Below are 56,198 nucleotides of genomic sequence, written 5' to 3'. Positions count from 1 at the left end.
CGCGCGTTCGGCGTTGCCATACAGCAGCAGGTCGCACTTGGCGTCGACCGCGATGGAGCGGCGCACCTTGTCGGACCAGTAGTCGTAATGGGCGATGCGGCGCAGCGAGCCTTCGATGCCGCCCAGGATGATGGGCACGTCCTTGTAGGCCTCACGGCAGCGCTGCGAATAAACGATGGCGGCGCGGTCAGGCCGCTTGCCGCCGATGTCGCCGGGCGTGTAGGCGTCATCGCTGCGGATCTTGCGGTCGGCCGTGTAGCGGTTGATCATCGAGTCCATGTTGCCGGCGGTCACGCCGAAAAACAGGTTCGGTTTGCCGAGGGCCTTGAACGGGTCGGCGCTTTGCCAGTCGGGCTGCGCGATGATGCCGACGCGAAAGCCCTGGGCTTCGAGCATGCGGCCGATCACCGCCATGCCGAAGCTCGGGTGGTCCACATAGGCGTCGCCGGTGACGATGATGATGTCGCAGCTGTCCCAGCCGAGCACGTCCATCTCGGCCCGGCTCATGGGCAGGAATTTCGACGTACCGAAGCGGCTGGCCCAGTACTTGCGGTAGCTGGTCAGGGGTTTGGCGGCGCGCGCGAAGAAGGAGACGTCGATGGGGGCGTTCATGGGGGCCTGAAGAGGACCTAAAAGGGCAACCTTTGATTTTAAGGTTTTAAGCCCGCTTGTGCGCCTTACATGGGTACTTCGCCCCACGAATCAACCCGAAACAGCCCGATTCGGCCTCAAAACGACTGTTTCAGGCCCGCGCGTGGGCAATCAGGCGGTCCAGCATGCGGCCCAGTTGCTGCTGCTGTGTGACCGACAGGCAGCCAAAAATCTCGTCATTGCGCCGCGCAATCAGCGCCATCACGCGGCTCCAGAGGGCCCTGCCCTGGCTCGTCAGCGTCAGCACCACGCCGCGGCCGTCGGAGGTGCTGGCCGCCTTATGCACCAGTCCGCGGTCCACCAGCGACTGCGCCGCCCGGCTGGCCTGGCCCTTGTTGAGGTTGGCCCTGGCGGCCAGTTCCATCACTGAAAGCGGCGCAAAGTTGCCGATGGCCGCCAGGCAGCGCGCCTCGCCCACCGGCAGGCCGAACTCGTCGGCATAGGCGGTGCTGCTGAACTTGTCGGTCAGCTTGTTGACCAGGTGCAGCCGGTAGCTCAGGAACTCGTCCAGCCGCGGGGTGGCGGGCGGCTTACGCGGCATCAGCGGCCTCGGCGGCGCACTGCTTGTGCGCGTTGGCGATCAGGGGCAAGACCTGGTCGGCAGTGTCGAAGCGGCTCATCAGCGACAGGCTCAGCATCGCCAGCAGAAGCGGCGCCCGGGCCTCGCCCGCCTGCGCCAGGGCTTCGCACAGGGCGGAATAACTCCGGTCAAGGTCGGCATCGGTCATAGGGCGAATCCTTTCTGTTCGAGGGCGGCCAGCAGCGGCGCCGGGTCCAGGCCGCGCCAGCGGCCCATCACATAACCGTCGGGCCGTACCAGCACCAGGGCCTCGGCACTGGCATCGGGCAGGCCGTAACGCTGGCGCGCCTGGCCCAGCGTGTCAGCCTCGGGTTCAATCGCCAGCACCGCCACGCCGTGGTCCGGCAAATCGCGCAGCGCATCGGGCAAGGCGCCGTCGGCGAACACCAGGCACAGCAGGTCGCGGCCAAAACATTGCGTGAGATGCAGCGGGCCGTGCGGGCCGGCCAGCAGGGCCTCGGGCGCGGGCGCGCCGGGTGCGGCCAGATCGCTGGCCCACGCACCGGCTTGCGGCATATTGAGCGGTGAATCGACATAGGTGATGGGCGAGGACTGGCGCGGGTTGATCAGCGAGCGCACCTTGTCGTCGCTGAGTGCCAGCCGCAAGGTGGCTTCACGCATCAGCTTGAAGGCAAAGTTGGGCGGCGCCATGAACTCGGTGCTTTTGGCGCCGTAGGCGATGTTCTCGCGCGCGGCGTGGACCCGTTCGGTGGAATACGAATCGAGCAGGCTGTCGGCCGCCCTGCCCTCGATCACGGCGGCCAGCTTCCAGGCCAGGTTGCCGGCATCGTCGAGCCCGGAGTTGAGCCCGCGCACGCCAAAGATGGGCACCAGGTGCGCGGCGTCCCCGGCGAACAACACGTGGCCGTGGCGGTAACTGTCCAGGCTCAGGCACTTGGCGTTGTAAATGGAGATCCACAGGGGCTCCCAGGGCTCGTCCTCGCCGATCATGCGCAAATGGCTTTGCACACGCGGCAACACGTTTTCGGGCTTGACCGCCTCGACCGGGTCTTCGTCGTCACGGATCTGGTAGTCGATGCGCCAGACATCGTCGGGCTGGCGGTGCATCAGGATGGTGGAGCCCGGGTTGGACGGCGGGTCGAACCAGGCCAGGCGTTCGACCGGCCTGCGGGTCTTCTGCACGATGTCGACAATCACGTATTTGCCGTCGTACTGCGTGCCCTGCAACTGCAGTCCCAGTTGCTCGCGCACGGTGCTGCGCCCGCCGTCGCAAGCGACCACCCAGTCGGCGCGAATCTTGTGTATTCCCGAGGGGCTTTGGACTTCGACCTCGGCGCCGTCCGCCAGCGAGCGCAGCGCCGTCACGCGGCTGGACCAGCGCACGTCCATGGCCGCGGTGCCGGCGCGGTGCGCAAACTCCTCCACATAAAACTGCTGGATGTTGACCATGGGCGCAAAGCGCTGGGTCGGCTCGCTGGGCATCTGGAAATGCAGCACCTCGGCGTCGCGCCAGTAGCTGCGCCCGCCGACCCAGGACAGGCCCTTGTCCACCAGCGGCTTGTCGGCACCGACCCAGCCGAGGATTTCCTGCGAGCGGCGCGACATGCAGATGGCGCGGCTGCCACTGCAGTAAGCCTCATCGGCTTCCACCACCAGGCATTCGATGCCGTAATGCGAGAGCAGCGCCGCCAGGGTGAGACCGACCGGTCCGCCGCCGGCAATCAGCACCGGAATACGGTCCGGGAACGGGGAATTCATGGAAGTCATGGGCAGGCGCCTGGTTGGTTGCGGACACAACTATAAGGCGAACTGGTTGCAGGCGCAACCAGTTTGGCCGGCCATTCAACTTTTGACCGTGATGGCGCCGAGGTCACCCTTGGCTATGATGGTTTTCATCACAACACCGGAGACAAGACATGCCCGAATTCAGCACCCTGCGCATCGACAAGGACGCCGCCCACCCGCGCATCGCGCGTCTGCTGCTCAACCGGCCCGAGCGGCTCAACGCCATCAATGACGCCATGCCGCGCGAGATCCGGGCCGCCATCGACTGGGCGGCGGCCGAGGACGAGGTCCACGTGATCATTGTCGAAGGGGCGGGCAAGGGTTTTTGCGGCGGGTACGACCTCAACCATTTCGGCGAAGGCAACATCGACCACCCCTGCCAGCAGGAGCGGTTTCCCTGGGACCCGATGGTGGACTACGCCTACATGAAACACAACACCGAAGACTTCATGAGCCTGTGGCGCAGCCCGAAACCGACGATTGCCAAGGTCCACGGGTACGCCGCCGCCGGCGGCAGCGACATTGCCCTGTGCTGCGACCTGCTGGTGATGGCCGACGATGCACGCATCGGCTACATGCCGACCCGCGTCTGGGGCTGCCCCACCACGGCGATGTGGACCTACCGCCTGGGCGCCACCCGCGCCAAACAACTGATGTTCACCGGCGACACCATCGACGGAAAAAAGGCGGCCGACTGGGGCCTGGCCAACGAGAGTGTCCCGTCCGATCAGCTGGAAGCGGCGACCCTGAAACTTGCGCAACGCATCGCCGGGGTGCCGCGTTCGCATCTGGCCATGCACAAGATGGTGGTCAACCAGGTGATGCTGACCATGGGGCTGGAGCAGACGCAGATGATGGCCACCGTGTTTGACGGCATCACGCGCCACAACCCCGAGGGCATGTGGTTTCGCCGTTATGCCCAGGCCGAAGGTTTCAAGGCCGCCGTGCAGTGGCGCGACAGCGGCGAGCCGATTCCCGAAGGCGACGCGGCGCGCAACGCCATTCGGGACTTGTCGTCGCGAACGCCTCCGGCCTGAGCCGGATTCACCTGGCCCGGCTCGCGCACCGGCTGGACGGGCTCACCGGGCGGCAAGTCGATCACCTCGGGCGGTGGCTCCGGTGAGGGCGGCATCACCGGCGGCGGACTGTCGGGTGGCACGTGGGCCTTCCACGAACGCGGCGTGGCACGAAGGATCATGAACGTTGCTCCTGAGTGATCCCGGGAGCGGTCAGCGCCTGCGGCGGCTGACCAAGGACCGCAGCGCCGCGGCGGCCAGGGCACCCGCCGCAAGGGCGAGCAGCGCGGACTGACCCGGCTTGCGCGCCACCTGGCTGGCCAGCGACTCGCGGTAACGCGTCAGCACACCCGGTGCTGCCGCGTCATGGCCGGCGGGGGTCAGAATCCCGTCCGAAGCGGGATTGCTCAGCACGGCCTGTTCGGCCGATTGCAGCACGTCCTCGTTCAGCGACCGCGAGGGCGCGGCTGGCACAGCGTTTTCTTCTTCGTTGCGGGTCGTGGTCATCAGGACGCTTTCTCCGGGTCAGTTCCGGTTCAGTCAATAAATGGCGGGCCCCAACCGGGCCGCATGTTTTTCTTGCAGCCCTCAAACCTTAAGAGGCCCGGCCTGCCTGGCCTGCGGGAAAGCCCTGCGTCGCCCTGTAGGAGCAAGCCCCGGCCGGGCGCCTGCGGCCGGCGCCGGCACAACGTTTGACTGGGCCACGCGCAGGTCAGGCAGTGCGACGCATCGAAGTAAGACGGGTCTTACAGGGGCTCGCGACTGGCCTTACAACCACTGGCGCCGGGCAACTACGCCCCCCCGGCCGCCCCGGCTTGTAAGGTGGGAACTGGCTTCTCCCCGCAATGGCAATGCTTTCTTCCACCGCCCCCTTCCCACGAGGACATCCGATGGCACTCGCAGCATCCTCCCCCACCGACGCCCCCGGCACAGAGGGCGCGCGCCAGCGGCATTCCGCTTTCGGACCTGCGGCCTGGCTGGTGGTCACCTTTGCCGGCCTGGGCGCCCTGATGGCCATCCTGCCCGAGGGCACGGCCGAGCCGCTGCAAACCGTCATTGCCTGGCTGGTGGTCGCGATGGTGGCGACCCTCGCCGTGATTCTTGTCGCCAAGGGGCTGGAGCGCCTGCTCGACTGCGAGTCCAGTTAGCACCCCTGCCACCGCCGCACGGGCGCCTCTCCGGCCGGTCCCGTCCTCCCTTTTTTGAACTGTTTCCAAGGAACCCAGATGACGCAACCCAAGCGCAGTACAGCCAGCGCCCCCAAGCTTTCCAACGGGGCTACCGAAAAGCAAAAACAGCTTCAGGCTTTTACTGCCGACGCCGCCAGCACACTGACGACCAACCAAGGCCTGCACATTCCGGACAACCACAATTCGCTGAAGGCCGGCGTCCGCGGTCCGACGCTGATGGAGGACTTCATCCTCCGCGAAAAAATCACCCACTTCGACCATGAGCGCATTCCCGAGCGCGTTGTGCATGCGCGCGGCTCCGCGGCGCACGGGGTTTTCAAGCTCTACAAGCCGATGACGCAGTTCACCAGCGCCGGCTTTCTGCAGAATCCCGAGCTGGAGACCCCGGTGTTTGTGCGTTTTTCCACCGTGGCCGGCTCACGGGGCTCAGCCGACACGGTACGCGACGTGCGCGGCTTTGCCGTCAAGTTCTACACCGACGAAGGCAACTACGACCTGGTGGGCAACAACATCCCGGTCTTCTTCGTGCAGGACGCGATCAAGTTCCCCGACCTCGTTCATGCCCTCAAGCCCGAGCCGCACAACGAGATGCCGCAGGCCGCGAGCGCACACGACACCTTCTGGGACTTTGTCTCGCTGATGCCCGAATCGACCCACATGCTGATGTGGGCAATGTCGGACCGCGCCATTCCGCGCAGCTACCGCATGATGGAAGGGTTTGGCGTGCACACCTTCCGATTCATCAATGCGCGCGGTGATGCGCATTTTGTAAAATTCCACTGGAAGCCCAAACTCGGCGTGCACGGCCTGGCTTGGGACGAAGCCCAGAAAATCGCCGGCAAAGACGCCGACTACCACCGCCGCGACCTCTGGGAAGCCATCGACAGGGGTGATTTTCCGGAGTGGGAGCTCGGCGTGCAGATCATCGAGGAGGGCCAGGAAGACAAGCTCGGCTTTGACATCCTGGACCCAACCAAACTGATTCCGGAATCGGTCGTGCCGGTCCAGCTGATCGGCAAGATGGTGCTCAACCGCAATCCCGACAACTTCTTTGCCGAGACCGAACAGGTGGCGTTTCACCCCGGCCATCTGGTGCCGGGCATCGACTTCACCGACGACCCGCTGCTGCAGGGGCGCCTGTTTTCCTACACGGACACCCAGCTGTCGCGCCTGGGCGGGGCAAACTTTCACGAAATTCCGATCAACAAGGCGGTCTGCCCTTTTCACAATTTCCAGCGCGACGGCATGCACCGGCAAGCCATCAGCAAGGGTCGGGTCGCTTACGAGCCCAACACCCTGGCCACCGGCGCGGAATTTCGCGTTGACGGCGGCGCCCAGGGCTTTCACACCCACCCGCAGGTGCTGGAATCCCCGAAAATCCGCCGGCGCAGCCCGTCGTTCGACGACCACTTTTCCCATGCCACGCTGTTCTGGAACAGCCAGAGCCCGGCCGAAAAAGACCACATCGTGGCCGCCTTCCGGTTTGAGCTGTCCAAGGTCGAGGTGCCCGACATCCGCCAGCGCATGGTCGACAACCTGGCCCACGTGGATGCCAAGCTGGCCGCCCGGGTGGCGGCGCCGCTGGGCATCAACGCCCCCGACGCCAAGGCCGCCGCCGGACGGCTGGGCTTTCGTGACTACCGGATTGCGCAGACCGTCGATGAAGATGCGGCGCTGAGCATGGCCGGCCGGCCGGCCGCCGACAACATCCGGACACGCAAGGTCGCCATTCTGGTCGCCGACGGCGTGGACCTGCTGAGCTTCAAGCGCCTGCAACAGGAACTGCTGGACGCCGGCGCCCAGTGCAAGGTGGTCGCCCCCCAACTCGGCCCGGTCACCACGTCGTCAGGCAAGCAGCTTCCCGCGGACCACACGTTTTCCAACACCTCGTCCATCATGTTTGATGCGGTCGTGATACCGGGCGGCGCAGCCAGTGCCGCCACGCTGGCACAGCTGGGCGATGCCGTCCATTTCGTGCTGGAGGCCTACAAACACTGCAAGACCGTCTGCGCCCTCAACGAAGGCGCGCAGTTGCTCGGCACGCTGGGTTTTGCGCTCGACACCAAGGACGGCGCGCTGATGGAGCCCACCGCGGGCATCCTGCTGGGCGACTCGCGCAAGGCGGCCGACGGCCAGATTGCGCAGGCCTTGATCGCAGCGATGGCCCACCACCGCCATTGGGACCGGCTCAATGTGGACGCCGTCCCGGCCTGAGCCGCCGGCCGGGCCGACCTCAAGACGTCAAGGTGCAAGTGTCAGCTGGTGGGCAAACGCCGCCGGCTTCATTTGCAGCGGGCGGTAGCCGACGGCCGCCCAGGTCTGGCGCATGTCGCGGTAGCGGCTTGAAAACACCAGGCCGCTTTGACCGGTCTGGTAAATGAACTGCGAGTTCTCCAGATCAGCCAGGTCGTACACGGCGCGCAGCGACGCCGCATGCCGGTTGGCGAACGGGGTCAGGAGGTCGTTGGGCCAGTACTGGCCGACATTGATGGTGAAGGAGTCCCCGTCCGTCGGTACCCGCACGTCGAACGCCCGGGCCAGCACCGGCACACTGCCGAAGGGCCGGTGCGCCGACAGCGCGTAGTGCACATCACCCCACTTCCATAACGCCGGTACCTGGCCATGGCTGGCCTGCAGGCGTGTGAGCGTGCGGTCCAGCGCAGCGCTGGACTGGGCGGCACAACCGGCGGCGCCACACCAGAAGCCGTCGTTGCGCTGGACAATCTCCTCGATGGCACTGCGAAAATGGCGCTTGCCATACATGGCCTTGAAACGCTCCTCGCCCAGCTTCCCGCCGATCACGCCACGCGTGAGTTCATCGACCCAGGCCGAGAAAATCAGCGGGGCCGCGCTGTCGGCGCGCATGCGGCCGTCGAAGCCCGCCAGGACGGCTTGCGCCTGCGGGGCCAGCACATGTTGCGATGCCGTCTTCTGCAACAACGGCAGCAGCGCCAGCGTGGCCGACGACAACGGGTCGCCCTGGATTTTCTGCATGGAGGCCAGATCATGCCGGGGCGTCTCGGCCAGCAGCTTCTCGATGCGGTCAAAGCGGTAAGGCACCACCCAGTCCTGGCCCATGAAGAAGTCGTAACCGGGCGGGGTGACACTCTGGTTGGCGTTGGCAAACCAGCCCTTTTTGCCGATGGCCATCGCGTCGGCCTGCGGCGTCTGGGCATACGGCAGCCAGCCGGCCCAGTCGTACTTCGCCTCCCAGCCCGGTGACGGCGCAATGCCGCGGATGTCGTTGTCGGGCTGGCGCAAAGGCACTTTTCCCACGGCCTTGTAGGCCACCTTGCCGGCCACATCGGCCATCACGAGGTTCTGCATGGGCGAGTGGTAACTTGCGTAGGCGGCCAGCAGGTCGTCCACCGACTGCGCCTGGTTGCCGCGCACGCCCGCCACCACGGTCAGGTTGTCCGTCTCGAGGGCGCTCCAGCGCAGCGCAAGCACGTACTTGCCGGTGTCCAGCACCTCGCCATGCGCTTTTTGCACATCGCTGAGCACCGGGCCGTGGCGGCTCACACGCACCGTCAGGTTGACGTCCGGCTTGCCCTTGACGGCGATGGTTTCACGGCGTGTTTTGAACTCGGCCCAGTGCGGCTGGCCCGCAGGCCCCGGCACCCGGTACTGCTGCGGATTGGCGGGGTTGATCTGCTCCAGGTACAGGTCCTGCACGTCGGGGCCGGTGTTGGTAAAACCCCAGGCCACCTTGTCGGTGCGGCCCAGCACCACGAAAGGCAGGCCCGGCAAGGTGGCGCCGATCACGTCCATGCCTGGCAGGCGGCTGCCGTCCGCGGCCTTGCCGGCGGGTGCCTGCAGGTGCGCGAAGTACCAGATGGCCGGTGCCGACAGGCCCAGGTGCGGGTCGTTGGCCAGCAGGGGTTTGCCGCTGCGTGTGCGGCTGCCGGGAAGCACCCAGTTGTTGGAGCCCTTGCCTTCGACGTTGCCGATGTCAGTCGCCCAGCCATTGATGTCCTGCGCCATCAGGCCCCGCATCCCCTGCTGGTTTTCTGCATCAAATCGGGCTTCAGCCATTTCCAAACCTGCACCAGCAGCTCCTGTTTTGATAGCGTCCGGCACGGTTTTATAAACACCGAGCCCGGCATACAGCTTGCTGAAGTCGGTTCTGGAAGCCGGCGCCTCGCCCGGGTAAGGCGTGAACAGCTGCCATAGCTGTTCGGTCGTCAGCACCCTGGCCGCCGACAGGCGCGCAAATTCATTGCCCCAGTTGCCGCCCAGGTCCAGCGCCATCATCAGCGACCAGCCGACGCTGTCCTGCGGGGTCCAGGGCTGGCCCGACTGCCCGCCCGGCTTCACGCCAAGAATGTGGAATTCCGGCGACAGCGCCTGTGCGCTGCCGGCATAAAAGGCATTGATGCCATCGCTGTAGGCCTGCAGCGCCGCCTTCCCGTCGGCCGGCAACACCTGCCACTGGCGAGCGGCCGCGTCCATGATGCCCAAGGTGCGCATGAGCTTGTCGGTGTCCAGCGTGGCCTCGCCCAGCACCTCGGACAGCTCGCCGTGCATGACGCGGCGGTTGAACTCCAGCTGCCAGCCGCGCTCCTGCGCATGCACATAACCGAGCGCGAGCCAGGCGTCGCGCGGGGACTGGGCCTTGATGTGGGTGACGTCGGCGCCATCGCGCGCCACGCTCACCGGCGCGGCCAGGGCGGACAGCTTGAGTTCGCCGTCCAGCGCCGGCAAGGCCCGCGCCGCATACACGGCCAGCGCAGCCGCGAGCAGCGCGGCCAGCAGCAGCACTCCCCAGAAAAACCGTTTGATCCAGACCATGATCGCCTCCCTTTGTTATGGGCGATAGCCTAACCGAATCAGGCCCGCCGCAAACAGGCGCCGGAGATCAGGCGGGCGCGACCGGCTTGAGCTGCAGCGACTTGATCTCCAGAAACTCCTCAAACCCGTATACACCGGCCTCGCGGCCGTTGCCCGACTGCTTGTAGCCGCCAAAAGGTGCATTGGCATTGAAGGGGCCACCATTGATGTCGACCTGCCCGGTGCGGATGCGGCGCGCGACCTTCATCGCATGGTCGTCGCTGCCGCTCCAGACGCCGCCACCCAGCCCGTAAATGGTGCTGTTGGCAATCGCCACGGCTTCTTCCTCGTCCTTGTATGGAATCACCACCAGCACAGGCCCGAAAATTTCTTCCTGGGCCAGGGTGTCGGTGGCCTTGATGCCCAGGATGGTGGGCTGCACAAAGTAGCCCTTCTCAAAGGCGGGCGGCTGGTCACCGCCGGCAATCACGTCTGCACCCTCTTCGATGCCGGTGCGGATGAACCCCAGCACGCGGTCGCGCTGGTTTGCGCTGACCAGCGGTCCGAGCTTGCTGGTTTCCTCGAGGCTGGGGCCGACGCTGAACTTGGCGATCGCGGTTTTCGCCAGTGCCTTGACCTCGTCATAACGGCCGGCCGGCACCAGCATGCGGGTGTGGGCCGAGCAGGTCTGGCCGCTGTTGAGCATGCAGGCCGAGATCGTGCCCTTGACCGCGGCTTCCATGTCGGCATCGTCGAGGATGACGCTGGCCGACTTGCCGCCGAGTTCCAGCGCCACGCGTTTGACCGACTGGCTGGCGAGTTCGCTGACACGTTTGCCGGCACGTGTGGAGCCGGTGAAACTGACCATGTCCACCTCGGGGTGGGTCGCCAGCACCTCGCCGACCACCGGCCCCATGCCGTTGACGAGGTTGAACACGCCAGGCGGCAGGCCGGCTTCGTGAATGATTTCGGCCAGGATCATGGCATTGACAGGCGCAATCTCGCTGGGTTTGAGCACCACGGTGCAGCCGGCGGCCAGCGCCGGCGCGATTTTCAGGGTGATCTGGCTGAGCGGGAAATTCCACGGCGTGATGCAACCCACCACGCCGATCGGCTCGCGCACCACCAGCGAGTTGCCGACTTTCTTTTCCCATTCGAAGTTACGCGCGATCTTGGCAAAGTTGCCCCAGTGCCAGGTGGGTCCGCCCACCTGCACTGCGCGTGCCATTTTCAGCGGCATGCCCACTTCGCGGGCGATGGTCAGCGCCATCTCGTCGGTGCGGGCCTTCAGGCCGGCCGCGACCTTGTCCAGGTAGGCGGCGCGGGTTTCGACGGGCAAGGCCGCCCAGCCGTCAAAAGCCGCGCGGGCGGCCAGCACGGCCCGTTCGGCTTCCTGCGCTGTGCCGGCCGGCACGGTTGCCATGACCTCCTCGGTGCTCGAGTCGTGCACCGGCAGGGTCTCTGCCGATTGCGCCTTGACCCACTGGCCATTGATGTAGTGCGAAGGGTATGTAGTCATATCAGGCTCAAAAAAAGGGGAATTTTGCGAAAAAACAGCGAAACGAGTGGTAAATGAATCGCAAAGAAAATCCTGATGATTTCCCATGCCTGGCCAAACCAGGAAGACTTAAAAAGTACTACCTTTGTTTACAAATCAAGAATTGACATCACATTTGCTTACTAACGCATTGATTTAGTTGTTGTTTTACGTTAACCATCTCAGGTGATAGAACTTGCATCTGTAACCGTGGACGCTTAATCTACCAGACCGTACGGTTATGCACCGTCCTACTATCGAATCGAAAGCTCAAACTCTATGCGCTGGATTAAACCTGATTTGAAAAGCAGTTTGCTGGGTCTGCTCAATGGTGGCGAAGTGACGCCTTCCAGCCTGGAAAAACGTACCGAAGGCATTCGGCAATTGATGCTCAACGAACTCGGCGAATTCGGCGAAAAACATTATCCGAAAATCGCGCTGCGGGTGCGTTACGCCCAGGATGCGCAAGGCCTCTGGTATGCCCGCGGTGACGTCATGGCCGTGCTGTCGGCCATGCAGGGCGAAACCATCGCCCGCCAGAAGGTCAGCGGCATCACCAAGATGTTTGAAGGCCTGTTGCCCGGCAGCCTGGGCTCGCGGCGCAGCTCCCTCACCAACTAGACTGGCCCCCACCGGGCAAGGTGGCAGGCGGTCAACAAAACCGTCGGCCGGCCCGGCGTCTTCCCCTTTAATGGCTGTGACCCCAGAGCAGGAAAGCATCCCTGTCCTCGACAGCCAGCGTCACTTTCGCCCCCACCGGCAACACCACCTTGGTCGGCACATGGCCAAACGGCAGGCCGCTCAACACCGGCGCCTTGATCTGGCGCTGCAGCCACGCCACCACCGTAGCCAGCTTGAAGCCCTTGTCGTGCGGCACCAGCTTGTAGTTGGTGAACTGCCCCAGCACTACCGCCTTCTGCTGGGCCAGCACGCCGGCGTGTAACAGTTGCGTCAACATGCGCTCCAGCCGGTACGGGTGTTCATGGACCTCTTCCAGAAACAAAATGCCGCCTTTCACTTGCGGCAGGTAAGGGGTGCCCACCAGCGAACTCAGCACCGCAAGGTTGCCGCCCCACAAAACCGCATTTTTGACACCAAAGGGGCCCTCGGCCCCGGGCTGCCAGGCGCCCCCCGCCACTGACTCAGCAGCCATTTTCGGCAGACGCCAGCCGGCGCCCTCGCCCTGCCCCGTGATCAGGTCGTCAAAGCAGGCTTCCATGATGTCGTCGGGCTGGCCTTCGGTCCCGAAGTCCTCGCCGAGTGCCGGACCGGCCCAGCTCACCGCCCCGGTTTTGGCCAGCAGCGCGTTTTGCAGGGCCGTGAAGTCGCTCAGGCCGACGAAACGTGTGCCCCGGGACACGGCCTTGTCCAGCGCCTTGTAATTGATGTGCGGCAGCAGGCGTGTCAGTCCGTAGCCACCCCGGGAAATCAGCGCCACGTCGGCGCCGCTGGCGGCCGCCCGGGCGATCGCGGCGAGCCGGGTGTCGTCGTCGCCGGCAAAGCGCTGGTGGCTGCTCAGCGCGGCCTCGTCAAGCTCGACTTCGTAACCCAGCGCGGTCAGGCGCCGCACGCCGCGCTTGAAGGCAGGCTTGTCGCGCACGGCGCTGGAAGGGGAGTAGATGTAGATATGTTTTTTCACGAGACGAGTATCCCATTGACCGGACCAGACGCTGCCAAACCCGCGGTCAATCGCCGGTCAGGTGCCCAGAGAGCGGAGCGCTTGCCGGGCAATGGTTTCCCCATGCTCCTGCACAAAATGCCCCGCCTGCGGCAGCACCATGGGCTCGAGGCAGCCGCGGATCATGGCCTGCAATTGCTGCATGACCGGCAGGCCGAGCACCGGGTCCTGCGCACCGACGGCCATCAAGGTCCGGCCTTGCCAGCGTTCGCGCCAGAAACTGCGGGCCTCGCGTGAAAGGGCGGCGCCGTCCGAGGTCTCGAACTCCGGCACCATGGCCGGAAAAGCACGCAAGGCGGCGCGGTGGCCCCGGTCAGGGAAAGGCGCGTTGTAGGCGGCGCACTCTTCGGCGCTCATCTGCGGGTTGCCGCGCGCGAACAGCCGCGCCACATCGAACTCGGGGTTTTTCGCGCACATCTCGCGCCAGGCCAGAAAGCCCGGCGACAAGGGCACATCGCCGGTCGCCAGCGTCGTGTTCATGACCAGCAGGCTGCGGTAGCGCTCGGGTGCGGCCATCGGCAAGGTCAGCCCCAGCAGGCCACCCCAGTCCTGCACCACCAGCACGATGTTCTTCAGGTCCAGGCGTTCGACGAACTCGAGCAGGTTCTGCCGGTGTCCGCTGAAGCTGTGAAAGCTGTCCTTTTTGGGCTTGTCGCTTTTGCCGAAACCGATCAAGTCGGGCGCCACCACCCGGTGCCCGGCCGCCAGGAACACCGGAATCATCTTGCGGTACAGATAGCTCCAGGCCGGATTGCCGTGCAGGCACAGCCAGGTCAGACCCTCATGCACCCCCTCGTCGAGGTAATGCAGGCGCAGGCCGGCCAGCGAAGGCAGGTCGCTGAGGTAACGGGGCGCCCAGGGGTAGTCCGGCAGATTGGCAAACGCGCTGTCGGGCGTGCGCAGTGCGTCATCGCGCAGGGGATGGTTCAGTTGTGTCTCCTGGCGTTGTTCGCTGCGCCTCTGCTGGAAAAAGTCCTGCAGCAGCGCGCCGCATTCCCCGGCCAGCACCCCGCCCTGCACCTGCGTCTGGTGGTTGAGTTGCGGGTTGGCGAACAGGTCGACGACGGAACCGGCGGCCCCGGTTTTCGGATCGGGCGCGCCGAACACCACGCGCTTGAGCCGCGCGTGCAGCATGGCGCCGGCACACATGGCGCAGGGCTCCAGCGTGACAAACAGTTCACACTCGTCGAGCCGGTAGTTGCCCGCGGCCTGGGCGGCGGAGCGCAGGGCCTGCATTTCGGCATGGGCCGTCGGGTCATGTCCGCCGATGGGTTGGTTGTAGCCAGTGGCGATCACCTGTCCACCCCGAACCAGCACGGCACCGACCGGTACCTCGCCCGCCTCGGCGGCTTGTCGGGCCTGCGCCAGCGCCAGTTGCATGTAGTCGGCGTCGCTCATGATTGCTTCGTTTTTAATAGCATCTTGCGCAGGTAACACGGGGGATGAAGCCCAATTTGATGTAAATCATTTGTCTTCCGGCATGGGCCGGGCCTGCTGCATCGTGGTCTCAAGCGACTGGCGCACCTGATTCTGGATCTGCTGGCTTTGCTGCTGCGGTGTGGCACCGTCCGCTGGCGCGGGCACAGCCAGGCCAGCGTCTGCCGGTGCCAGCTTCACCGGCGCCGGGGAGAGCTGTTTTTTCGCCAGCACAGCAATGACGGCGACAACCATCAGCAGGCTAAGAACGCCAAAGATCGCTCGCATGTCAGGTCTCCTTGCGGGGGTCGGCAGCGGCCTCCATGCCCAGCCGGTCCATCCAGCCGGCCAGCGCCTGTTCGTCGGGTGTGCCGGCGGCATACATGGCTTTCATCGCGGCGTGTGACTCGGTCCGGTGCTGGTTGAGCTTGAGCTTGCACTGCAGGTCGGTGACCTGCAACTCAAAGGCCACAATGCCGGCCAGCATCTTGTGGGCAAACTCCTCGCCCAGGCCGCGCCACTGCTCGGCATAAGGCGGCTCATGGTCGCCAATCAGCTTCTTGAGCAACCGGTCCTTGGCCTGCGGGTCGTCGATCAGGCTGGCCTGCACGGTGCAATGCACGGCCAGGTAATTCCAGGTCGGCACCCGCGCCAGGTCGGGGTAGACCTTGGGCGACAGGTAGGCGTGGGGTCCGAGAAAGGTCGCCACGGCCTGCGGCCTGGCCTGCAGGTAACGCCAGTGCGGGTTGGCTTTGGCCACATGACCGAGCAGCACCAGTTGGTCGCCCCTGGCTTCCAGGTGCAGCGGCAGGTGCGTCACGTAAGGCAGCCCTGCATCGTCCACGCTGATCAGGCTGGCGAAGGGATGGTCGGTGATCAGCGCCGCTGCCTGCACGCGATCGCCCTTGAATTGGGGTGGCAAATACATAGGCTGAAGTATCCGATAAAAAGCCGCGCGCCCGCGCGCCTGCGACAGCAAAACGCGCTCGCGCTAAGGCGTGATGGACAACTCAGGCCTGCAACGGCCAGCGCGCCAGGGGCACATGCAGGCTCCGGCCGATCAGGCTGTGCACGAGAACCAACTCGCGCGCGGTCCAGGAAACCGGCGTCACGGCCTGCTCGGGGACACTGCGGTCGTCGTAGAGAAGCGTCACATGCGGCGTGAAGCCCGGCTTGGCCCAGCGGCCGAGCACGGTTTTTTTCAGCGCCTCGCCGAGGCTTTGCTGGAAGGCCATCAGCGCCGCCAGGCCATCGGCGCCGCGCAGGACAAACGGCCGGTTGCGCGGCGCACTGGTGAAGCTGGCGACGCGGTCGAAGGTGATGTCAAACGGTGCAGCCGCCAGGCGTGCCGCCGCCCCGCAGGCTGCAGCGACCAGGTCTTGCGGCAGCCCGGCATAGTCGCCCAGGTGATGCAGCGTGACATGAAAGCGCTCCGGTTTCAGCGGCTTGCCCTGCAGGCCGTGTTCCGCACGCAGTTGCTGCGCGAGCCGGGCAATCTGTGCTGCGGCGGCCGCGTCCGGGTAGATGGCGAAAAACAGCCGGTCCGTGGGTCGGGGTGCGGCCTCAAAGCCCGGCAAGAACGGCTGCTCAGGCATGGCGCTGGCGGGTCGCTGCTCAGAGGGCCGAGGTTGCCGCCCTATTCCCACTCAATCGTGGCCGGGGGCTTGCTGCTGACATCGTAGGTCACGCGGTTGATGCCGCGCACTTCGTTGATGATGCGGCTGGAGACTTTCTTGAGCAGCGCATAGGGCAGCTCGGCCCAGTCGGCGGTCATGAAGTCGCTGGTCTGCACGGCACGCAGGGCCACCACGTAATCGTAGGTGCGTCCGTCGCCCATGACGCCCACACTCTTCACCGGCAAAAACACCGCAAACGCCTGGCTGGTCAGGTCGTACCAGCTTTTGCCGGTGGCGTCGTCGATGAAATTGCGCAGCTCTTCAATGAAGATGGCGTCGGCGCGGCGCAGCAAATCGGCGTATTCCTTTTTGACTTCGCCCAGAATCCGCACCCCCAGGCCCGGACCCGGGAAGGGGTGGCGGTACACCATGTGAAAAGGCAGGCCCAGCGCCACGCCCAGCTCGCGCACTTCGTCCTTGAACAGCTCGCGCAGGGGTTCAAGCAGCTTCAGGCCCAACTGCTCGGGCAGGCCGCCCACGTTGTGGTGGCTCTTGATCGTGATGGCCTTCTTGTTCTTGGAGCCGCCGCTCTCGATCACGTCCGGATAAATCGTGCCCTGGGCCAGCCAGGCCACATGGCGCGAATGGTCGCTCTTGAGCTTGCCGGCTTCGGCCTTGAACACTTCCACAAATTCGCGGCCAATGATCTTGCGTTTGGCTTCGGGGTCGCTGACGCCCTTGAGATGGCCAAGGAACTGGTCGGCGGCATCGACGCGAATGACTTTCGCGTGCAGCTTGCCGACAAACATGTCCATCACCATGTCGCCTTCGTCCAGGCGCAGCAGGCCGTGGTCGACAAACACGCAGGTCAGCTGGTCGCCGATGGCGCGGTGAATCAAGGCAGCCGCAACCGACGAATCGACGCCGCCGGACAGGCCGAGGATCACCTCCTCATCGCCGACCTGGGCGCGGATTTTCTCCACCGCCTCGCTGATGTAGTCGCCCATGATCCAGTCGGCCTTGGTGCCGCAGATATCCAGGACAAAACGCTCGAGGATGGCCGCACCACGCTTGGTATGCGTGACTTCAGGGTGGAACTGCACGCCGTAAAACCGGCGCTCCTCGTCGGCCATGCCCGCAATCGGGCAGCTGGGGGTAGAGGCCATCAGCTTGAAGCCGGGCGGCAATTCGGTGACCTTGTCGCCATGGCTCATCCACACCTGCAGCATGCCGTGGCCTTCGGAGGTCGCGTAGTCCTGGATGCCTTCGAGCAGCTGGGTATGACCATGCGCCCGCACATCGGCGGGACCGAATTCGCGCTTGTGACCGCTTTGCACAATGCCGCCGAGCTGGTGCGCCATGGTCTGCATGCCGTAACAGATCCCCAGCACGGGCACACCCAGGTCGAACACCGCCTGTGGCGCCTTGTCGGTGCTGTCCTCGTAAACGCTGGCGTGGCTGCCCGACAGGATGATGCCCTTGAGCTTGCCATCCTGGGCGTAGTCGCGGACCCAGTCGCTGGTTACATCGCAGGGATGGACTTCGCAGAACACATGGGCTTCACGGATGCGCCGTGCAATCAGCTGGGTGACCTGGGAGCCGAAATCGAGAATGAGGATTTTTTGGTGCTGCATGAGAGGCGTTTCAGGCAAAAAAAGAAAAGGCGTCCTTCGCGGACGCCTCGGGCCATCGGGATGATCAGTCTGCCCGATAGTTCGGCGCTTCCTTGGTGATCTGCACGTCGTGGACATGGCTCTCGCGGATGCCGGCCGTTGTGATCTCGACAAACTCGGCCTGGTTGCGCATGTCTTCGATGGTGGCACAACCACAGTAGCCCATGCTGGCGCGCAGGCCGCCGGCCATCTGGTAAATGATGGCGACCATGGACCCCTTGTAGGGCACCCGGCCTTCGATGCCCTCGGGCACCAGCTTGTCGGCGTTCGGGTTGCCGGTGGTGGCTTCCTGGAAATAGCGGTCGGCACTGCCCTGCTGCATTGCGCCAATGCTGCCCATGCCGCGGTAGCTCTTGTAGCTGCGGCCCTGGAACAGAATCACTTCGCCGGGGGCTTCCTCGGTGCCGGCAAACATGCCGCCCATCATCACGGTGCCTGCGCCGGCGGCAATCGCCTTGGCGATGTCGCCGCTGTAACGGATGCCGCCGTCGGCAATCAACGGCACGCCGGTACCACGCAGCGCCATGGCCACGCTGTCAATCGCCATGATCTGCGGCACACCCACACCCGCGACGATGCGGGTGGTGCAGATGGAGCCGGGACCAATGCCGACCTTGACCGCATCGGCGCCCGCTTCCACCAGGGCCAACGCGGCGGCGCCGGTGGCAATGTTGCCGCCGATCACATCGACCTGCGGATAGTTCTTCTTGACCCAGCGCACGCGCTCGATCACGCCGTGGCTGTGGCCGTGGGCGGTGTCGACCACGATGGCATCGACCCCGGCCCGCACCAGCGCCTCCACGCGCTCTTCGGTGCCTTCGCCGACACCAACGGCCGCACCCACGCGCAGGCGGCCCGAGGCATCGCGTGCGGCATTGGGGAAATTGGTCTGTTTGGTGATGTCCTTGACCGTGATCAGTCCCTTGAGCTCAAAGTTGTCGTTGACCACCAGCAGGCGTTCAAGCTTGTACTTGTTGAGCAGGGCCTTGGCTTCGGCGGCAGACGTGCCTTCCTTGACCGTGATCAGCTTCTCGCTCGGCGTCATGATCTGGTGCGCCTTGACGTCATAGCGGGTCTCAAAGCGCAGGTCGCGGCTGGTCACGATACCCACCACCTTGCCGCCGTCGCAGACCGGAAAGCCGGAGATGCCGAGCTGCTCGGACAGCTCCAGTATCTGCAGCACGGTGTGTTCGGGCGTGATGACCACCGGGTCGCGCACAACGCCTGACTCATAACGCTTGACCTTGGCCACATGGGCGGCCTGCTCCTGCGCTGTCAGGTTTTTGTGAACGATGCCGATTCCGCCCTCCTGCGCAATGGCAATGGCCAGCCGGGCTTCGGTGACCGTGTCCATCGCAGCCGAAACCAGGGGCAGGTTCAGGCGGATGTTTCTTGAGAACTGGGTGGAAAGCGAGGTGTCCTTGGGCAGGACCTGGGAGAACGCTGGCACCAACAATACGTCGTCGAAGGTGAGCGCTTTGCCGAGTAGGCGCATAGGGATGGCTCCAAAAACACGATTGTACCCGCGCCGGTCGGTACAAACCCTAGCGCTGAAAGTCTAGCCCGCCGCGTGACAAAAAGACCACGCCAAACAGCGTTCATCTTCGCCTGCCGGAGCGCTACCAGTACACTGATCCCATGCAACTGAAAATCACTCCCAAACACCTTCTGCTGCTGCTTGCCGGCTGGACTTTTGCGCTGTCGGCCGCGGCCCAGTGGCAGTGGGTCGGCAAGGACGGACGCAAGGTGTTCAGTGACCGCCCGCCACCAAGTGACATCCAGGACAAGGACATCCTCAAGCAGCCCGGCGGCCGGCGCGGCGCCAAGGCGGCTGTCGCCCCCGCCGAGCCCGCGGAAGCCGTTTCTCCCGTTGCAACAGCGGCGCCAGCCGTGAAAGCCAATGTCCCGAAAATTTCCGGCAAGGACACGGAGCTGGAAGCGAAGAAGAAAAAGCTCGAGGACGAAGAAGCGGCGAAGAAGAAGGCTGAGGAAGAGAAAGTGGCCAAAGCCAGAGCCGACAACTGCGAACGCACCAAAAAGGCCATGGTGACCATCCAGTCGGGCGCGCGGATCTCGACCACCAACACCAAGGGCGAGCGCGAGATCATGGACGACAGCGGACGTGCCGCCGAAAGCAAGCGCCTGCAGGGGATCATGGACAGCGACTGCAAGTAGGCAGCCGTTCGCGTTCAGTACCCGGCCTTGGCCCCTGCCCTTTTGTTGGCAAACAGCCCTGATTTCTTCACGCCCTGCTTGTTGAAGCGCTCGCGCCGCGCGATCTTGGGGTCCACCCGCAGCGGGCGATAGATCTCCAGCCGGTCCTGCTGGTGCAACTCCTGGCGCAAACTGGTTTTACGCCCCCAAATGCCCACCGACAGACGGCCTGCCGCCAGTTCCGGAAACTCGGCCAGGATGCCGCTGGCTGCAAGGGCCTGCGCCACGGTGCTGCCGGTCGGCAGAGTCACCTGCCACTCACGCACCTGGCGCGGCCCCGGCGAATACAGCAGGGAAATGTCCAGCGCCATGGCGTTCAGACCGCGGCCTCGCCATACACCTGGGCGGCCCTTTTGACAAAGGCATCGACCAGGCTGCCGGCGATCTTGTCAAACACCGGCCCCACCAGCGCCGCGAGTGCCGCATTATCGAAGTCGTAGCGCAGGGTCAGGTCCACCTTGCAGGCGCGCTGGCTGCCGTCCCCCAGCGGCGTGAAGTCCCAGTCGCCCTCGAGCTTTGAAAAAGGGCCGTCCACCAGCTTGAGGGAAACCTTGCGGTCCGGTACGTGGGTGTTGCGGGTGGTGAAACTCTGGTGTATGCCGGCAAACGCGATGCCCACCTTGGCAGTCATGCCCTGCGCGTCTTCCTCGACCACTTCGGCCTGGTCGCACCAGGGCAGAAACTGCGGGTAGCTGGCGACATCGGTGACCAGGGCAAACATTTCAGCTGCGCTGTACCAGATCAAAACGGACTTGTGAACGGTTTTCATACAATCATGGGCTGCGCTCGATTGTATTAGCCGATGCCGCCCCTACCTTTTACCCATGGCCACCAAAGAAGCATCCTCCAAAAAACCGGCCGCCGCGTCATCCGGAAAGTCCACGGGCAAGCCCGCCATCAACCTGACACCCAAGGCTGCCGCCGCTGCCGTGCGTATTGCCGACAACAAGAAGGCCACGTTCAATTACCACATTGAAGAGCGCTTCGAGGCCGGCATGGTGCTCGAAGGCTGGGAGGTCAAGTCGCTGCGCGAGGGCAAGGTGCAGCTGACCGACGGTTACGTGGTGATCCGAAACGGCGAACTGTTCCTGATCGGCTGCCAGATCAACCCGCTCGGGACCGCGTCCACCCATGTCCGGCCGGACTCGGTGCGCACCAAGAAGCTGCTGATGCACAAGGACGAGATTCGGCGCCTGATCGGCAAGATCGAGCAAAAGGGCTTCACGCTGGTGCCGCTGAACCTGCACTGGAAGGCCGGCAAGGTCAAATGCGAGGTGGGCCTGGCCAAGGGCAAGGGCGAACATGACAAGCGCGACACCATCAAGGACCGCGAAGGCAAGCGTGAAGTCGAGCGCGCGATGAAGTCGCGCAGCCGCTGACTCCCCTGTCTTTCAGAAATATTCTGCAAGGCCGGGAATAAACTGGCGCTCAAAGGTGTTTATGGGATGGCAGAGCTGCTCTGCCCAACCCCCCTCACCTACCGGAGCTCACCATGAAATTCCTGACCATCGCCGTCCTCACCGCTGCCCTTCTCGGCGGCTGCGCCTCCATGAGCAGCCCCCCACCCGCCAAAGTCGCCGATGGCGTGCTGGTCGGCCCGAACGGCATGACGCTGTACACCTTTGACCGCGATGTCACAGGCAGTGGCAAGTCCGTCTGCAATGACCCTTGCGCCACCAACTGGCCGCCGCTGCTGGCCGCCGACACGGACAAGGCCTCGGGCGACTACACGGTCATCACGCGCGACGACGGCAAAAAACAGTGGGCCATGAAAGGCAAGCCGCTGTACTACTGGGTCAAGGACACCAAGGCCGGCGACAAGACCGGTGACGGCGTGCAAAACGTCTGGCACATCGTCAAGCCCTGAGTTTGCCTGCCGGCCTGACCGCAGTCCATGGACCGTTCCGAGCTGATTGCCCAGATTCCCGGTTTGCGGCGTTACGCCCGCGCGCTGACCGGCAACGCCTGGGCCGCCGACGACCTGGTGCAGGACACGCTGGAGCGGGCCTGCAGCAAATGGCGTCTGTGGACGGCCGAGTCCGATCTGCGGGCCTGGCTGTTCACCCTGATGCACAACCTGTTCATGAACCAGCGGCGCAGTGCGGCGCGGCAGCTGCAGGCCGGCCCGCCACTGGATGTGGATGAGCTGGCCGGCATGCTGGCCGCGCCCGACGCCAGGCAGGACCAGGCCCTGGACCTGCAGCGTTGCCTGCTCCGGCTGCCGGACGACCAGCGCGCCGTGCTGCTGCTGGTCAGCCTGGAAGACATGAGTTACGAGCAGGTCGCCCGCGTGGTGGGCGTGCCGCTGGGCACCGTGATGTCGCGCCTGTCGCGGGCGCGCAACCGCCTGCGTGAACTGATGGACAAACCGGCGCAGCCTCAGGCAGCAACAGACGGCAGCAGCAACGTCTCCGCCTTGCGGCGCCGCCCCTAACAAGCCCACACCGCCATGGACGCTTCAAGCACACCTCCCCTGACCCACGACGAGCTCAATGCGCTGGTCGATGGGCAACTGACCGCCGCACAGCGGGCCGCCGCCATGGCGCAGGTAGCGGACGATCCCCTGGCTGGCGCAACCTTGCAGGCCTGGCAGGATCAGCGCGAAGCGCTGCGCGGCCTGCACCAGAAGCTGCTGAACGAACCCATTCCCGAGACCTTGCTGGCGGCCGTGCAACGCAGCACGCGCGAGCGGCAGGCGCTGGCCCCGTGGTGGCGCTGGGGCGGCCTCGCCGCCGGTGTGCTGCTGGCCTTTGCCGTCGGCTGGACGGCGCACGGTCAATTCGGCCACACGGTCCCGTATGCGGCAGGCCATGCGGCACGCGCCGGCCTGGCCTTTGCGCATCAGGCCAGCCTGGCCCACGCCGTGTTTGCGCCGGAAGTGCGGCATCCGGTGGAAGTTGGCGCGGCGCAGCAGGAGCACCTGGTGCAATGGCTGTCCAAACGCCTGGGCAAACCCCTCAAGGTGCCGGTGCTGTCGAGCCAGGGCTATGAACTGGTGGGCGGCCGGCTGTTGCCCGGTGAGGGCGGCGCCCGCGCGCAGTTCATGTTCCAGAACGCTGCGGGCGGGCGCGTGACCCTGTACCTGGGTGCGCTCGATGGCAGCCTCGTGGCAGGCAAGCCAGCGAACGCAGAAACCATTTTCCGCTACAGCAACGACGGCCCGGTGCCGGCGTTTTACTGGATGGACCAGGGCTTCGGTTATGCCATGAGCGGCCCGGTCACGCGCGAGGAGCTGATGCGGCTGGCCGAGCTGGTCTACCAGCAGCTTTAGTGCTGATTCACTGAAGATCGCGCAGCGGATGCGCTTCGGCCGCCCAGGGACTGGCGAAAAATGCCTGCACCATCTGCGGCTTGACGTCTTCAATGCGGGCTGGGTTCCACTTCGGCGTGTAGTCCTTGTCGACGGCCAGCGCGCGTATACCCTCGAAGGTCTCGCTGGCCGCGCCTGGCCTGAGGTGAAAGCAGTGGTGCACCATGTCGCGCTCCATGCGCAAATCGTCTGCCAGGCTCATGCTTCGGGCGCGGCGGATCTGCTCCAGGGTCACATGCAGCATCAGCGGTGAACGTTTGCGCAGCACGACCGCGGTTTTTTGCGCCCAGTCGTCGTCCTTCGCGGCTTCCAGGGCATCCACGATGTGTTTCACCCGGGCCAGCGAAAAATAAGCATCAAATTTGCTCTCAGCCCTTTCAGAACGGGCGCCATCAGCTATTAAATTAGTAGCAATCCATTGCTCGGCCGCTGAAACATCAGAAAACGCCTGATCGCCCAGCTGCTGCCACAGGCCCGGCAGGCTGGCGGCGGGCCGCTCGATGTCGGCCAGGCCGTAGGCCAGCGCCTCGCCGGCACCGATCACCGCCCCGGTCAACGCCAGGTATTCCCCCGCGCTGCCCGGGCAGCGGCTCAGGAAGTAGCCGCCGCCGACATCGGGAAACAGCCCGATGTTGGTTTCCGGCATGGCCATCTTGGTGTGTTCGGTCACGATGCGGACCCTGGCCCCGACGCTGATTCCCATGCCGCCGCCCATGACCACGCCGTCCATGAAGGCGATGTAGGGCTTGGGATAGTTGTGGATCAGGTGGTTGAGGCGGTATTCCTCGGTGAAAAACGCGTCCAGGTCCGGGTCACCGGCCAGGACGGCCTGGTGAAAGAAGCGGATATCGCCGCCGGCGCAAAAGCCGCCGAACAGGCTTTCCGGCGTGCCGGGACGTCCCGCCTTGTTGGTACCCCGAATGGCCACGGCCACCACGGCCGCATCATCGCGCCATGCCGTCAGCACCGCCAACAGGTCGCGCACCATGGACAGCGAGAGCGCATTGAGCGCCTTGGGCCGGTTCAGCGTGATGAAGCCGACCCGCCCGCGCACCTCGGTCAGGATGTCTCTGTGGGCCGGTGCGTGTATTGTTGTCGGGTTCATGCTCTCTGTCTCCATCCCATCAATTCATTGGCGACCAGCGCCCCGATGACCAGCAGGCCGCCTGTCAGCACACTGGCGGCCGGCACCTCGCCCGCGCCAGCCCAGGCCAGCAGAATGCCGAAAATGATCTCCAGCAGCGCCAGCAAGGCCATCTCGGGCGCTTTCAGCACCCGGGCACAGACCACCGACAGCACGCAGGGGATCGCCAGCTGGACCAGGCCCAACAGGGCCAGCAGGCCGATGTCATGCGGCGTCGCGACAAACGGAAACGCCAGCGGCAGCGTGAGCAGCGAGGAAATCGCAGCACCCACCAGCACGGCCGGCACCAGGTCTATTTTTTCGCCATGCGCCTGGCTGCGCTGCACCACGGTCCAGTTCACGGCCGCGGCCATGGGCACCAGCAAGGCCACCAGCGTGCCGGCGAGCTGCCCCGCACCGGCACCCAGACTCACCTGGCTGCCGTGCATCCAGGCAATGCCCACACCCGCGACGGCAATGGCCACCCAGGTCCGGGGCGGAATGCGGTGGCCGATGAAGACCCGCGCGACCAGGGCCGTGATGAACGGCCCCACCGCCATGGTGACCAGCACATTGGCCACGCTGGTCATGGTCAGCGCCAGCATGAAGGCGGTGAACATGATGCTCCAGCAGACCCCCGACAGCCACAGGAAGCGGCCCGCATGGCGGATTCTGGAGAACACCACGCGCCCCTGGAACAGCGGCAGGATAACCAGCAGCGACAGCAGCGTGAAAAAACTGCGCCAGAAAGTCACTTCAAAACTACGGGCCGATTCAAGATGGCGCGTCACCACGCCGGCGATCGACCACATCAGCGTGATCGCGATCATCAGGAGTACGGCGCGGCTGTGCGTCAGTTTCATGGTGTCCAAAAAAAGAAAAAAGGCGGGCAGGCACCCGGGTGCCCGCACCGCCTTTTGATTTTTTAGCGGCCGGAGCGCTTGCGCTCGCTCTCTTTGAGGTAACGCTTGCGCAGGCGGACCGACTTGGGCGTGATCTCGACCAGCTCGTCGTCCTCGATGAACTCGACGCCGTACTCCAGCGTCAATTCGATAGGCGGCGTGATCTTGATCGCGTCTTCCTTGCCGGACACGCGGAAGTTGGTCAGCTGCTTGGTACGCGTCGCGTTGACCACCAGGTCGTTGTCACGGCTGTGAATGCCGACAATCATGCCTTCGTACACCGGATCGTTGGCCTTGACGAACATGCGGCCGCGGTCGTCCAGCTTGCCCAGGGCGTAGGTGAAGATTTCACCGTCGTCCATGGAAATCAGCACGCCGTTCTTGCGGCCGCCGATCTCGCCCTTGTGCGGCTCGTAGCTGTCGAAGATGTTGGAAATCAGGCCGGAGCCGCGCGTCAGGTTCAGGAATTCGTTGGTGAAACCGATCAGGCCACGCGCCGGAATGCGGTACTCGAGGCGCACGCGGCCGCGGCCGTCCGACTCCATGTTGACCAGATCGCCCTTGCGCTCACCGAGGGCCTGCATCACGCCGCCCTGGTGGGTTTCCTCGATGTCGGCCGTCACCAGCTCGATCGGCTCATGGCGCACACCATCGACGTCCTTGTAAACCACGCGCGGCTTGGACACCGCCAGCTCGAAACCTTCGCGGCGCATGTTTTCCAGCAGGATGGTCAGGTGCAGCTCGCCGCGGCCCATGACTTCAAAAATGCCTTCTTCGTCGGTTTCCTTGACGCGCAGGGCCACGTTGTGCTGCAACTCTTTCTGCAGGCGGTCCCAGATCTGGCGGCTGGTGACGAATTTGCCTTCACGGCCGGCCAGCGGGCTGGTGTTGACGCAGAAGTTCATGGTCAGGGTCGGCTCATCGACCTTGAGCATGGGCAGCGGCATCGGCGTGACCGGGTCGGTGATGGTCACGCCAATACCGATGTCGGTCAGGCCGTTGATCAGCACGATTTCGCCGGGGCCGGCTTCCGTGGTCTGCACACGCTCCAGGCCCTGGAAAGTCAGCACCTGGTTGATGCGGCCCTTGACGGCCTTGCCGTCCGGACCTTCCATCACCACCACGTCCATCATCGGCCTGATCGTGCCCTGGCTGATACGGCCCACGCCGATACGGCCCACAAAGGTCGAGAAGTCGAGCGCGGAAATCTGCAGCTGCAGCGGCGCTGCCGGATCACCTTCCTGATGCGGCACATGCTTGAGCACGGTATTGAACAGGGCCGACATGTCGGGACCCCACTGCTCACCGGGCGCGCCCTCTTCCAGCGACGACCAGCCGTTGATGCCGGAGGCATAAACCACGGGGAAATCGAGCTGTTCGTCGGTGGCACCGAGCTTGTCGAACAGGTCGAAAGCGGCGTTGACCACGTAGTCGGGGCGCGCACCGGGCTTGTCCACCTTGTTGACCACCAGGATCGGCTTGAGGCCCAGCGCCAGCGCCTTCTTGGTCACGAAGCGCGTCTGCGGCATCGGGCCTTCCTGCGCGTCGATCAGCAGCACCACGCCGTCGACCATGGACAGGGCGCGCTCGACTTCACCGCCGAAGTCGGCGTGGCCGGGGGTATCGACGATGTTGATGTGGGTGCCTTCCCAGGTCACGGCGCAGTTCTTGGCCAGGATGGTGATGCCACGCTCTTTTTCGATGGCGTTGTTGTCCATCACGGTGTCGACCACTTTTTCGTGTTCGGCAAAGGTGCCGGACTGGCGCAGCAGCTGGTCGACCATGGTGGTCTTGCCGTGGTCAACGTGGGCGATGATGGCGATGTTTCGGATTTGCTTGTGGCTCATGGTTCGCTTTCTAAAAACTTCAATTCGGTGGCAGGTTAATGGGCCAATGCGGCAGGTGCCGCAGGGCTGGAAGCAAGGGACAGGCTGGCAAGCAGCATGTCCTGGATTTCAATCGGGCTGAGCAGGCGCCCTGGGATCAACTCATCGGCGGTGACATGGGCCGAGCCCAGAAAGGCCGGCGGGTTGGCACCATAGACCTGCACCATCGCGCTGTCCGGTCCCCATTGGCCCGGGCTGCCGCGGCGACGCAGGCCGCTCAGGAACCGCCCTGCATCATCGGCGCCCAATGTGACAGAAGGAAAGGCGGCCACCAGCGACTGCACCGGCAACAAACAGGCCTCGCGTTCGGCCTCGCTCATGGCTTCGAGCGCCGGCAGGCTCACGCACTGACTGTCGGTATAACCGCCGGTCTCCAGGCGCCGCAGCGAGCCGAGGTGGGCACCGCAGCCGATGGCCTCGCCGATGTCTTCCCCGAGCGTACGGATGTAGGTGCCCTTGCTGCACGAAACTATTATTTTGATAGCTGCCGGCGCCCGTGGGTCCTGGGCTGGCGCCATTTCCAGCTTGTAAATGGTGACGTGGCGCGCGTCCCGCTCGACTTCCTCGCCCTTGCGCGCGTACTCGTAAAGCGCCTTGCCGTCTTTTTTCAGGGCCGAATACATGGGCGGCACCTGGGTTTGTGCCCCCGTGAAGCGGCGCGTCAGCTCGGCCAGCAGTTCGGGCGTGATGGCCGGCACCGGGCGCGTCTCGATGACCTCGCCTTCGGCATCGGCAGTGCTGGTTTTCTGGCCCAGCAACAGCACTGCCTCGTAGGTCTTGTCGGCGTCGAGCTGCAGCTGGCTGAACTTGGTGGCCGCCCCGAAACACAGGGGCAACACGCCGGTGGCCAGCGGATCCAGCGTACCGGTATGGCCGGCCTTGTCGGCACGCAGCAGCCATTTGGCTTTCTGCAAGGCCTGATTGCTCGACAGGCCCAGCGGCTTGTCGAGCAGCAGCACGCCGTGGACGGGACGTCGCTGTATCTTTTGGCCTTGCGGGGCCCGGCGATGAAGAGAAGGTGTGGACATAAAGCGTTTCGACAAGCTCGACGCGAGCGACATGCCGCTCGCGGTGGGTACCGTTGCCCCCGAGCTTGCCGAAGGGGAACGGTACGCTTCAGTCGTCCTGGGCGCGGGAAGAAACCGCCTTGGCAATCAGGGCGTTCATGTCTGCCGCACGTTCGGTCGTGCGGTCAAACTGGAAGTGCAGGGTCGGCACCGTGTGGATCATCAGCTTCTTGAACAGGCCGTTGCGCAGAAAACCTGCGGCCTGGTTCAGCGCTGTTTCGCACTCTTTCGGGTCACCGATCAGCACGCTGAAAAACACCTTGGCATGTGCATAGTCCGGCGTCACCTCGACGGCCTGGATCGTCACCATCCCGACCCGCGGGTCTTTCAGTTCGCGCGCGATCAGCTCCGTCAGATCGCGCTGGATCTGGTCGGCGACGCGAAAACCGCGATTCGGGGTGGATGATTTTTTACGCATACAAAATAGGGGGACTTGTGGCGGCCGGCACCGTGAGGCGCCAGCCGCAAGGCAGTCTTAAGGTCTTCAGGCCTCCAGCGTCCTGGCCACTTCACGGATTTCAAAGAACTCCAGCATGTCGCCGACCTGGATGTCGTTGTAACCCTTCACGTTCAAGCCGCACTCGAAGCCTTCCTTGACCTCTTTCGCATCATCCTTGAAACGCTTGAGCGAGTCGAGTTCACCGGTGAAGATGACGATGTTTTCGCGCAGCAGGCGCAGGCGCGCGTTGCGGCGAACCACACCGGCGGTGACCATACAGCCGGCGATCGAGCCGATCTTGCTGACCTTGAACACCTGGCGAATCTCGGCCGTGCCGATAACTTCTTCCTTCTTGTCCGGCGTCAGCATGCCCGACATCGCGGCGCGCAGTTCGTCCACCGCATCGTAAATGATGTTGTAGTAGCGAAGGTCCACGCCGTTGTTTTCTGCCAGCTTGCGGGCCTGGGCATCGGCGCGGGTGTTGAACCCGATCACCACGGCCTTGGAGGCGATGGCCAGATTGACGTCGGACTCGGAAATGCCACCGACACCGGAGTACACCAGCTGCACCTTGACCTCGTCGGTCGACAGCTTGAGCAGCGACTGGGCCAGCGCTTCCTGCGAACCCTGCACGTCGGCCTTGATGATGATGGGCAGCATCTTGACCTCGCCGGCGCCGATGTCGGAGAACATGTTCTCCAGCTTGGCAGCCTGCTGCTTGGCCAGCTTGGTGTTGCGGAACTTGCCGGCACGGTAGGTGGCGATTTCACGGGCGCGACGTTCGTCGAGCATGACCATGAATTCATCACCGGCTTGCGGCACTTCCGTCAGACCCTGGATTTCCACCGGAATCGACGGACCGGCCGTCTTGATCGGCTTGCCGTTTTCGTCCAGCATGGCGCGCACGCGGCCAAAGGTTGAACCGGCCAGCACCACGTCGCCGGCCTTGAGCGTGCCGGACTGGACCAGCACGGTCGCGACCGGGCCGCGGCCCTTGTCGAGACGGGCTTCAATCACCAGGCCTTTGGCCAGCGCATCCACCGGCGCCTTGAGTTCCAGCACTTCGGCCTGCAGCAGCACCTGCTCGAGCAGGGCATCGATGCCGGCGCCGGTATGGGCCGACACGCCGACAAAGGGCACGTCGCCGCCGAACTCTTCGGGAATCACTTCCTCGGTGACCAGTTCGCCCTTGACGCGCTCCATGTTGATGCCCGGCTTGTCGATCTTGTTGATCGCCACCACGATGGGCACCCCGGCCGCTTTCGCATGCTTGATGGCTTCCTTGGTCTGCGGCATGACGCCGTCGTCGGCCGCCACCACCAGGATCACGATGTCGGTCGCCTGCGCGCCACGGGCACGCATGGCGGTAAACGCTTCGTGACCCGGGGTGTCCAGGAAGGACACCATGCCGCGCGGGGTTTCCACGTGGTAGGCGCCAATGTGCTGGGTGATGCCACCGGCCTCGCCGGAGGCCACTTTGGCACGGCGGATGTAGTCGAGCAGCGAGGTCTTGCCGTGGTCGACGTGGCCCATGACGGTCACGACCGGTGCGCGCGGCAGCAACTCGGCCTGCTGGCCCTGGACGTCCTCGTCGGCAAAAGCCTCCGGATCGTCCAGCGAAGCCGTCACCGCCTTGTGGCCCATCTCTTCCACGACAATCATCGCGGTGTCCTGGTCCAGCGGCTGGTTGATGGTGACCATCTGGCCCAGCTTCATCAGGTGTTTGATGACCTCGGAGGACTTCACGCTCATCTTGTGCGCGAGTTCGGCGACCGTGATGGTCTCCGGCACATGCACCTCGATGACCTTGAACTCGGTCGGCGCCACAAAGGTGGACTCGGAACGCGAATCGCGGTCCGAACTGCGACGGCCGCGCGGGCCGCCACGGAAGTTGCCACGACCCGGCACGACAGGCGCGCCGCGGGTCTTGATCTCGCCTTTTTTCTTGGCTGCGTCGTCTTTCCAGGTCGAAGACAGGTTCTCCGACTTGACTTCCTTCTTGCCTGCGGCACCCGCCACGGCGCCCGGTGCTGCGGGTTTCGCAGCGCCCGGCACGACGGCCGGCTTGTGCAGCGTGCCCTTGATGACGGCTTTCGGATCGACGTGCGGCACCAGAACACGCTTGGGCGCGTTCATCATGGCGCGAATGCCGGCGGCTTCCGCCTCGGCTTTCTTGCGGCGGTCCTGCAGGTCCTGCGCCTTCACGGCATCGGCCTGGAACTCTGCCGTGGCCTTGGCCTTGGCGGCGGCCTGGGCGGCACTGGCGTCAGCAGCTTTTGAAGCTGCCAGCGCCACGGCGGCGCTGTCCGGCACGGCAGGTGCTTCCACAGCCGCGGCCTTGGCGGGCATGATTTTGCCTATCGTGGGTTTTTCCACTTTTTTGGCAGCCTCGGCAGCTTGCGCAGCAACCAGCGCACTTTGCTCGGCGGCCTGGCGCTCGTTTTCGAGGGCCTGGTCCCTGGCATCCTGCTCTTCACGCAGGCGGCGTTTTTCCGACAGTTCTTCTTCCTGGCGGCGCAGCAGTTCGGCATGGCGGCTGGCTTCTTCCTCGCGGCGAACCAGTTCGGCGTTGTCAATCACTGGCACCTCAGGCGCGGCAACCGGCGCAGCGACCTCTTCGACAGGCTGCTCAGAGCCTTCATCGCGCTTGATGAAGGTGCGCTTTTTGCGAACCTCGACCTGGATGGTCCGGGCGCGGCCGGTGGCATCGGCCTGCTTGATTTCGGTGGTCGATTTCTTGACCAGCGTGATTTTCTTGCGCTCGGCACTGGCCGTGCCGTGGGCCGCCTGCAGATAGCTCAGCAGTTTCTGCTTGTCGGCCTCTGACAGGGGATCCGTGGCCTGCGCCTTGGCAACACCGGCACTGGTCAATTGCTCGATCAGGGTGGCGGTGGGTTTATTCAGTTCAGCTGCGAATTCAGCGACGGTAGTGGTACTGGACATATGTTTTTTTCCTGCTGGCCTCCATGATCATTGCTCTTGGGCCGTTGCCGGCGCGGCGGGCTCTGCAGCCTCATCGGTAAACCAATGCGCGCGCGCGGTCATGATCAGGGCTTTGGCCTCGTCCGCAGACTGGCCGGTGATATCGGTTAGTTCGTCGACGGCCAGATCGGCCAGGTCGTCACGGGTACTCACACCCGCAGCGGTCAATTTGGCAATCAGTTCGGGCGTCAGGCCTTCGACATCGCGCAGGTTCTGCGAAACGCCTTCGACATCTTCTTCCCTGGCGATTTCCATCGTCAGCAAGGCATCCTTGGCACGCGTGCGCAGTTCGTTGACCGTGTCTTCATCGAAGGACTCGATCTCCAGCATCTCCTGCAGCGGCACATAGGCGACTTCTTCCAGGCTGGTGAAGCCTTCGGAGATCAGGATGTCGGCGATTTCCTCGTCCACATCGAGTTTTTCCATGAACAGCTTGCGGCTGGTGTCGGTCTCGGTCGCCTGCTTTTCAGCGGACTCGTCGGCCGTCATGATGTTGATCTTCCAGCCGGTTAGCTCAGCAGCGAGCCGCACGTTCTGGCCGCCACGGCCGATCGAGATGGCGAGGTTTTCCTCGTCCACCACGACATCCATGGCGTGGCGCTCTTCGTCCACCACGATGGACGACACGTTGGCCGGAGCCAGCGCGCCGATCACGAACTGGGCCGGATCCTCGCTCCACAGCACGATGTCGACGCGTTCGCCGGCGAGTTCGTTGGTCACGCCGTTGACACGGGTGCCGCGCACACCGACGCAGGTGCCGATCGGATCGACGCGCTTGTCATGCGACAGCACGGCAATCTTGGCGCGCGAACCGGGGTCACGGGCGCAGGACTTGATCTCCAGCAGGCCCTGCTCGATCTCGGGCACTTCCTGGCGGAACAGCTCGATCATGAACTCGGGCGCGGTGCGCGACAGGATGATGGGCGCGCCACGCAAGGTGTTGTCGACTTCCATGATCATGGCGCGAACACGGTCACCGGAGCGCAGGTTTTCCTTCGGGATCATGTCGCTGCGGCGCAGACGGCCCTCGACGCGGCCGGATTCGACAATGATGTCGCCCTTGTCCATGCGCTTGACGGTGCCAACAAAAATCTTCTCGCCGCGCGACATGAAGTCGTTGAGCAGCATCTCGCGCTCGGCGTCGCGGATTTTCTGCAGGATGACCTGTTTGGCCGCTTGCGCGCCAATACGGCCGATCGGCAGGCTTTCGACCGGCTTTTCGATGTAGTCGCCTTCTTCGATGTCGGCAATCTCGTCGCGCGCATCGCTGACCAGCTCTTCGGCTTCGGGATTTTGCAGGCCGGCTTCGTCAGGCACCACCAGCCAGCGGCGGAAGGTTTCGTAGTTGCCGCTATCGCGGTCCACCACCACGCGGATGTCTACACCGTCTGCGTACACCTTTTTGGTGGCCGAGGCGAGCGCGAGCTCGACCGCGCCAAAGACGACGTCACGTTCAACATTTTTCTCACGCGATATGGCATCAACCAACATCAACAGTTCGCGATTCATTTCACAAGCCTGCCTTTCTTTTATATCTCTGTGGCGGGTGCGCTTTTCGGCCGGCGCCCCTTGAAGTCAACAACGGGCGCCAGACGCGCCTGCACTATTTCATCCAGCGTGAAACCCAGCGCCTGCAGCGGTGCGGGAATCCTTTTCTTGCTTACCTTTTGCCCGGGTTTGACGGCGGGCTCTTCGCTCCACACAATCTGCCATCCGGATGCCGCACGTTCAAGCGTGCCGCGGAATTTTTTTCGGCTGGCCGAGACCCCGGACCCGGCCGCAGCCGCCGCCCCGATGGGCGCCTTCAGCGTGAGGTCGATCAACTCGCCGGCGAACCGCTCGAAATCCTTTTCGCTGCGCAAGGGCCGGTCAATGCCCGGCGAGCTCACCTCGAGCCGGGAATACGCCGCGCCCTCCACTTCCAGCACAAACTGCAGCTGGCGCGTGACTTTTTCGCAGTCTTCCGCATTGATGAACTGTTCGGCACCTTGAACATAGGGCTGGTCAATCGTCACGCGCAGCAAACCACCGGCGGTGCGCTCGATGTCCACCAGCTCGTAACCCAGTCCCGTGACTGTTTGCTCAATCGTCTCGTGTAATGCCATTCAGTTCTAAAAAAGCAGCTTCGTAAAAGTCAGGGTTGCAAAAACAAACGCCCAAAAAAAATGGGCGGTGAAAACCCGCCCATTTGGTCGTGAAGCGCATATTGTAACCTGCTGTTGACGCCTGTGCAAGCAGTTTACATGCCGGAATGCAGCGCGCCCTGCGCAAGCTCCCCCGGGCCAGCATTTGCCATTTTCCGAAAAAACGGCGAAATCAGCAACAAAGGCCGCAACAAAGGGCCTGGATTGGCCAAATCCGCGTCAGCCTTGTGCCGCCACCAGGGTTCGCGTGTAAGGATGCTGCGGCCGCTCCAACACCTCGTCCACGCTGCCGGCTTCCAGCACCTCGCCGTCCTTGAGCACCATGACCTGGTGCGCCATGGCCCGGATCACGTCCACGTCATGGGTGATCAGCAGGTAGCTCAGGCCATGCTCTCGCTGGAGTTTTTGCAGCAGCTGGAGCACCTGTTTCTGGATGGTCACATCCAGGGCGCTGGTCGGTTCGTCCAGCACCAGCAAACGGGGCTGGATGATCAGGGCCCGGGCAATGGCCAGCCGCTGGCGCTGCCCGCCCGAAAACTCATGCGGGTAGCGCTGCAGCAGGCCGGGGAACTGCGCTTCGCCCATGCCTACTTCCCCCAGCGACTGCAGCACCTGCGCGCGCCGCTGGCCGGCGGACAGCCCCGGCTCGTGGACGCGCAGGCCTTCACCGACGATTTCTTCGACCGTCATGCGCGGCGACAGCGAGGAAAACGGGTCCTGAAACACCACCTGCACCGCGCGGCGGATACGTTTGTTGCCGGCGGCATCTCCGCTCCATGCCTGGCCCGCCGCCAGCAACTGCCCCTGGTGCGGGTACAGGCCCAGCGCGGCCAGGGCCAGCGTGGATTTGCCCGACCCGGACTCACCGATCACCCCCAGCGTCTGGCCGGCGGGCACATGAAAGCTGGCGCCATGGAGGGCCACAAACTCGCCCTTGCGAAACCAGCCGCGCACCCCGGGAATCGGCAGCGGGTAGGTCACCCGCAGGTCCCGGGCCTGCAGCACCGCAGCGGCGGCGGGATCGGCCCGTCCCTCCGCCACGTCGCGGGCCGGCCGGCTGTCGATCAGCTTGCGGGTGTAGGCATGCTGCGGCTTGTCGAACACCTGCGCCACCGGCCCGGTCTCCACAATGCGTCCGTCCTCCATCACGGCAATGCGGTCGGCAAAGCGCCGCACCAGGTTCAGGTCGTGGGTGATCAGGAGCACCGCCATGCCGTTGCGCTGCTGCAGCCCGGTCAGCAGGTCGAGGATCTGCGTGCGCAGCGTGACGTCCAGGGCCGTCGTCGGCTCGTCGGCCAGCAGCAGTTTGGGCTGGCAGGCCAGCGCCATGGCAATCATGGCGCGCTGGCGCTGCCCCCCCGACAGCTGGTGCGGGTAGGAGCCCGCGCGCCGGGCGGCCTCGGGGATGCCGGTATCCGCTAGCAATTTGATAGCTGCCTGCGCAGATTCAACGGGGGTCAGGGCCTTTTTCAGCTGCAAGACTTCGGCGATCTGCTCACCCACGGTGAACAGCGGGTTCAGGGCCGTCATCGGCTCCTGGAAGATCATCGCGATGTCCTCGCCGCGGATGCCGCGCAAGGCCCGCTCGGGCAGCGACAGCAAGTCCACCGCCCCCTCCTGCGCGGCGAAAGCGGCCTCGCCACTGATGGCAGCGTTCTGCACGAGGCGCAACAGGCTCAGCGCGGTGACGGTTTTCCCGGAGCCCGACTCCCCGACCAGCGCGAGTTTTTCCCCGGGCTGGATGGAAAAATCGATGCCGCGCACGACCTCCTTGCCGGAAAAGGACACGCGCAGGTTTTTGACGTCAAGAAGACAGGACAGGTTCGCGCCGGGCATGGAGGTCGTGAAGGCCGTCATTTATCCGCTTTCCGTGGGTCCAGCGCATCCCGCAGCGCATCGCCCATGAAGGTCAGCAGCAACAGGGTCATCACCAGCACCGCGAAGGTCGACAGGGATATCCACCAGGCGTCGATGTTGGCCTTGCCCTGGTTCAGCAGCTCGCCCAGCGAGGGTGTGCCGGGCGGCACGCCCAAGCCCAGAAAGTCGAGCGAGGTCAGCGCCAGGATGGCCGCGCTCATGCGAAAAGGCAGAAAGGTGACCACCGGTGTCAGGCTGTTGGGCAGGATGTGGCGCCACATGATCTGCAGGTTGCCGACGCCCAGCGCGCGCGCCGCGCGCACGTAGTCCATCTGGCGGTTGCGCAGAAACTCGGCGCGCACATAGTCGGACAGACCCATCCAGCCGAACAGGCTGAGCAGCAGCAGCAGCACGGCCACGCTGGGCGCAAAAATCGCGCTGAAAATGATCAAGAGGTAAAGCTCGGGCATGGAACCCCAGATTTCGATGAAACGCTGGAAGGCCAGGTCGGTTTTGCCGCCCACATAACCCTGCACCGCCCCGGTGATGATGCCGACCACCACACCGATCAGCGTCAGCGCCAGCCCGAACAGCACGCTGAGGCGGAAACCGTAGATCAGCTGGGCCAGCAGGTCGCGCCCGCGGTCGTCGGTGCCGAACAGGTTGTCGCGCGACGGCGCCGACGGGTTGGGTTCTTTCGCGAAATAGTTGATGGTGCGCGGGCCGTAGGGATTGAGCGGATAAACCGACCAGTTGTCCCCTTCCCTGAGTTTGGCGCGGACAAAGGGATCGAGGTAGTCGGTCGGTGTGTCGAAATCGCCGCCAAAGGTTTTTTCCGAATAGTCCCGGACCAGCGGGAAGTAGAACGCCCCCTCGTAACGCACCAGCAGCGGCCGGTCGTTGGACAAGACTTCGGCAAACAGGCTCAGCACCACCAGCACGCAGAAAATCACCAGGCTGCGGTAGCCCAGCTTGTTGCGCCGGAAGCGCTGCCAGGCGCGCCTGGAGGGCGATGCGGAAAGGGGCGAGGCAGGGACCGTCATGACTCAATCAAACTTCACGCGGGGATCAACCCAGACATAACAGAGATCGGAGACCAGCTTGGTCAGCAGGCCGATCAGCGTGAACAGGTACAGCGTGCCCAGCACCACCGGGTAGTCGCGCCGGATCACGCTTTCGTAACTCAGCAGGCCCAGGCCGTCGAGCGAAAACAGGGTTTCGATCAGTAGCGAGCCGGTGAAAAAGGCGCCGATAAAGGCCGACGGAAAACCCGTGATGATGGGGATCAGCGCATTGCGAAACACGTGTTTCCAGAGCACCTGGCGCTCGGACAGGCCTTTGGCCCGCGCCGTCAGCACGTACTGCTTGCGGATTTCCTCGAGAAAGGAGTTTTTGGTCAACACCGCCGTGACCGCAAAACTGCCCAGCACCATGGCCGTGACCGGCAAGGTGATGTGCCACAGGTAGTCCGTGATGCGTGCGCCCCAGGTCAGGGTTTCCCAGTTCGACGAGGTCAGCCCGCGCAAGGGAAACCACTGCAGCTGCCCGCCAAAAATCACGAGCAGCGCCACGCCCAGCACAAAGCCGGGAATGGCATAACCGACCAGCACGATCAGCGTGGTGACGAAGTCAAAACGCGAGCCGGCGCGCACCGCCTTGGCCACGCCGAGCGGCACGGCGATCAGGTAGCTGATAAAAAAGGTCCACAGCCCGAGGCTGATGGACACCGGCAGCTTTTCCTTGACCAGTTGCCAGACGTCCTTGTGCTGGTAAAAACTTTTCCCGAGGTCAAACCGCGCGAACTGCCCGAGCATCTGGAAAAAACGCTCGTGTACGGGTTTGTCAAAGCCGTACAGCGCCCGGATTTCCTCGATGCGCTGCGCGTCCAGGCCCTGGCGCCCGCGGTAGCCGGAGCCGGTGGCCGCCGCCCGCTCGCCGCCGGAATCGCGCCCCTGCAGCTGCGCCACCATCTGCTCGACCGGGCCGCCGGGCACAAACTGCACCATGGCAAAGGTCAGCAACAGCACCCCCAGCAAGGTGGGGATCATCAGCAGCAGGCGCTTGAGGATGTAGCTGGCCATGGTTATGCGGGGGACAGCGAATACATGAAGTGAAAAGCGTGGGGGGTCATTTGTTGGAGCTTGAAGCCCACCAGGTGCTCATGGCCCAGGTGTCGGCCTGGTAGTACGGCGGAATCGTCGCCGGCAACACAAACGGCGCGGGCCGGTAGCCGATCAGGAAGGCGTCGCCATAATACTGCGGCACCGAGTAAAAGCCGTGCGTCAGCACCCGGTCCAGCGCGCGCATGGCGGCGCCCAGCTCAGGCCGGGTTTTGGCGGTCACCACCTTTTGCAGCAAGGCATCGACGGCCGGGTCGGCAATACCCCAGACATTGGACGAGCCCGGCGTCTTTGCCGCCTCGGATCCGAAACGCTCCAGCAACTCGCTGCCGGGCGCGGTCGAGCCCGGCAGCCGCAGCGTCGTGATCTCGAAATCGAACGCGTCCATCTTCTGCTTGGCCAGGGAGAAATCAACGACCCGGTAAGTCATGGTGATGCCCAGTTTTTCCAGCGCCTTCTGGAAAGGCCCGACGATGCGCACCAGCGAAGGCTGGTCGTTGAGGAACTCCATCGTGAAGGCCTCGCCTTTGGCATTGCGCAGCGCGCCATCGCGGTAGGTCCAGCCGGCTTCGCGCAGCAGCGCCTGGGCCTGACGCAGGTTTTGCCGCAGGCTGCCCGGTGGCGTGGTGGTGGGCGCCACCGGCACGGCACCAAACACCGCAGGTTGGAGCCTGGCGCGCAGCGGCTCCAGCAGCGCCAGCTCGTCGGGCTTGGGCAGCCCCTCGGCATGAAACTCGCTGTTCGGGAAATAGCCGTTGACACGTTTGTAGATGCCGTAGAACAGCTGGCGGTTCATCCATTCGAAGTCCATGGCCAGACCGATCGCCTGGCGCACGCGCACATCCTGGAATTTTTCCTTGCGCAAGTTGAACACATAACCCTGGAAATCGCCGGGGTTGCGGTTTTCGAAGGCCCGCTTGACGAGTTCGCCCGAGGTGAACTGCTTGCCGGTGTACTGGCGCGCCCAGTTGCGCGAGATGAACTCGCGCATGAAGTCGTACTCACCGGCTTTCAGGCCTTCAAAACGCGAGGTTTCGTCGAGATAGATCTTGAAAGTGATGCGATCAAAGTTGAACTGCCCCTTGCGGCTGGGCAACTCGGCGCCCCAGTAGGCCGGGTCGCGGACATAGGTGATGTCGCGCCCCATGGCCGTGCTGGCGGGCTTGTAGGGGCCGGAACCTATCGGCAGGTCGGACACAATTTTGTCAAACGGCTTGCCGCCGCCCCAGGCACGGCTGAACACCGGCATGCCGCCGACGACCAGCGGCAACTCGGGGTTGGGCACCGCAAAATCGAAACGCACCAGTCGTTCGGAGAGCACCTGCACGCCCTTGACCTCGGCATAAATGCTGCGGTATTGCGGCGCGGCCAGCTTGCCGGTCAGTTGCGTGAACGAATGCAGCACGTCGGCGGCCAGCACCGGCGAGCCGTCCTGAAAACGCGCCCTGGGATGCAGGCGGAAGGTCGCCGACAGCCGGTCCGGCGCCACCGCGACGTCGTCGGCCAACAACCCGTAGGCGGTGGTCGGCTCCTCGGCGTTGCCGGTCAGCAGGCTCTCGATCATCAGCATGCCGATGCCGTAGGGCGCCGTGCCGCGCAGCGTGAAGGGGTTGAACTTGTCGAAGTTGGTGGGCCGGGTCGGCGGCACCATGCGGATCTCGCCGCCCTTGGGCGCAGCCGGGTTGACGTAATCGAAGTGGGTGAAGCCCGGCGGGTACTTGATGTCGCCAAACTGCGCATAGGCGTGGGCGGCCCAGGACGCCGGCGCCAGGCAGACCAGAACGGCCATCATCAAGGCCCGCAAAAACGACAAATCCCGCATGCGACAATTCTGCACTACTTAAGTTGGCAAAGAGCGCCATGTACGCAGCGCGCCCTTGGCCAGTTCACCCGCACACACTGGAGCACAACGCATGGGCACACCCACGGGATTTCTCACCGGAAAAAAACTGTTGATCACGGGCGTCCTGTCCAACCGGTCCATCGCTTACGGCATTGCCAAGGCCTGCCACGCCCAAGGTGCCGAACTGGCCTTCAGCTATGTGGGTGAACGTTTCAAGGACCGGATCACCGAATTTGCCGCCGACTTTGGCTCCAAGCTGATTTTTGACTGTGATGTCGGTGACGATGCGCAGATTGCTGCCCTGTTTGCAGACCTGTCCAAAACCTGGCCGACCTTTGACGGTTTTGTGCACAGCATCGGTTTCGCGCCACGCGAGGCGATCGCCGGAGACTTCCTCGAAGGCCTGACACGCGAAGGCTTCAAGATTGCCCACGACATCAGCGCCTACAGTTTTCCGGCCATGGCCAAGGCCGCCCTGCCCCACCTCAACCCCAAGTCGGCCCTGCTGACCCTGACTTACCTGGGTGCCCAGCGCACCATCCCCAACTACAACACCATGGGCCTGGCCAAGGCCAGCCTGGAAGCCAGCGTGCGTTACCTGGCCGAATCGCTGGGCCCCAAGGGCATGCGCGTCAACGGCATCAGCGCCGGCCCGATCAAGACACTGGCGGCCAGCGGCATCAAGGACTTCGGCAAGCTGCTGGGCATGGTGGCCGCCGCCTCGCCGCTGCGGCGCAACGTCACCATCGAGGATGTCGGCAATGTGGCCGCCTTCCTGCTGTCCGACCTGGCTTCCGGCGTCACCGCCGAAATCACCTATGTGGATGGCGGCTTCAGCCACACGGCCGGCATCGGCCGCGACGCCGAGGCGAGCTGAACCGGCTCAAGGTTCAGTCCCGGGTTTGGAGTCAAATATGGCTTCAGCCCCTGATAAGCGGGCGCTATCAGCTATTAAAATGTGAGCAAAACCGCGCCAGCTACTTAGGTGCGGCGCCAGTACACGTAAGACCACGCGGCTTCAAAGCCCGCGCGCCGGTATAACGCCTGCGCGGCGGTGTTGCTGGCCTCCACCTGCAGGAAGACCCGTGCCATGCCCCGCTCCCGTGCAATGTCGGCCAGCCCGGCCAGCACCCGTCCGGCGAGACCCCGGCCGCGGTGCCCTGCGACGGTGCGCATGCCGTGCACGCTGACCCAACCATGGCCAAACGCCGCCACTCCGCCCGCGAGCACCTGGCCGCCTTCACGAACGCTGGCATACACCGAGCCCTGCGCACGACTCAGCGCCCTGACCCGGCAGGCGCCGTCCACCGGATCAAAGCCTTCTCCCAGGAAAAGCGCCGTCCAGGCCGCATCCGGCGCAGCATGGATCTCGGCGCTTACCTGCGATGACACATCGCGCATACGCGCTACCGTGCCCAACTGCACCAGCGTGGGTTTGTCGGCGCTGTAGCCGCGCTGGCGCAGTTCATGGCGCAAACCGTCAAAACAGGCGTCGGTGGCCAGGCGAAACACCGCCGGCAGGCCGCGCGCCGCGTAATACGCCTCGATGCGGTCCAGCACGCCCGGCTCCGCGTGCGTATGCTGCAGCGGCACGGCGCTTCGGGCGCGGCCTATGGTTCCGTGATCGACCGGCATCAGCCAGCCCTCCCGCTCCTCCACGGTGTCGGGGGCCACGGCGGCCAGGGTGGCCTGTTCTATGGAAGCAACATCTTTGGCGTTCATGAATGAAGTTTGTACTGGTTCAGTCTTGCAGCAGGCCCGCGCCTGACCGCACAATCGTCAGGCGCAGGCCAGAAAAGCGGGCAAAACGGAAAAACTCCAACACTACTATTTTGATAGCTGACTCCGCCCTTCGTTCGGGCGCTTGCGGCATGAATCATGCAATAAATCCAGCGACATGACGACACCTCCACCACCCACCTTCACGCTCCCCCGCGCGGGCGGCGCTTTCCTTCGCATCCGCGCACTGCCCTGGCTGCTGGCATTGACGTCCCTGTTGGCGCCGGCCCTTCCCGCTGCGGCGGCCGGCAACAACCCGTCGCTGATGCTGGCCAATGTCTACCGCCCCGGCATCGCACTGCAGGACTACTGGGTCAGTGAAAAACTCGACGGCGTGCGGGGCTACTGGGACGGAGAAAAGTTGCTGACCCGCGGCGGCGAACGCATCGCCGCGCCGGCTTGGTTCACGGCGGGCTGGCCCAGGCAGCCCCTGGACGGCGAGTTGTGGGCCGGGCGGGGTCAATTCTCCAAGGCGGTCTCTACCGTGCGCCAGCAAACGCCGGACGACGCCGCGTGGCGCGCCCTGCGTTTCATGGTGTTCGACCTGCCCACGCAGGCCGGAACCTTCACCGAGCGGATTCCGGCCCTCCATGGGGTGGTCAGCCGCATTGACCAGCCCTGGGTGCAGGCGGTCGCGCAGTCCCGGGTGGCCAGCCATGCCGAACTCCAGCGCCTGCTGGCCAAAACCGTCCGGCTGGGTGGCGAAGGGCTGATGCTGCACCGCGGCGCCTCGCTTTACCAGGGCCTGCGCAATGACGACCTGCTCAAGGTCAAGACGCATGAAGACGCGGAAGCCCGCGTGCTGGCCCACCGGCCGGGCCAGGGCAAACATGCGGCGGCCTTGGGCGCTTTGCTGGTCGAGACGATCGGCGCGGACGGCCTGCCGGGCAAGCGCTTCAAGCTGGGCACCGGCTTCAGCGACGAACAGCGGCGCCACCCACCGCTCGTGGGCAGCATCGTCACCTACCGCTTTCGCGGCTTGAATGACAGCGGTGTGCCGCGCTTTGCGAGCTTCCTGCGGGTTCGGGAGGACATGGCGCCGGCACAGCCCTGAACGCCGCGGCCGGCGACCGGCGAGCCGGTTTCGCGCGTTGATTACTCTTTCACGCAGTCAGCGTAATAGTGCTTCTTGCCGTCGGCGTCTTCAATTTCGACCAGGCCATGAATGTCGGTCTCGAAGCCCGGGCACTGCGCGTTGAACTCGCGTGAGAACTTCAGGTAGTCGACGATCTTCTTGTTGAACACTTCGCCGGGAATCAGCAGCGGAATGCCGGGCGGATAGGGCGTGACCAGTCCCACCGTGATGCGGCCCTCGAGCTTGTCGATCTCGACGCGTTCGGTTTTGTGCAGCGCGATGTGCGCGTAGGCGTCGCTGGGCTTCATGGCCGGCGTCAGGTCGCTTAAATACATGTCGGTTGTCAGGCGCGCGATGTCGTACTTGGCGTAGAGCGCGTGGATGTGCTGGCACAGGTCGGCCAGGCCCATTTTTTCGTACTTGGGATATTTCTGGCAGAACTCCGGCAGGATGCGCCACATGGGCTGGTTCTTGGCGTAGTCGTCCTTGAACTGCTGCAGCGCCGTCAGCATGCTGTTCCAGCGGCCCTTGGTGATGCCGATGGTGAACATGATGAAGAAGCTGTAGAGACCGGTTTTCTCCACCACCACGCCGTGCTCGGCCAGGAACTTGGTCACGATGCTGGCCGGAATGCCGGTTTTGGCGAATTTGCCGTTCAGGTCCATGCCGGGTGTCACGACGGTGGACTTGATCGGGTCCAGCATGTTGAAGCCGGTCGCCATCTTGCCGAAGCCGTGCCAGTTGACGCCGGCCTTGGCATTCTTGGATTCGCCCTTGATGATCCAGTCATCCGAGCGGCCGATGCCCTCGTCCACCAGCTTCTCGGGGCCCCAGACCTTGAACCACCAGTCGTCGCCGTATTCCTCATCGACCTTGCGCATCGCGCGGCGAAAATCCAGCGCCTCGGCAATGCTTTCCTCGACCAGCGCGGTGCCGCCGGGCGGCTCCATCATGGCCGCGGCCACGTCGCAGCTGGCGATGATGCTGTACTGCGGCGAGGTCGAGGTGTGCATCAGGTAGGCCTCGTTGAAGAGGTGCCTGTCGAGCTTGACGGTCTGCGAGTCCTGCACCAGCACGTGGCTGGCCTGGCTGATGCCGGCCAGCAGCTTGTGGATGGACTGTGTCGCATACACCATGGCCTGCTTGGGCCGCGCGCGTTTTTTTCCCATCGCGTGGTAGCTGCCGTAAAACGGGTGGAAGGCCGCGTGCGGCAACCAGGCCTCGTCGAAATGCAGGTTCTCGACATACCCGTCGAGCATGCCCTTGATGGTTTCGGTGTTGTACAGCACGCCGTCGTAGGTGGACTGGGTGATGGTCAGCACCCGCGGCTTGACCTTCTTGGCGTCCACGCCCTTGAGCAGCGGGTTGGCCTTGATCTTGGCCTGGATGGAAGCCTGCTCGAACTCTTCCTTCGGAATCGGGCCGATGATGCCGAAGTGGTTGCGCGTCGGCTTGAGGAACACCGGAATCGAGCCGGTCATGATGATCGCGTGCAGGATGGACTTGTGGCAGTTGCGGTCCACCACCACCACATCGCCGGGCGCCACGGTGTGGTGCCAGACCATCTTGTTCGAGGTGGACGTGCCATTGGTCACGAAAAAGCAGTGGTCGGCGTTGAAGATGCGGGCGGCATTGCGCTCCGAGGCACCGACCGGGCCGTCATGGTCCAGCAACTGGCCCAGCTCCTCGACCGCATTGCAGACGTCGGCGCGCAGCATGTTCTCGCCGAAAAACTGGTGGAACATCTGCCCGACCGGGCTCTTCAGAAAGGCCACGCCGCCGGAATGCCCCGGGCAGTGCCAGGAGTAGGAACCGTCCTCGGCGTAATCGAGCAGCGCCTTGAAAAATGGCGGCTGCACGCCCTCCAGGTAACTCTTGGCCTCGCGGATGATGTGGCGCGCCACAAACTCGGGCGTGTCCTCGAACATGTGGATGAAGCCATGCAACTCGCGCAGGATGTCGTTGGGGATGTGGCGCGAGGTCTTGGTTTCGCCATAAACGTAAATCGGCACATCCAGGTTCTTGCGCCGCACTTCCTCGATGAAGTGGCGCAGGTTCACCACCGCGGGGTCCAGATCCGGCCCGGGCGTGAATTCTTCGTCGTCAATCGACAAAATGAAGGCGCTGGCACGGCTTTGCTGCTGCGCAAACTGCGACAGGTCACCATAGCTGGTCACGCCCAGCACCTCAAAACCCTCGGTTTCTATGGCTTGCGCCAGCGCGCGAATGCCCAGCCCGGAGGTATTTTCGGAGCGGAAGTCTTCGTCAATGATGACGATGGGAAAGCGGAATTTCATCAAAAGGCCTTTGCCTGGAGCTGCCAAAAAAAACGAATCAGGGCCGAAGTGTAAGGATATTTGCGGTCAGCGGCGCCAGCTTGGCCTTTCCCGGTCGGGTTTGAGAACTTGTTCTATGCTTGCCGGGGAGATTTGTGGCCCAGAATGTGGCTTTTAGGAAACGAAGGAAACGCAACATGGCAACCCTGTCCGATTCGACGATTTGGTGGCTGCTGGCCGGTGCTGCCGTGGCGCTGGAACTGGTCACAGGGACGTTTTACCTGCTGATGCTGGCCGTCGGCATGACGGCGGCGGCGCTGGCGGCCCATCTTGGTGCCTCCGTCATGCTGCAGATTGTGGTCGCGGCCGTGGTCGGCGGCGGCGCCGTGGTGGCCTGGCACTGGAAACGCAGCAAGAGCCCCAGGCCGGCCCAGGCCAATGCCAACCGGGACGTGCAGATGGACATCGGCGAGACCGTGCATGTGCAGCAGTGGAACGACGATGCCACCGCCACCGTGAAATACCGCGGCGCCCAATGGACGGTGGAGCTCGCCGACCATGATGCGGCGCCCCAGCCCGGCCTCTTCAAGGTCAGAAAACTCAACGGCAACCGCCTGGTGGTCGGCAAACTGTGAGAAAGTGAACGGTCTGATGCCGGTCGGCTGAGGCCGCCCCTGTTTTTGTTTTTTTACGGAGAAATTCATGGAAATTGCACTCGTCATCCTGGTGATTGCCGTCATTTTTATCGCGCGCAGCATCAAGGTCGTGCCCCAACAAAATGCCTGGGTCGTCGAACGGCTGGGCAAATTCCACGGCAGCCTGACACCGGGCCTCAATTTCCTGATCCCTTTCATTGACCGCGTGGCCTACAAACATTCGCTCAAGGAAATCCCGCTCGACGTTCCCAGCCAGGTCTGCATCACGCGCGACAACACCCAGTTGCAGGTGGACGGCATCCTGTATTTCCAGGTCACCGACCCGATGCGCGCCAGCTACGGCTCCTCCAACTACATCGTGGCCGTCACCCAGTTGGCGCAGACCTCGCTGCGCAGCGTGATCGGCAAGCTCGAGCTCGACAAGACCTTCGAGGAACGCGACATCATCAACGCCCAGGTCGTGGCCGCCATCGACGAGGCCGCACTGAACTGGGGTGTCAAGGTGCTGCGTTACGAGATCAAGGACCTGACCCCGCCCAAGGAAATCCTGCATGCCATGCAGTCGCAGATCACCGCCGAGCGTGAAAAACGCGCACTGATTGCCGCCTCCGAAGGCCGCCGCCAGGAACAGATCAACATCGCCACCGGTGAACGCGAGGCCTTCATTGCCCGCTCCGAAGGTGAAAAGCTCGCTGCTATCAACAATGCGCAGGGTGAAGCGGCCGCCATCACGGCGGTGGCCGAAGCCAATGCGCGCGCGATCGAAGTCGTGGCTGCGGCCATCCGCCAGCCCGGCGGCGAAATGGCGGTCCAGCTCAAGGTTGCCGAAAAGGCGATGGAGGCCTACTCCCGCGTCGCGGCTGACGCCAAGACCACGCTGATTGTTCCCAGCAACATGACCGAAGTCTCGGCCCTGATCACCTCGGCCATGACCATGGTGCAGTCCACCCGGGCCGCCTGATCAGCATCCGCAGAAGGCAAACGCATGAGCACCATGAACGTCCTCGGCACGGAGCTGGTCCCCTGCTCCTACGACCCGCTGACCGGCTATTTCCGCGACGGCTGCTGCAACACCGACGAGTCCGACCAGGGCTCGCACCTCGTCTGCGTCAAGGTGACCAGCGACTTTCTGGTGTTTTCAGCAGCCAAAGGCAACGACCTGGTGACACCGCGGCCGGAGTACCGCTTTGCCGGGCTCAAGCCCGGTGACCGGTGGTGCCTGTGCGCCAACCGCTGGCGCGAGGCACTGGAAGCCGGCTTTGCACCCCCCGTGATTCTGGAGTCCACCCACCTCAAGGCACTGGAGTTCGTGACACGCGCGCAACTGGAAAAACACCGTTTTCACAGCGCGCTTCACTGATCAACGCCATCTTGTGTGCCGCGCACTGCTACAATGTGAGGCTTCGCGGAAAGGTGGATGAGCGGTTTAAGTCACACGCCTGGAAAGCGTGCGTGGGGTTATACCCACCGCGGGTTCGAATCCCGCCCTTTCCGCCAAAAGTACAGTTGCCGTGAGTTTTCCACACGGCAGTGAAAACTCCTGAAAGCCCGGCTTGTCCGGGCTTTTTTGTGTCTGCTGTTTTTATGTCCGCCATTGAGGTACAGGACTGACCGCCTCAGCGCAACAATACCCTCCCGGCGATGAATGGCGCTGCAGCACCGCGAGCGTCTTCCCGCGCCTCCTTTCCAGGAACAAAAAAAAGCCACCTCGCGGTGGCTTTTTTGCTGAGGGCCGGAAAATTTATTCCAGAGCCGTTTTCTTGCCGTCCTTGTAGGTGTACAAGGTGATGGACGGGTTCTTCAGTTCGCCATTAGGCAGGAACTCGATGGTGGTGGTCACGCCCTTGAAGCTGGTTTTGATCAACTCGGGGATGTAGACTTTCGGCTCGCTCGAGTTGGCGCGTTTCATCGCGTCGACCAGCACGAAAGTCGCGTCATAGGTGTACGGGCTGTAGACCTGGAACTGGTTCGGGTACTTCTCGTCGTAGCGCTTCTTCCACTCGACGCCGCCAGGCATCTTGGCCAGCGATGCGCCGCCTTCGGCACAAACCACGTTGCTCAGGGTTTTGGCGCCAGCAGCGAGTTTGGCGATCTCGGAGGTGCAGATGCCGTCGCCGCCGAAGTACTTGACCTTGCTCATGCCGAGCTGCTCCATCTGGCGCAGCATGGGGCCGGCTTGGGGATCCATGCCGCCGTAGAAAATAGCGTCAGGGCCTTTGGCCTTGATGGCGGTCAGGATGGCCATGAAGTCGGTGGCCTTGTCGGTGGTGAACTGCTCGTCCACCACGGTCATGCCTTTTTCCTTGGCAGTCTTCTTGAAGATGTCGGCAACACCCTGGCCGTAAGCGGAACGGTCGTCGATGACGGCCACTTTCTTCAGCTTGAGCGTATCGGCAGCGTAAAACGCCAGACCGGCCCCCAGGGCCAGATCGTTGGCGATGATGCGGTAGGTGGTGTTGTAGCCTGGCTTGGTCAGGTCAGGGTTGGTGGCGGCACCGGTGACGTGAGGAATGCCGCAGTCGTTGTAGACCTTGGAGGCAGGAATGGTCGTGCCCGAGTTGAGGTGACCCACCACGCCGGCGACTTTGGAGTCGCACAGTTTTTGTGCGGCAGCCGTGCCCTGTTTCGGATCAGCCGCATCATCTTCAGCGACGATTTCGAAGGTGGCCTTCTTGCCGCCGATCATGACGCCCTGTTTGTTCAGGTCCTCGATGGCCATGCGGACGCCATTTTCATTGTCTTTGCCGTAATGGGCCTGCGCGCCGGAAGTCGGGGCGACGTGACCGATCTTGACAACGAGCGTATCACCGGCGGGAGCGGGAGCCGCAACGACCGGGGCAGCAGGTGCAGTGGCGGCCGGCGCAGCTTCTTCTTTTTTGCCGCAGGCAACAACCAACATGGCGGCCAAAGCGACCGCAGTCCATTTCATTTGCATAAATACACTCCAATTATTAAATTACCGTTGATGGTTGAGAACTGATTTTTTTACTCAACAGCCACGAACATAACGCAATTTCCGCGCCCGCACCATAGCAAGCAGCCCTAGTGTTGCGCGGTGGAGGCCGGGAAAGAAACGAAATTGATCTGCTATTAGCAAATCTAATAAAACGCGAGAAGCAGCCCATTCCCAACGGTAACGCTGGGCCGTGCGGCATGATCAGCCATCGGCAAAAATGCCGGCAGCCGCAGGCAACAGGTCGTCCAACCGCAGCCGCTTCTGGCATTATTTACGTCCTTCAACAAGCCATCCGCATGAAAAGGGGAAGCCCGGGACGCAGCAGTTTCAGGGCTTGTCCAGCAGCTGGCTGGCCAGTTCCTGTTCAAAGGCCTGGTTGACCGACTGCCGCACGACGATCTCGATTTCGTCCCTGAGGCTGGGCGCCAGTGCCTGGGTGTGTTCCAGCACCAGACGGCCCACGGTCTCGCGCAGCAGCCGGTCCAGCGTCAAATCGACGCGCTGCATCACGCGATGCACCATCTGCTCCTGAAAGTGCTGCATGTCCATCGCCGCGGGCGCGGTCCGGCCCCCGGGCGTGGTGGCCTGGGGTTGCACCACTTCCGTCAGCGTGGGCACAAACCGGGGTGGCGGGCGGTTCATGTTGCGCCCGCGCTGGCCAGGTCATGCCGCTTCATGGCATAACCGCGGTCGGCGTAATGCTTCCAACGGCTGCGGGCCGCCGCGCGGTCGTCATCGGCCAGGGTGACCAGTTCGATGAACCGCTCGAAACGCTCAAACCCGACCGGCACCTGGTGTCCGAGATTGACCAGCACCTCATGGTGGGGACAGGCCTCCAGCGACCCGGCCAGCACCACCGGCGTCACAGACACGGTGGACGGGACGGCGCTCAGGTGGCAATGCGGCACAAACTCCAGCGGGGAAAAGGTCCACAACAACTGGTCGAGCCGGGCCAGCATGTCCGGCTCGGCAGTCACCACCACGCGCGCCCCGCTGCCCCAGGCCTTGCGCAGCAGCCGGCAGCTGTAGGTCAGCTTGTCCGGCACGTTGAAATGAAAAGCAACTTCCGTCATGCGCGGGACCGGGCCCCCGCCTTGGGGGTCCGGGTTTTGGCTGGCGCCCTGCCCGACTGAACCTGGCTCAGCAAAAAGTCGACCAGCAGGGGCACGGGCCGGCCGGTTGCGCCCTTGGCGGCACCGCTTTTCCAGGCCGTGCCGGCAATGTCGAGGTGCGCCCAGGGGAACTTGCCGGCAAAACGCTGCAGAAACTTGGCTGCGGTGATGGCGCCGCCGGCACGTCCGGCGACGTTGGCCACGTCCGCAAAATGAGTTTTCAGGCCATCGGCGTATTCGTCGTCGAGCGGCATGCGCCAGCACAGATCAAGCGAGCTGTCGCCGGCCGCGCCCAGGGCCAGGGCCAACGCTTCGTCGCTGGAAAACATGCCGCTGCGCACGCCACCCAGCGCAATCACGCAGGCGCCGGTCAGGGTGGCAATGTCCACCACGGCGCGTGGCTTCAGGCGTTCGGCATAGGTCAACGCATCACACAGCACCAGCCGGCCTTCGGCATCGGTGTTGAGGATCTCGATGGTCTGCCCGCTCATGCTGGTGACCACATCGCCGGGCTTGACGGCGCGGCCGTCGGGCATGTTTTCGCAGGCCGGAATCAGGCCCACCACATTGAGCGCGGGCTGCAGTTCGGCCAGCGCGCGGAAAGTACCGAGCACGCTGGCGGCGCCGCCCATGTCGTATTTCATCTCGTCCATCTCGGCGGCCGGCTTGATGGAGATGCCACCGGTGTCGAAAGTGATGCCCTTGCCGATCAGCACCACCGGCGCCTCGGCTTTCGCGCCGCCGTCATAACGCAGCACGATGAAACGCAGGGGTTCTTCCGAGCCTTGGGCGACGGCCATGAAGGAGCCCATGCCGAGTTTGGCGACCTCTTTGGGGCCCAGCACCTCCACCTTGATTCCAGGCAGTTTTCCGAGGTCCTTGGCGGCCTGGGCGAGCATTGTCGGCGTCGCGTGGTTGGCCGGCCGGTTGGCCCACTCCTTGGCGAGTGCGAGTCCCTTGGCCAGCCCGACGCCCTTGTCGAATCCGGCCCGGCTGGCCGCCAGCGAGGAGACGGCCACCAGCACCTGCTTGAGTTTTTGTTCGGCCGGCTTCGATTTGGTGGTGCTGTAAAGGTAGGCGGCATCGGCGCAGGCCAGCACGGCGGCGCGCGCGGTCTCCTGACCGGCCTGCGGCAGTGCGCAGAGACTGAGCAGCACACGCCGCGCATTGGTGTTTTTCAGGGCAACCATCGCTGCATGCACCGCGGTCCGTATGCTTTTGGCGCTGCCGTCGCCGGCCCCCGCCAGCAGTACCCGCGTGGCCGCCACGCCCTCGGGCCGGTAGGCGCTGAGCAGCTTGCCGGCCTTGTTTTCAAAGTCCCCCGCCTTCAGCGCCAGCGTTACCATTTTCGACACCGCGTCGGTTCCGGCGCCCGTCTCGCCGGCCACCAGCACAATCAGGGCATCACATTTCTCGGCGCAAATTCGGGCGGGGGTCAGGGTTTTGAGTTCAAAGTCCATAATCGAGGGTTAGGCGTCGCAAGCGCAGTTGTCGGTTGTTGTTAAGGGCAAGTTTCAGTCAATGTTATTCCAATCCTCGATCCGCAAAGAGCTGGCGCGCAGTTTTGGGGCCACCCTTGTGGTTTTGATGACCATTGTGATCACCATCATCCTGATCCGCACGCTCGGGCAGGCCTCGCGCGGCAGTGTCAACCCGCAGGACGTGATGCTGGTCATGGGGTACTCGGCCCTGGGCCGCATGCCGATCATCCTGACGCTGTCCCTGTTTGTGGCCATGGTCAGCACCCTCTCGCGCATGTACCGCGACAGCGAGATGGTCGTCTGGTTTGTCAGTGGCCGCGGTCTGGGCTTTTTTCTCGTCCCGCTGTTCCGCTTCGCCTGGCCGGTGCTGCTGGTGATCACGCTGATGTCGGTGTTTGTCTGGCCCTGGTCCAACCTGCAGACCCAGGAGGTGCGGGACCGGTACGAGCAGCGCGGGGACCTGCAGCGGGTCTCGCCCGGCCAGTTCCAGGAATCGTCCAGCGGCAACCGGGTCTTTTTCATCGACCGCGACACCAGCGGGGAAAAAGTCAGCAACAACGTCTTCATCGCCTCGACCGAAAAGGGCAAGAATTCGGTGACCACCGCCAGTTCCGGTCGCATCGAAACCGTCGGCAAGGACCAGATGCTGCTGCTCGACAACGGCCAGCGGCTTGAAAGCGAGATCGGCAAGTCGGCCCTGAAGATCACCGAGTTTGCGCAATACGGCAGCAAGGCCGGCGACAGCCCGCTGATCAACGGCGCCAACATCCCCGAAAAATCCAAGTCCACCCGCGAACTGATGAAGTCGCCCACACGGACCAACCAGGGCGAGCTGGCCTGGCGCCTGGGCATGGCGCTGGCCGCCATCAATTTTGTCGTGATTGCGCTGGCGCTGGCCAGCGTCAACCCGCGCGCCGGACGCAGCGGCAACCTGATCTTTGTGCTGTTCACCTTTGTCGTTTATCACAACCTGCTGAACCTGGGCCAGAGCTGGATCAGCGTGGGCGCGGCCAATTTCGCCGGCTTCGTGCTGGCCCTGCACGGCGGCGCGTTGCTGCTGGCGCTGGGCTGGCTGTCCAAGCGCCACCTGAACTGGACCTTCAAGGGCGCCATGAGCCGGGAGCGCAAGCGGCAGGCCAGCCGGCAGGCGGGCAAGGTGGCCGCATGAAAACCATACGCCGCCTGATTTACGGCGAGGTGCTGGCCTCCATTGCTTTTGTGGCGGTCGGATTTCTGGCGCTGTTTTTCTTTTTCGACCTGGTCGATGAGCTGCAGTACCTGGGCAAAAATGCGGCCGGCGCCGTCAGTTCCGACGCCAACACCTACCAGATCCGCCATGCGCTGCTGTACGTGGCGCTGCTGATTCCCAGCCACCTGTACGAGCTGGTACCGATCTCGGTGCTGATCGGCACCATTTTCGTGATGGCCCGGCTGGCGCAGAGTTCGGAATACACCATCTTGCGCACCAGCGGCCTGGAACCCTGGCGCGCGTTGCGCCTGCTGCTGACCCTGGGGGCGATTTTCGTCGTGGTCTGTTTCGCCATCGGCGACTACGTGGCCCCGGCCGCCGACCGTGCCGCCCAGCTGCTCAAGGCGCGTTACCAGGGCCGCATCACCATCGGCCAGACCGGGGCGTGGCTCAAGGAAAAACAGGCCTACAACAGCTACGTGGTCAACGTCGGCGCCCTGTCGGCCGACAACGAGATGCAGGCCGTGCGGGTGTTCGAGTTCGACAACAAGGGCCTGCTGGTGTCCATCACGCAATCGGCCATCGCCCGGTTTGGGTCCGACGATTCCTGGCAACTCGAAAACGGCACCCGGACCGAATTCACCGTGCGGCCGGGACAGGCAAGCAGCAGCGAGGCCGCGCGTGACACGGCCAAAATCAGCATCAACAAGATCGCCCAGTTCCGCTGGCCCACCGGCATCAGCGCGGAGATGGTCTCGGTCGCCGTGCTCAAGCCCGAACGCATGAGCACGATCGACCTGTTCGCCTACATCCGCCACCTCAACGCCAATGGCCAGACCGCCCAGCGTTACGAAATCGAGTTCTGGAAAAAGGTGTTCTACCCGCTGAGCTGCCTGGTGATGGTGGTGCTGGCCCTGCCCTTCGCCTACCTGCACTTTCGCAGCGGCGGCATCGCCGGTTATGTGTTCGGCGGCGTGATGATCGGCATCAGCTTTTTCCTGCTCAACAACGTGTTTGGCTACATCGGCAACCTGCAGAACTGGCAACCCTGGCTGGCCGCCGCCGCGCCCGGCCTGCTCTACACCGCCATTTCGCTGGGCGCCTTCGGCTGGCTGGTCCTGAGACGCTGATGGCCAGGCAAGGCATCGTCCTGTTTGCGCACGGCTCGCGCGACCCCCTCTGGCGCCTGCCCATCGAGGCCGTGGCCGAGGCGATCCGCGCACGCGACCCCGATGCCCTGGTCTGCTGCGCCTACCTCGAGTTGTGCGCGCCGGACCTGGCCCAGGCCGCTACTGATTTGATAGCTTCCGGCGTAGACAGTATCAAGGTTTTCCCGCTTTTTCTCGGTGTGGGAAAACACGCCCGGGAAGACCTGCCGCTGCTGCTGGCAGAAGTTCGCGCCTTGCACCCGGAGGTGACGGTGGCCCTGATGCCGACGGCTGGCGAGCACCCCCAGCTGACCGCGCTGATGGCCGAAATCGCCCTGTCCTGAACCGGGGGCACCAAGGCGCGCGGCTTCCTGCATTTTTTAAGCGCTGGCCAATCGCTCTTAGGTTCAAACGGGCATAATAAAGCGAACAATTAGCAAGAATCGGATATGAATCTTCACCAATTTCGCTTTGTCCAGGAAGCCGTCCGGCGCAACCTGAACCTCACCGAAACGGCACGCATCCTGCACACTTCGCAGCCCGGGGTGTCCAAGGCCATCATCGAGCTCGAGGAAGAACTGGGTGTGGAAATTTTTGCCCGCCACGGCAAGCGCCTCAAACGCGTGACCGAACCGGGCGAACACGTGCTCAAAAGCATAGACATCATCATGCGCGAAGTCGGCAACCTGCGGCGTATCGGCGAGCAGTTTTCCGCGCAGGACAGCGGCACCCTGTCGATCGCGACCACCCACACCCAGGCCCGTTATGTGCTGCCGCAGCCGGTGGCCAAGCTGCGCGAGGCGTTTCCCAAGGTCAACGTCAGCCTGCACCAGGGCTCGCCCGACCAGGTGGCGCGCATGCTGATCGACGAGGTGGCCGAGATCGGCATTGCCACCGAGTCGCTGGCGCACTACGAAGAGCTGGTCACGCTGCCCTGCTACGAATGGCAGCACATGCTGGTGTTGCCGCTGGACCACCCGCTGGCCAAACAGGACAACATCACGCTGGAAGACCTGGCCGAGCAGCCGCTGATCACCTACCACCCCTCGTTCACCGGCCGCACCAAGATCGACCAGGCCTTTGCCGCCAAACACCTGCATCCGCGCATTGCGCTCGAAGCGATCGACTCCGACGTGATCAAGACCTATGTGCGCCTCGGCCTGGGGGTCGGCATTGTGGCCGAGATGGCGCTCAAGGACGACGGCACCAACACCGACCTGGTCGCCCTGCCGGCCGGCCAGCTGTTCGGCGTGAACGTGGCGCGTGTCGCCTTCAAGCGCAGCGCCTACCTGCGCAACTTTGTCTACAAGTTTGCCGAACTGCTCAATGACAAGCTCGACCGCGCCCAGATCACCCGGGCCATGAGCAGCCGCCACGGCGATTTCGAACTTTAAAAACCTTTCCTCCAGCACCCACCCATCCCCATGACAACCATGCCTTTTGCCAGCGAGCGCACGCCAGAACTACAGACCAAACTGCCCGCCGTGGGCACCACCATCTTCACCGTGATGTCGGCGCTGGCCCTCGAAAAAAACGCGGTCAACCTGGGCCAGGGTTTCCCGGACTTCGACTGCGACCCCCAACTGGTCGGCGCCGTCAACGATGCGATGACCCGCGGCCTGAACCAGTACCCGCCCATGCCCGGTGTGCCGGTGCTGCGCGAGGCGATTGCCGCCAAGCTGCAGCAGCTGCACGGCCGCAGCTACAACCCGAATACCGAGATCACCGTGACGGCCGGCGCCACGCAGGCCATCCTCACGGCGGTGTTGGCCGTGGTGCACCCCGGTGATGAAGTCATCGTGCTCGAGCCCTGTTACGACAGCTACGTGCCCAACATCGAGCTGGCCGGCGGCGTTCCCGTGCGCGTGCCCCTGACACCCGGCACCTTCCGCCCCGACTTCGACAAGATCTCCGCCGCCATCACCCCCAAAACGCGCGCGATCATCATCAACTCGCCGCACAACCCCAGCGCCACCGTCTGGACCCGCGCGGACATGCTGCGCCTGCAGGAGATCCTGGCGCCCACCGACGTGCTGCTGATCAGCGACGAGGTCTATGAACACATGGTCTTCGACGCCGCGCAGGGCCGCGTGCACGAAAGCGCCGCGCGTTTCCCCGGCCTGGCCGCGCGTGCTTTCATCGTCAGCAGTTTCGGCAAAACCTACCATGTGACCGGCTGGAAGGTCGGTTATGTGGCGGCACCCGCTTCGCTGACAACCGAGTTCCGCAAGGTGCACCAGTTCAATGTGTTCACTGTCAACACGCCCGTGCAATACGGCCTGGCGAGCTACATGCAGGATGCGCGTCCTTACCTGGACCTGCCGGCGTTTTACCAGCGCAAGCGCGACCTGTTCCGTGCCGGTCTGGCGAAAACCCGCTTCAAGCTGTTGCCCAGCGAAGGCACTTATTTCCAGTGCGTGGACATCTCGCAAGTCAGCGACCTCGGTGAAGCCGATTTCTGCAAATGGCTGACCAGCGAGATCGGCGTCGCCGCGATTCCGCTCTCGGCGTTTTACGGCAACGGCTTCGACCAGCGCGTCGTGCGCTTCTGTTTTGCGAAGAAGGACGAGACGCTCAACAGTGCGCTGGAGCGGCTGGCCAGGCTGTAATTTGCTATCCTATTGGTAGCTATTGGCGTAATACCTATAAGGGCTGGAGGCCGATTTCATCATTGAAATCGGTACAAGGATATAAGTGCATTTGCGGCATCACGCTGCGTTCCCGGTTCGCTTGGGACAGTAGGCGCAACTCCCCACTCCCTCCCCC

Annotated in this window: 52 protein-coding genes, 1 tRNA gene and 1 pseudogene (1 of these 54 running past the window's edge); 20 read left to right on the top strand and 34 right to left on the bottom strand. The window is 63.8% G+C overall.

The features are described from left to right. The 4 genes from B7G53_RS00270 to B7G53_RS00255 form a co-directional block, all read right to left on the bottom strand. A protein-coding gene (locus B7G53_RS00270) for a YgiQ family radical SAM protein (protein ID WP_096662268.1) crosses the window boundary here: on the bottom strand, positions 1-612 show its beginning. It extends 1,764 nt beyond the left edge of the window; only the first 612 of its 2,376 coding nucleotides appear in the window; its start codon is at positions 610-612; its stop codon lies beyond the left edge, outside the window. Positions 613-742: 130 nt separating this feature from the next. Next, positions 743-1,192, bottom strand: coding sequence for a MarR family winged helix-turn-helix transcriptional regulator (locus B7G53_RS00265; protein ID WP_096662267.1), 450 nt, complete (start codon positions 1,190-1,192; stop codon positions 743-745). After that, a complete protein-coding gene (locus B7G53_RS00260; protein WP_096662266.1) occupies positions 1,182-1,379 on the bottom strand; it encodes a hypothetical protein in 198 nt (65 codons plus the stop codon). Before B7G53_RS00260 ends, B7G53_RS00265 begins: the two co-directional genes overlap by 11 nt. Next, positions 1,376-2,959 carry an FAD-dependent oxidoreductase gene (locus tag B7G53_RS00255; RefSeq protein WP_096662265.1) on the bottom strand — a complete coding sequence of 528 codons (1,584 nt, stop codon included), beginning with the start codon at positions 2,957-2,959 and terminating at the stop codon, positions 1,376-1,378. The genes B7G53_RS00260 and B7G53_RS00255 overlap by 4 nt, the downstream gene beginning before the upstream one ends. Before the next feature lie 146 nt (positions 2,960-3,105). Here B7G53_RS00255 and B7G53_RS00250 point away from each other — a divergent pair. Next, positions 3,106-4,014 (top strand): annotated as a pseudogene (locus tag B7G53_RS00250) (crotonase/enoyl-CoA hydratase family protein); the annotation flags it as partial. 192 nt (positions 4,015-4,206) lie between these two features. On the opposite strand, the gene B7G53_RS00245 reads toward B7G53_RS00250, so the two are convergent. Next, positions 4,207-4,500 (bottom strand): hypothetical protein, encoded by a 294-nt coding sequence (locus B7G53_RS00245; RefSeq protein WP_096662263.1) that lies wholly within the window; start codon positions 4,498-4,500, stop codon positions 4,207-4,209. A 383-nt stretch (positions 4,501-4,883) separates the two neighbouring features. Between B7G53_RS00245 and B7G53_RS00240 the strand changes: the two genes are divergently transcribed. Further along, complete coding sequence (locus tag B7G53_RS00240; RefSeq protein ID WP_096662262.1) at positions 4,884-5,141, top strand: hypothetical protein; 258 nt, start codon at positions 4,884-4,886, stop codon at positions 5,139-5,141. Positions 5,142-5,219: 78 nt separating this feature from the next. Beyond that, positions 5,220-7,397, top strand: a complete 2,178-nt coding sequence (locus tag B7G53_RS00235) for a catalase (RefSeq protein ID WP_096662261.1) — start codon at positions 5,220-5,222, stop codon at positions 7,395-7,397. Between the two features lie 27 nt (positions 7,398-7,424). Here B7G53_RS00235 and B7G53_RS00230 read toward each other — a convergent pair whose 3' ends face one another. Then, positions 7,425-9,974 carry a penicillin acylase family protein gene (locus B7G53_RS00230; RefSeq protein ID WP_096662260.1) on the bottom strand — a complete coding sequence of 850 codons (2,550 nt, stop codon included), beginning with the start codon at positions 9,972-9,974 and terminating at the stop codon, positions 7,425-7,427. 67 nt (positions 9,975-10,041) lie between these two features. Then, complete coding sequence (locus B7G53_RS00225; protein ID WP_096662259.1) at positions 10,042-11,472, bottom strand: aldehyde dehydrogenase family protein; 1,431 nt, start codon at positions 11,470-11,472, stop codon at positions 10,042-10,044. Between the two features lie 318 nt (positions 11,473-11,790). Here B7G53_RS00225 and B7G53_RS00220 point away from each other — a divergent pair, with 318 nt between their 5' ends. Next, positions 11,791-12,111, top strand: a complete 321-nt coding sequence (locus tag B7G53_RS00220; RefSeq protein ID WP_240523514.1) for a hypothetical protein — start codon at positions 11,791-11,793, stop codon at positions 12,109-12,111. A gap of 67 nt (positions 12,112-12,178) precedes the next feature. Here the strand turns inward: B7G53_RS00220 and B7G53_RS00215 are convergent, their stop codons facing one another. The 7 genes from B7G53_RS00215 to guaB form a co-directional block, all read right to left on the bottom strand. After that, positions 12,179-13,129 (bottom strand): LD-carboxypeptidase, encoded by a 951-nt coding sequence (locus B7G53_RS00215; RefSeq protein ID WP_096662257.1) that lies wholly within the window; start codon positions 13,127-13,129, stop codon positions 12,179-12,181. Between the two features lie 57 nt (positions 13,130-13,186). Continuing rightward, the gene (gene tadA / locus B7G53_RS00210; RefSeq protein WP_096662256.1) at positions 13,187-14,566 is read right to left on the bottom strand and encodes a tRNA adenosine(34) deaminase TadA; all 1,380 of its coding nucleotides are present in this window, start codon (positions 14,564-14,566) and stop codon (positions 13,187-13,189) included. 66 nt (positions 14,567-14,632) lie between these two features. Beyond that, positions 14,633-14,872, bottom strand: a complete 240-nt coding sequence (locus B7G53_RS00205; RefSeq protein ID WP_096662255.1) for a hypothetical protein — start codon at positions 14,870-14,872, stop codon at positions 14,633-14,635. A 1-nt stretch (position 14,873) separates the two neighbouring features. Further along, positions 14,874-15,512, bottom strand: a complete 639-nt coding sequence (locus tag B7G53_RS00200) for an FMN-binding negative transcriptional regulator (RefSeq protein WP_096662254.1) — start codon at positions 15,510-15,512, stop codon at positions 14,874-14,876. Between the two features lie 82 nt (positions 15,513-15,594). After that, the gene (gene thpR / locus B7G53_RS00195; protein WP_096662253.1) at positions 15,595-16,179 is read right to left on the bottom strand and encodes an RNA 2',3'-cyclic phosphodiesterase; all 585 of its coding nucleotides are present in this window, start codon (positions 16,177-16,179) and stop codon (positions 15,595-15,597) included. Positions 16,180-16,220: 41 nt separating this feature from the next. Further along, the gene (guaA, locus tag B7G53_RS00190) at positions 16,221-17,834 is read right to left on the bottom strand and encodes a glutamine-hydrolyzing GMP synthase (RefSeq protein WP_096662252.1); all 1,614 of its coding nucleotides are present in this window, start codon (positions 17,832-17,834) and stop codon (positions 16,221-16,223) included. Between the two features lie 64 nt (positions 17,835-17,898). Further along, entirely contained in the window at positions 17,899-19,368 is a 1,470-nt protein-coding gene (gene guaB, locus B7G53_RS00185; protein ID WP_096662251.1) for an IMP dehydrogenase, read from the bottom strand. 143 nt (positions 19,369-19,511) lie between these two features. Between guaB and B7G53_RS00180 the strand changes: the two genes are divergently transcribed. Next, the gene (locus B7G53_RS00180) at positions 19,512-20,048 is read left to right on the top strand and encodes a DUF4124 domain-containing protein (RefSeq protein WP_096662250.1); all 537 of its coding nucleotides are present in this window, start codon (positions 19,512-19,514) and stop codon (positions 20,046-20,048) included. Positions 20,049-20,062: 14 nt separating this feature from the next. Here the strand turns inward: B7G53_RS00180 and B7G53_RS00175 are convergent, their stop codons facing one another. Beyond that, on the bottom strand, positions 20,063-20,398 hold the full coding sequence (locus B7G53_RS00175) for an RnfH family protein (RefSeq protein ID WP_096662249.1): 336 nt from the start codon (positions 20,396-20,398) through the stop codon (positions 20,063-20,065). Positions 20,399-20,403: 5 nt separating this feature from the next. Then, the gene (locus B7G53_RS00170) at positions 20,404-20,856 is read right to left on the bottom strand and encodes a type II toxin-antitoxin system RatA family toxin (protein ID WP_096662248.1); all 453 of its coding nucleotides are present in this window, start codon (positions 20,854-20,856) and stop codon (positions 20,404-20,406) included. A 55-nt stretch (positions 20,857-20,911) separates the two neighbouring features. Here B7G53_RS00170 and smpB point away from each other — a divergent pair, with 55 nt between their 5' ends. The 4 genes from smpB (at position 20,912) to B7G53_RS00150 (ending at position 23,358) form a co-directional block, all read left to right on the top strand. Further along, positions 20,912-21,466, top strand: coding sequence for an SsrA-binding protein SmpB (gene smpB / locus B7G53_RS00165; RefSeq protein WP_240523512.1), 555 nt, complete (start codon positions 20,912-20,914; stop codon positions 21,464-21,466). 113 nt (positions 21,467-21,579) lie between these two features. Continuing rightward, entirely contained in the window at positions 21,580-21,954 is a 375-nt protein-coding gene (locus B7G53_RS00160) for a COG4315 family predicted lipoprotein (protein WP_096662247.1), read from the top strand. Positions 21,955-21,981: 27 nt separating this feature from the next. Continuing rightward, the gene (locus B7G53_RS00155; RefSeq protein ID WP_096662246.1) at positions 21,982-22,521 is read left to right on the top strand and encodes an RNA polymerase sigma factor; all 540 of its coding nucleotides are present in this window, start codon (positions 21,982-21,984) and stop codon (positions 22,519-22,521) included. Positions 22,522-22,536: 15 nt separating this feature from the next. Further along, a complete protein-coding gene (locus B7G53_RS00150) occupies positions 22,537-23,358 on the top strand; it encodes an anti-sigma factor family protein (protein WP_096662245.1) in 822 nt (273 codons plus the stop codon). Between the two features lie 7 nt (positions 23,359-23,365). Here the strand turns inward: B7G53_RS00150 and B7G53_RS00145 are convergent, their stop codons facing one another. From B7G53_RS00145 to B7G53_RS00090, 12 genes are all read right to left on the bottom strand, one after another. Continuing rightward, complete coding sequence (locus tag B7G53_RS00145; RefSeq protein WP_096662244.1) at positions 23,366-24,502, bottom strand: enoyl-CoA hydratase/isomerase family protein; 1,137 nt, start codon at positions 24,500-24,502, stop codon at positions 23,366-23,368. After that, positions 24,499-25,383 (bottom strand): DMT family transporter, encoded by an 885-nt coding sequence (locus B7G53_RS00140; RefSeq protein WP_096662802.1) that lies wholly within the window; start codon positions 25,381-25,383, stop codon positions 24,499-24,501. The genes B7G53_RS00145 and B7G53_RS00140 overlap by 4 nt, the downstream gene beginning before the upstream one ends. Before the next feature lie 62 nt (positions 25,384-25,445). Then, complete coding sequence (typA, locus tag B7G53_RS00135; protein ID WP_096662243.1) at positions 25,446-27,269, bottom strand: translational GTPase TypA; 1,824 nt, start codon at positions 27,267-27,269, stop codon at positions 25,446-25,448. 35 nt (positions 27,270-27,304) lie between these two features. Next, a complete protein-coding gene (gene truB, locus B7G53_RS00130; RefSeq protein ID WP_096662242.1) occupies positions 27,305-28,336 on the bottom strand; it encodes a tRNA pseudouridine(55) synthase TruB in 1,032 nt (343 codons plus the stop codon). Positions 28,337-28,424: 88 nt separating this feature from the next. Continuing rightward, positions 28,425-28,793 carry a 30S ribosome-binding factor RbfA gene (gene rbfA / locus B7G53_RS00125; RefSeq protein WP_077594385.1) on the bottom strand — a complete coding sequence of 123 codons (369 nt, stop codon included), beginning with the start codon at positions 28,791-28,793 and terminating at the stop codon, positions 28,425-28,427. A 66-nt stretch (positions 28,794-28,859) separates the two neighbouring features. Then, positions 28,860-31,757 (bottom strand): translation initiation factor IF-2, encoded by a 2,898-nt coding sequence (gene infB / locus B7G53_RS00120; RefSeq protein WP_096662241.1) that lies wholly within the window; start codon positions 31,755-31,757, stop codon positions 28,860-28,862. A gap of 27 nt (positions 31,758-31,784) precedes the next feature. After that, a complete protein-coding gene (gene nusA / locus B7G53_RS00115; RefSeq protein ID WP_096662240.1) occupies positions 31,785-33,305 on the bottom strand; it encodes a transcription termination factor NusA in 1,521 nt (506 codons plus the stop codon). A 20-nt stretch (positions 33,306-33,325) separates the two neighbouring features. Beyond that, entirely contained in the window at positions 33,326-33,901 is a 576-nt protein-coding gene (gene rimP / locus B7G53_RS00110; protein WP_096662239.1) for a ribosome maturation factor RimP, read from the bottom strand. Positions 33,902-34,159: 258 nt separating this feature from the next. Further along, entirely contained in the window at positions 34,160-35,797 is a 1,638-nt protein-coding gene (locus B7G53_RS00105) for an ABC transporter ATP-binding protein (protein WP_255249866.1), read from the bottom strand. Further along, positions 35,794-36,840: an ABC transporter permease gene (locus B7G53_RS00100; RefSeq protein ID WP_096662238.1), complete on the bottom strand. Its 1,047-nt coding sequence runs from the start codon at positions 36,838-36,840 to the stop codon at positions 35,794-35,796. The genes B7G53_RS00105 and B7G53_RS00100 overlap by 4 nt, the downstream gene beginning before the upstream one ends. A gap of 3 nt (positions 36,841-36,843) precedes the next feature. Continuing rightward, positions 36,844-37,878, bottom strand: a complete 1,035-nt coding sequence (locus tag B7G53_RS00095; protein ID WP_096662237.1) for a microcin C ABC transporter permease YejB — start codon at positions 37,876-37,878, stop codon at positions 36,844-36,846. 46 nt (positions 37,879-37,924) lie between these two features. Further along, complete coding sequence (locus B7G53_RS00090; RefSeq protein ID WP_096662236.1) at positions 37,925-39,739, bottom strand: extracellular solute-binding protein; 1,815 nt, start codon at positions 39,737-39,739, stop codon at positions 37,925-37,927. A gap of 91 nt (positions 39,740-39,830) precedes the next feature. Between B7G53_RS00090 and fabI the strand changes: the two genes are divergently transcribed. Further along, a complete protein-coding gene (gene fabI / locus B7G53_RS00085; protein WP_096662235.1) occupies positions 39,831-40,637 on the top strand; it encodes an enoyl-ACP reductase FabI in 807 nt (268 codons plus the stop codon). A 104-nt stretch (positions 40,638-40,741) separates the two neighbouring features. Here fabI and B7G53_RS00080 read toward each other — a convergent pair whose 3' ends face one another. Beyond that, complete coding sequence (locus B7G53_RS00080; protein WP_096662234.1) at positions 40,742-41,482, bottom strand: GNAT family N-acetyltransferase; 741 nt, start codon at positions 41,480-41,482, stop codon at positions 40,742-40,744. Between the two features lie 175 nt (positions 41,483-41,657). On the opposite strand from B7G53_RS00080, the gene B7G53_RS00075 reads away from it, so the two are divergent. Next, positions 41,658-42,593: a DNA ligase gene (locus B7G53_RS00075; RefSeq protein WP_096662233.1), complete on the top strand. Its 936-nt coding sequence runs from the start codon at positions 41,658-41,660 to the stop codon at positions 42,591-42,593. A gap of 41 nt (positions 42,594-42,634) precedes the next feature. On the opposite strand, the gene B7G53_RS00070 is transcribed toward B7G53_RS00075, so the two are convergent. Beyond that, a complete protein-coding gene (locus B7G53_RS00070) occupies positions 42,635-44,911 on the bottom strand; it encodes an arginine/lysine/ornithine decarboxylase (protein WP_096662232.1) in 2,277 nt (758 codons plus the stop codon). A gap of 176 nt (positions 44,912-45,087) precedes the next feature. Here B7G53_RS00070 and B7G53_RS00065 point away from each other — a divergent pair, with 176 nt between their 5' ends. The 4 genes from B7G53_RS00065 (at position 45,088) to B7G53_RS00050 (ending at position 47,043) form a co-directional block, all read left to right on the top strand. Continuing rightward, positions 45,088-45,525, top strand: coding sequence for an NfeD family protein (locus B7G53_RS00065; protein WP_369680262.1), 438 nt, complete (start codon positions 45,088-45,090; stop codon positions 45,523-45,525). Positions 45,526-45,592: 67 nt separating this feature from the next. After that, positions 45,593-46,507, top strand: a complete 915-nt coding sequence (locus B7G53_RS00060) for an SPFH domain-containing protein (protein ID WP_096662231.1) — start codon at positions 45,593-45,595, stop codon at positions 46,505-46,507. A gap of 24 nt (positions 46,508-46,531) precedes the next feature. Further along, complete coding sequence (locus B7G53_RS00055) at positions 46,532-46,906, top strand: DUF2237 family protein (RefSeq protein ID WP_096662230.1); 375 nt, start codon at positions 46,532-46,534, stop codon at positions 46,904-46,906. A 47-nt stretch (positions 46,907-46,953) separates the two neighbouring features. Beyond that, positions 46,954-47,043, top strand: a tRNA-Ser gene (locus B7G53_RS00050). A 244-nt stretch (positions 47,044-47,287) separates the two neighbouring features. Here the strand turns inward: B7G53_RS00050 and B7G53_RS00045 are convergent. From B7G53_RS00045 to B7G53_RS00030, 4 genes are all read right to left on the bottom strand, one after another. Beyond that, complete coding sequence (locus B7G53_RS00045) at positions 47,288-48,481, bottom strand: branched-chain amino acid ABC transporter substrate-binding protein (protein WP_176491237.1); 1,194 nt, start codon at positions 48,479-48,481, stop codon at positions 47,288-47,290. 348 nt (positions 48,482-48,829) lie between these two features. Next, on the bottom strand, positions 48,830-49,144 hold the full coding sequence (locus tag B7G53_RS00040) for a hypothetical protein (RefSeq protein ID WP_096662229.1): 315 nt from the start codon (positions 49,142-49,144) through the stop codon (positions 48,830-48,832). Further along, the gene (locus tag B7G53_RS00035; RefSeq protein ID WP_096662228.1) at positions 49,141-49,575 is read right to left on the bottom strand and encodes a DNA polymerase III subunit chi; all 435 of its coding nucleotides are present in this window, start codon (positions 49,573-49,575) and stop codon (positions 49,141-49,143) included. The genes B7G53_RS00040 and B7G53_RS00035 overlap by 4 nt, the downstream gene beginning before the upstream one ends. Beyond that, the gene (locus B7G53_RS00030) at positions 49,572-51,074 is read right to left on the bottom strand and encodes a leucyl aminopeptidase (RefSeq protein ID WP_096662227.1); all 1,503 of its coding nucleotides are present in this window, start codon (positions 51,072-51,074) and stop codon (positions 49,572-49,574) included. Before B7G53_RS00030 ends, B7G53_RS00035 begins: the two co-directional genes overlap by 4 nt. 61 nt (positions 51,075-51,135) lie before the next feature. Between B7G53_RS00030 and lptF the strand changes: the two genes are divergently transcribed. The 5 genes from lptF to B7G53_RS00005 all read left to right on the top strand — a co-directional run bounded on the left by lptF (position 51,136) and on the right by B7G53_RS00005 (position 56,041). Then, the gene (gene lptF, locus B7G53_RS00025; protein ID WP_096662226.1) at positions 51,136-52,263 is read left to right on the top strand and encodes an LPS export ABC transporter permease LptF; all 1,128 of its coding nucleotides are present in this window, start codon (positions 51,136-51,138) and stop codon (positions 52,261-52,263) included. After that, complete coding sequence (lptG, locus tag B7G53_RS00020) at positions 52,260-53,414, top strand: LPS export ABC transporter permease LptG (protein ID WP_096662225.1); 1,155 nt, start codon at positions 52,260-52,262, stop codon at positions 53,412-53,414. The genes lptF and lptG overlap by 4 nt, the downstream gene beginning before the upstream one ends. Next, positions 53,414-53,776: a sirohydrochlorin chelatase gene (locus B7G53_RS00015; RefSeq protein ID WP_096662224.1), complete on the top strand. Its 363-nt coding sequence runs from the start codon at positions 53,414-53,416 to the stop codon at positions 53,774-53,776. Before lptG ends, B7G53_RS00015 begins: the two co-directional genes overlap by 1 nt. Positions 53,777-53,881: 105 nt before the next feature. Continuing rightward, positions 53,882-54,826, top strand: a complete 945-nt coding sequence (locus tag B7G53_RS00010; protein ID WP_096662223.1) for a CysB family HTH-type transcriptional regulator — start codon at positions 53,882-53,884, stop codon at positions 54,824-54,826. Between the two features lie 30 nt (positions 54,827-54,856). After that, on the top strand, positions 54,857-56,041 hold the full coding sequence (locus tag B7G53_RS00005; RefSeq protein ID WP_096662222.1) for a pyridoxal phosphate-dependent aminotransferase: 1,185 nt from the start codon (positions 54,857-54,859) through the stop codon (positions 56,039-56,041). Positions 56,042-56,198: the final 157 nt, after the last annotated feature.

It is taken from the genome of Polaromonas sp. AET17H-212 (assembly GCF_002379085.1).
GTDB lineage: Bacteria > Pseudomonadota > Gammaproteobacteria > Burkholderiales > Burkholderiaceae_C > Polaromonas.
The sequence above is the reverse complement of the archived record's forward strand: the minus strand, read 5'-3'. Positions and strand labels throughout refer to the sequence as shown.

Bases quoted from the DNA above. Each gene is read 5' to 3' on its own strand.
- B7G53_RS00175 (WP_096662249.1), bottom strand. From the start codon at position 20,398: ATGGCGCTGGACATTTCCCTGCTGTATTCGCCGGGGCCGCGCCAGGTG.
- infB (WP_096662241.1), bottom strand. From the start codon at position 31,757: ATGTCCAGTACCACTACCGTCGCTGAATTCGCAGCTGAACTGAATAAA.
- rimP (WP_096662239.1), bottom strand. From the start codon at position 33,901: ATGGCATTACACGAGACGATTGAGCAAACAGTCACGGGACTGGGTTAC.
- B7G53_RS00230 (WP_096662260.1), bottom strand. From the start codon at position 9,974: ATGGTCTGGATCAAACGGTTTTTCTGGGGAGTGCTGCTGCTGGCCGCG.
- B7G53_RS00145 (WP_096662244.1), bottom strand. From the start codon at position 24,502: ATGAACCCGACAACAATACACGCACCGGCCCACAGAGACATCCTGACC.
- tadA (WP_096662256.1), bottom strand. From the start codon at position 14,566: ATGAGCGACGCCGACTACATGCAACTGGCGCTGGCGCAGGCCCGACAA.
- B7G53_RS00095 (WP_096662237.1), bottom strand. From the start codon at position 37,878: ATGGCCAGCTACATCCTCAAGCGCCTGCTGCTGATGATCCCCACCTTG.
- B7G53_RS00060 (WP_096662231.1), top strand. From the start codon at position 45,593: ATGGAAATTGCACTCGTCATCCTGGTGATTGCCGTCATTTTTATCGCG.
- B7G53_RS00140 (WP_096662802.1), bottom strand. From the start codon at position 25,383: ATGAAACTGACGCACAGCCGCGCCGTACTCCTGATGATCGCGATCACG.
- B7G53_RS00005 (WP_096662222.1), top strand. From the start codon at position 54,857: ATGACAACCATGCCTTTTGCCAGCGAGCGCACGCCAGAACTACAGACC.
- guaA (WP_096662252.1), bottom strand. From the start codon at position 17,834: ATGCAGCACCAAAAAATCCTCATTCTCGATTTCGGCTCCCAGGTCACC.
- B7G53_RS00040 (WP_096662229.1), bottom strand. From the start codon at position 49,144: ATGAACCGCCCGCCACCCCGGTTTGTGCCCACGCTGACGGAAGTGGTG.
- B7G53_RS00180 (WP_096662250.1), top strand. From the start codon at position 19,512: ATGCAACTGAAAATCACTCCCAAACACCTTCTGCTGCTGCTTGCCGGC.
- B7G53_RS00160 (WP_096662247.1), top strand. From the start codon at position 21,580: ATGAAATTCCTGACCATCGCCGTCCTCACCGCTGCCCTTCTCGGCGGC.
- lptF (WP_096662226.1), top strand. From the start codon at position 51,136: ATGTTATTCCAATCCTCGATCCGCAAAGAGCTGGCGCGCAGTTTTGGG.
- B7G53_RS00155 (WP_096662246.1), top strand. From the start codon at position 21,982: ATGGACCGTTCCGAGCTGATTGCCCAGATTCCCGGTTTGCGGCGTTAC.
- smpB (WP_240523512.1), top strand. From the start codon at position 20,912: ATGGCCACCAAAGAAGCATCCTCCAAAAAACCGGCCGCCGCGTCATCC.
- B7G53_RS00205 (WP_096662255.1), bottom strand. From the start codon at position 14,872: ATGCGAGCGATCTTTGGCGTTCTTAGCCTGCTGATGGTTGTCGCCGTC.
- B7G53_RS00240 (WP_096662262.1), top strand. From the start codon at position 4,884: ATGGCACTCGCAGCATCCTCCCCCACCGACGCCCCCGGCACAGAGGGC.
- B7G53_RS00245 (WP_096662263.1), bottom strand. From the start codon at position 4,500: ATGACCACGACCCGCAACGAAGAAGAAAACGCTGTGCCAGCCGCGCCC.
- B7G53_RS00065 (WP_369680262.1), top strand. From the start codon at position 45,088: ATGGCAACCCTGTCCGATTCGACGATTTGGTGGCTGCTGGCCGGTGCT.
- B7G53_RS00255 (WP_096662265.1), bottom strand. From the start codon at position 2,959: ATGACTTCCATGAATTCCCCGTTCCCGGACCGTATTCCGGTGCTGATT.
- rbfA (WP_077594385.1), bottom strand. From the start codon at position 28,793: ATGCGTAAAAAATCATCCACCCCGAATCGCGGTTTTCGCGTCGCCGAC.
- B7G53_RS00015 (WP_096662224.1), top strand. From the start codon at position 53,414: ATGGCCAGGCAAGGCATCGTCCTGTTTGCGCACGGCTCGCGCGACCCC.
- lptG (WP_096662225.1), top strand. From the start codon at position 52,260: ATGAAAACCATACGCCGCCTGATTTACGGCGAGGTGCTGGCCTCCATT.
- B7G53_RS00150 (WP_096662245.1), top strand. From the start codon at position 22,537: ATGGACGCTTCAAGCACACCTCCCCTGACCCACGACGAGCTCAATGCG.
- B7G53_RS00090 (WP_096662236.1), bottom strand. From the start codon at position 39,739: ATGCGGGATTTGTCGTTTTTGCGGGCCTTGATGATGGCCGTTCTGGTC.
- nusA (WP_096662240.1), bottom strand. From the start codon at position 33,305: ATGAATCGCGAACTGTTGATGTTGGTTGATGCCATATCGCGTGAGAAA.
- B7G53_RS00225 (WP_096662259.1), bottom strand. From the start codon at position 11,472: ATGACTACATACCCTTCGCACTACATCAATGGCCAGTGGGTCAAGGCG.
- B7G53_RS00045 (WP_176491237.1), bottom strand. From the start codon at position 48,481: ATGCAAATGAAATGGACTGCGGTCGCTTTGGCCGCCATGTTGGTTGTT.
- thpR (WP_096662253.1), bottom strand. From the start codon at position 16,179: ATGCCTGAGCAGCCGTTCTTGCCGGGCTTTGAGGCCGCACCCCGACCC.
- B7G53_RS00055 (WP_096662230.1), top strand. From the start codon at position 46,532: ATGAGCACCATGAACGTCCTCGGCACGGAGCTGGTCCCCTGCTCCTAC.
- B7G53_RS00070 (WP_096662232.1), bottom strand. From the start codon at position 44,911: ATGAAATTCCGCTTTCCCATCGTCATCATTGACGAAGACTTCCGCTCC.
- B7G53_RS00100 (WP_096662238.1), bottom strand. From the start codon at position 36,840: ATGACGGTCCCTGCCTCGCCCCTTTCCGCATCGCCCTCCAGGCGCGCC.
- B7G53_RS00075 (WP_096662233.1), top strand. From the start codon at position 41,658: ATGACGACACCTCCACCACCCACCTTCACGCTCCCCCGCGCGGGCGGC.
- truB (WP_096662242.1), bottom strand. From the start codon at position 28,336: ATGTCCACACCTTCTCTTCATCGCCGGGCCCCGCAAGGCCAAAAGATA.
- B7G53_RS00200 (WP_096662254.1), bottom strand. From the start codon at position 15,512: ATGTATTTGCCACCCCAATTCAAGGGCGATCGCGTGCAGGCAGCGGCG.
- B7G53_RS00235 (WP_096662261.1), top strand. From the start codon at position 5,220: ATGACGCAACCCAAGCGCAGTACAGCCAGCGCCCCCAAGCTTTCCAAC.
- B7G53_RS00035 (WP_096662228.1), bottom strand. From the start codon at position 49,575: ATGACGGAAGTTGCTTTTCATTTCAACGTGCCGGACAAGCTGACCTAC.
- guaB (WP_096662251.1), bottom strand. From the start codon at position 19,368: ATGCGCCTACTCGGCAAAGCGCTCACCTTCGACGACGTATTGTTGGTG.
- fabI (WP_096662235.1), top strand. From the start codon at position 39,831: ATGGGCACACCCACGGGATTTCTCACCGGAAAAAAACTGTTGATCACG.
- B7G53_RS00010 (WP_096662223.1), top strand. From the start codon at position 53,882: ATGAATCTTCACCAATTTCGCTTTGTCCAGGAAGCCGTCCGGCGCAAC.
- B7G53_RS00105 (WP_255249866.1), bottom strand. From the start codon at position 35,797: ATGACGGCCTTCACGACCTCCATGCCCGGCGCGAACCTGTCCTGTCTT.
- typA (WP_096662243.1), bottom strand. From the start codon at position 27,269: ATGAGCCACAAGCAAATCCGAAACATCGCCATCATCGCCCACGTTGAC.
- B7G53_RS00265 (WP_096662267.1), bottom strand. From the start codon at position 1,192: ATGCCGCGTAAGCCGCCCGCCACCCCGCGGCTGGACGAGTTCCTGAGC.
- B7G53_RS00030 (WP_096662227.1), bottom strand. From the start codon at position 51,074: ATGGACTTTGAACTCAAAACCCTGACCCCCGCCCGAATTTGCGCCGAG.
- B7G53_RS00260 (WP_096662266.1), bottom strand. From the start codon at position 1,379: ATGACCGATGCCGACCTTGACCGGAGTTATTCCGCCCTGTGCGAAGCC.
- B7G53_RS00080 (WP_096662234.1), bottom strand. From the start codon at position 41,482: ATGAACGCCAAAGATGTTGCTTCCATAGAACAGGCCACCCTGGCCGCC.
- B7G53_RS00170 (WP_096662248.1), bottom strand. From the start codon at position 20,856: ATGAAAACCGTTCACAAGTCCGTTTTGATCTGGTACAGCGCAGCTGAA.